Here is a 48,118-nt window from a genome sequence, read left to right on the forward strand (position 1 = left end):
CGTCATGCCCATCGACCGAACCCGGACCAAGATCAGAACGACCCCGCCCCATCAAACACAACCGGTGGATCGAGGCTAAGGGCAGCTCCCGCGGCAAGATCGGACTTGAGCCAAGACCTTCTATACGTCCGGGCCAGCTGGAAGCCCGGAACGGCTTTCAGGATCCAATCTCTACGCATTGGGGCCTCCCGGGCTGGTCGTCGGCGTCAGGCTACGGCGTGCCCTGGATGGGGCCGTAATCCTGGCCGTACTCGGCGGAGACCAGGATGGGGAGGTGGTCCGAGGCGCCGCGCGGCAGCGTTTCCACGCTTTCGATGTCCAGGCCGAGGGACGTGGCAAAGTCGAAATGCCCCTTGAAGACCTTGTACCTCGTGTAAGTCCGCCGGTCGCTGAGGGAAAGCTCGTACCCGGAGTTCTTCATGTGTTCGTTGAGGTTCTTCGTGAAGAACGGGTAGTTGAAGTCACCCACCATAAGCGTCATCAGCCCGCTGCCCATCCCGAGGAGCTCAGCGTGGGCCGCCTTGATCTGCTTGCGGCGCAGCGAATTGGAGGCCGTCAGGGGCGCCGCGTGGAAGGAGGCGATCACCAGCTCATGGTCTGTTTCGTTGTCCACTACCCGGGTGCCGATCAGGCGTTCATGGGCCGGGGCCAGCACACGGTCATGCAATGACTTCTTCAACGCGAAAGTGTTGGTTTCAAAGGCTGTGAAGCGGTCCATCCGGTAGTAGATGGCGAGCCCCAGCCTGTTGCCCTTGGTGGAGTCGGCCAGATGAAGCGGCCCCAGTGTGTCCGGTAAGTCCGTGGTGTCGCACTCCTGCAGGCACAAGGCATCTATCCCGAAGTCGCTGGCCAGATCCTGCAGTTCACCGACCGCCGCGTGCTTGCGTAGGTTGTAGCTGATGACTCGTATCAGGGGAATACCTCTTCCGAGCGTAGTAAGGAGAACCGACTCCTGAGTCTAGTCCGATACAGGGTACCCAGCACAGAAGGACGCCACGGAAGGACGCCACGGAAGGGTCCCGCGAAAGCAGCCAGGCATCACGGCAGGGGACGTGGCCACGCCGTCGTCCCCTGCCTGCGGCGTGTCCCTAGCGGCCGCCGGGACCGCGTGCGGCAGTGTATTCGCCGGCGGTGACAGTGCCTTGCTCCTGGGCACCGTCAAGCGTTCCTTCCCCGAGGCCGGCAGTGACTTTGGCGGTCCCGCCGGTGTACACGGTGTATTCCTCGCCGGCCGTGATGGCTGCGGAGGAGTAGACCAGCGAAGCCGCCTGCTTCGACGTTACGAAGGTCGCCACCACTGCGCCGCCGGAGTCTGCCAGCTGGATGGTGGTGCCGGCCGGGAGGGCGGAACCGAAGGTCAGCTGGACGCCGGACTGCGCTGAAGACATCCCCGGAGTACCAGCCATGGCGGAGCTACCCGCGGCCGCCACCGTGCCGCCATTGACCACGAGTTCGCCGTTGACGTCCAGCGCGCCGTTGCCGTCGTTGGTGGGGCCGTTGACCACAACCGTGCCGCCGGTGATGGTGGCGCTGCCGTTGGAATCCAGGCCGTCACCCTGTGAATTGATGGTGAGCGATCCGCCGCTGATTTCCACCGTGTAGTCTCCTGCGGCCATCTCACCGCCGCCGCCCATACCGCCGCCCATTCCGCCCTGCGAGGTGGTGCCCGTGCTGCCCCCGGAAGCGTTGACGCCGTCGTCGTTGGACGTGACGCTGGCGGTACCGCCGGAGATGACGATGTGCTGGGCTTCCAGGCCTTCTTCGGATTCTTTCACCGTGGCGGAGCCGGCTGCGACAGTGAGCGTGTTGAAGGCCTTGATGCCGTCGTCGCCGGCGCTGACGGTGAGGTTTCCGCCGTTGATGAGCACCCAGCCCCGGCCTTCGTCTTCCTCGTTGTCCGACTTGAAGCCGTCGTCGCCGGCCGTGACCTGGTAGTCGCCGTCGAGGAGGACTGCGTAGTCCTTGCCCACGATCCCGTCGTCCTTGGCGTCCACGGTCACATTGCCTGCGGCCAGCACCAGGCCGTCCTTGGCCGAAATGCCGTCGTTGTAGTTGCCGTCCACGGTCAGCGATCCGGTGCCGGCGATGGTGAGGTCGGCCATGGAGTAGAGCGCGGCGTTGGGTGCGTCGTCGCTCTGGTCCGTGTAGCTGGCGGCGTCGGCCAGGGCATTGGAGGTTCCCTCTGCCAGGAAGACGATTGCTTCGTTGGCGCTCTGCACCACCAACGGGGCTCCGGTGGAGCTGGTCACGTCCGCACCGTCCAGGATGATGCGCACCACGTCATCTTCACCGGCGGCAACCACCACCCTGCCGTCCGTCAGGGAACCGCTCAGGCGGTAGGTTCCGGCAGCGCTGATGGTGACGGTATCGCCGTCGACCTTTACGGCGCCCGAGGAATCTGGTGTAACAGTGCTGGCGTCGTCCGCCAGGGGCACGGCTACTTCGGACGCGGCGTCCCAGGTGAGGTCGTCGGCGTCGTAGTGCGTATCCGCCGAGAGGGTGTCCAGGGAGACGGCCTCGGCCGTTCCGGACGACCCCGACGCTGCTGAGGTGGACGTGCCGCCGGTGATCGAGGTTCCGGTGGAGGCGGTGCCGGCCGCGGAGCAGCCGGCCAGGCCCACGGCAAGGGCCAGGGCAGTGACGGAGAGGTAGGTGCGGAAGCTTTTCATGGTGTGTGTTCCTTCGGTGAAGTATGTGGGTGAAGCGGAGGGAGATGGGTGGGGGAGCCTGCCCGTGAGAGGGTTCAGGCGGCGGGGCGGAGGGCCAGCGTCCGGCGGAGCGTGCGGTTCCAGCGGTTGGCCGGCAGCTCGGGGCAGAGGGCCGCCATTCCGGTGGCGAATTTGGAGATCCTTGAGGGCCGGACGCCCTGGGCCCAGAGGTGCCGGTCCAGCGGGCCGGCCGTCGATCCGGACTTGGTCTCCAGGATGACGGCGCCGTCCAGGACCCAGGCCTGCCCGCCGGGCCGCTGCCAGGTGACATCCGTGTCGATGGTTGCCCGGCTGCCGGATTCGGGCAGGTACAGGGTGGTGCGGTGGTAGCGCGTTTCCAGCACCGGTCCCAGGGAACTGTCCGGAATGCAGCCCACCGCGGCGGCGAGGGTTTCCCGGACGTAGTCCAGGCCCTCCTCCGTCAGCCGGGCGCGGTCGGTGGGTTCGTAGGGGATGCGTTCCTTGACGGTGGCCTCGCGGGCGCCTTCGGTTTTGACTTCCAGGAAGCTGACGGCGCTGTCCACATAGGTCCTGGTGCGGACCTTGTACCGGCGTCGGCGGCCGTGGGCGGCCAGGAGGTAGCTGTCCAGCCCGGCCGAGTCGAAATACACGGAGTCGTAAGCGAAGGAGCGGCAGCCGTCCATTTCCAGGACGCGGACATCGGCGTCGAACGTGGCCAGGAGTTCCTGAGCCTGGGCCTCGGGGACTACGTACTTCCTGTCCACCCGGGTCTGCAGCGCCGCTTCCGCGTTCAGTTCGTCCAGCCCCACAGACGGCAGCAGGCGGAGGGAGTCCAGGACGCCGGCCTGCGCCGCGCCGCTCATGCCGCACCTGCCGACGCATGGACGGGAGCGGAAGCCGGAGCGGACGCGGGGTCAATCGGGAGTCCGGCGGGCTCCGAGGGCGCGGGCTTCGACGACGCGGGCTTCGACGGCGCGGGGTCCGCGGAGGGGTGCGCTGCCAGGTAGCCCGGCGCAATTTTCCCTGCAGGCGTGGCGGCGGGGAACGTTGCCGGGACGTAGGCGTAGCGCACGTCAACCACCGTCTTGTCGTTGACGAGGTCCAGTTCCTGCACGGTGGCTGAGTGGACTTTTCCGTGGACCACTTCTTCGAGCCGGGCGTAGAGGTCCTCGTCCACGGCTATGGCGCGGTCAAGGATCACTGTCTGGTGGCGGTACGCGGGCAGGACTCGGGAATGGTCTCCCACGAACATCACCAGCAGGATCATGGCCATCAGCGCCAGCGGCAGCCACACGGGGTCGATGCCGAGGCCGGCGATCAGGCCCAGGGCAAGGGCCGAGAAGTAGTAGGCCACCTCGTGCTGGGCCAGTTCGGTGGAGCGCAGCCGGATGATGGACAGGACTCCGAAAAGGCCGAGGCCCAGGCCCACGCCGGCGGCCGAGCCGGAGAGTGCGGCCGCCACGGCCATGACGCCGACATTCATGCCGAGGTAGGACACCACCAGGTCGCGGCGCCGGTGCCGGCGGAGGTACAGGGCGAAGGTCAGGATGCTGATGGCGGCCAGGTCGGCGGCGATGAGGATGAGGGGTGTCATGGGATTCTCCGGAATCTGATTGGTGGACTGGTTTTCACGATCCACGGCCAAACTGTGCGGGTGCTGTGATGGAACCTAGGCCGGAATATGAGTGTTTGCCGGGAGTTCACCTGCTGTTTCCGCCGAGCCTTTGCCTTTGGCCTTCCCTGCGTTCTTCCCGGAAAAGAGGTACCGCTGCTGCACCGCGTAGCTGGTGGCCAGCAAGGCGATTTCGGCAAGGATCTTGGCGGCGGGCATGGGCAGGTACAGCGCTTCCAGGGCGGCGATCAAGCCGTAATTGGCGGCCAGCAGCACTGCCACCAGGGTGAAGTAGCGGACGCCGGTCCGGGCGGTGGGCTTCTCGCGCCCGCGCCGGAATACCAGCTGCCGGTTGACGGCGAAGTTGACGGCCGAACTTACGGCCCGGGCGCCCACCACTGCCAGCAGCAGGGAGTCGGTGACGGCCGTGAGGACCAGGAACATCAGGGTGTCCACCAGGAACGCCGTAAAGGATGATCCCAGGAATTTCAGCAGCGGGGCATAGATCCGGGCGGAGTCAGCCACCGGCCTGAAGTGCGAACCCGAGTTGTGCTCAAGGTACACGGTCGCGATGTCCACGGTGCTGATGGCGTATCCCGCCTGTTTGGCTTCCAGCAGCAGATTCAGCTCGTACTCGTAGCGCTCGCCGTGGACGGACCGGAGCCAGGGCAGCATGGAGACGGGATAGCCGCGGAGGCCCGTCTGGGTGTCGGAAATTCGCTGGCCGGTCGCGAGCGTGAACAGCAGCCGGGTGGCGTTGTTGCCGAACCTGCTGCGGGCCGGGACGTTGCCGGTGAAGCTTCGGGTGCCCAGGACCATGGCAGGTGAGCCGGGTTTCACAGCTGCCACCACCTTGAGGATGTCCACGATGGTGTGCTGCCCGTCGCTGTCGGCGCAGACCACGTTGTGGCCCGGGAGGTGGTCGGCGATGAAACCGAAGCCGGTCTTGAGTGCGAAGCCCTTGCCGCGGTTGGTGGCATAGCCGACGACGTGGCACCCGAGTGCCTTGACGCCGTCGAACACGTCCCGGTACGCGGGGCCGCTGCCGTCATCAACCACCACCACCGTTGCCCATGGTTCCGCGTCGCGGATGGAGCGGATGAGGTCGGGCAGCTGGCGGTCCGGCTCGTAGGCCGGGATCAGGATGATCATGTCTGCCGCCTACTGCGCGATGTAGAGGATGTCGGAGGTGCCGCGTTCCTTGTTCTCGCCAAGGGGGTTGTTGACCAGCTCCCCGTTGAAGTACATCGTGGAGGACCCGCCGCCGTCGATGTTGTACGCGGTAGTGGCGCCGAGGCCCTGCATGATTTCAGCCAGCCCGGTCATCGTCACGCCGGCGCTGTAGCCGGGGCTCCGGCCGTCCACCACCACGAAGACGAGATGGTTTTCGTTGATGATGCCGACGGCGGTGCGCGGCTGTTCGCCCTGGATGGAGTGGTTGCCGAAGTTGGTGTCCACCTCCACGTCCTCGATTCCTTCGGCGACTTCGCCGTCGTTCAACAGGGACGGACCGAAGGAGAGGGTGTTCCAGACCCCGTCGGCCAGCAGTTGCTCGGCGGTGGTGGCGGTTTCGTCGTACACCTTGACGGTGCCGTCGCGGTAGAAGGCCAGTCCTTGCCGGGCGCCCTCGTCGCGGAACACCACGCCGTTGCGGATCACGATGCCGGTGTCGCGGAAGCCGTAGTAGTCGCCGTTGATGGCGAACACCGCGTTGTTGGCATCGGCGATCTGGGACGTGGTCTCGGTGATGTTTTCGCCGAAGCTGTCGTTGGCGAACGCCGACCGGAGCGTGGTGGCGTCATCGAGTACGACGTCGGCAACGTAGTAGGTGACGGTGCTGTCGCCGCTGCCGGTGGTCACCGTGGAGATGTTGATGTTGGAACTGTCGGAAACATAGGAGGTGTCGGTGGTGGCCGCGGCAGTGGCGCCGCCCGGTGCGGCGGTGGACCCGGTGGTGCTGCCGGCCGCGGTACTGCTTTGGCTGGCCTGGTAAGCGGAGACGTCCGAGATCTCCACATGCTGGACCACAAAGCGGTCCAGCGCCCAGACGGTGGCTCCGCCGGCGGACAGGGTGAGGGCGACGGCCCCGGCGACGACGGCGCGCCGGACGCGGCCGCCTTTGCGTTTTTCGTTCGTGAGAGGAGTCATGCCATTATTTCTAGGCTTCGGACTTATGCCGGCCATGAGGCCTGGTTATGAGCAAGCTGTGAGGATGAGGGCAAGCTGTGAGCCGTCTAGCGATAGTGTGTTCTGGGATCATCACCAGCCATGCGAAAGGGTCGACGTTGACTGCTGCACTTCCGGAACTCGCCGAAGGGGAGTTCTACTACGAGTCATTGGGCGGCGGACGGTTCCGTTCCACGATCCACGCCCAGGGTGCCTGGAACGAGCATGAGCAGCACATGGCGCCCGCATCCGGGATCATGGCGGACTGCCTGGAGCGGCATGCGCCGCGGGACGACGTCAGGATGGCGCGGCTGAGCTACGAGATCCTGGGGCTGATCCCTGGCGGCGAATTTGAAGTCGTCACCACCACCCTCCGCCCGGGCCGCACCATCGAACTGCTGCAGGCCGAACTTGTGGCCGAGGGGCGCGTTGCCATCCGCCTCACCGCGTGGCGGATGATCACGTCCGATACTTCGGCAGTCGCCGCCGTCGAAGATCCCTGCATTCCCGGACCGGAAAAGTGCTCCCCGTACGATGCCGCGACCGTCTGGCCGGGAGGCTACATCCGGTCCCTGGAAATGCGCGTTGCCGACGGACACCGCCCGGGCTCCGGGACAGTCTGGATCCGCACCGCGCACCCGCTGACGGACAAGGCCGACAGCGGCGACCTGGCGCGGCTCATGGGCCTGGTGGACACCGCCAACGGAATAGCGGCGCGGGTACCGCCGGGCAAGGACAGCTACGCGTTCCCCAACCTGGACCTGCAGATCCACATGTACCGGAAACCCGCCGGCGACTGGCTGGGCCTGGACAACGCTGTTTCCTTCGGAGCTGACGGCATCGGGCTGACGTCCACGGTGCTCCACGACCTGGCCGGGCCCTTCGGACGGGCAGAGCAGATCCTGACGCTCCGCAAGACGTAGTTCGCCGCGGATCCCGGCTGGTGCGGCCGCTAGTTCTTGTGGAACACCAGCCAGCCGGCCAGGGTGGCCAGGGCGGTCAGGGCTGCGCCCCAGAGGATATCCACGATGATCAGCTGCAGCGGCCAGGTCTTCAGGGTCGCGGCGTTGGTGAGGTCGTACGTGGCATAGGCGAAGGCGCCCAGGGCGGCGCCGTAGCCCACCGCACTGAGCCAGCTGCCGCCGTCGAGCGCGGGGCGCAGGGCGAAGAACACAATGCCGGCAATGTAGATCACGTAGAAGACCACCGCGTACCCTAGATTGGGCCGGTCGGCCAGCAGTTCACCAATCTGTCCGCGGTAAAAGGGGTTCATCGTCTTGAGCCAGATGGCGTCAATGACGGCGAAGGCGGCGGCTACGACCAGGAATTGCAGAATGACCATAAGGGAGCTTAGCAAGATGCAGCATACGGCCGGCGCACCCGCCACGCTGACCATTGTCCGGCAGGAGCAGTCGCTGGGCGCGGCGCGCGACCTGGAGTTCGGTATTGAGTTGCTGGGCATGGCCAAGACGGGGCGGATCGGCCCGACGCTCAGGCTGTACCGCCCGGCTCCGACAGTCGCCTTTGGCCAGCGCGATGCCCACCTGCCCGGCTTTGAGGCGGCAGCGCAGGCGTGCCGTGAGCTCGGATTTGAGCCGCTGGTCCGCAAGGCAGGCGGCCGGGCTGCTGCGTATCACGAGGGAACGCTGATCGTGGACCACGTGGAGCCCCATGCCGATGCCATCGCCGGCGCCAAAGGGCGTTTCGCCTTCTTCGGCGGGATGCTGGCGGATGCGCTCCGGAGCGCCGGAGTCCAGGCCGCCGTCGGCGAAATCCCGGGGGAGTACTGCCCCGGGGAGTTCAGCGTCCATGGCCTGGACCCGGCGGATCCGCTGCACCGGGTAAAACTGATCGGCACCGCCCAACGGGTGGTGTCGGGCGGCTGGCTGTTCAGCTCGGTGATCGTGGTGGAGAATTCCGCGCCGATCCGCAAGGTCCTCGAAGCCAGCTACGCAGCCCTTGGGCTTGACTGGGACCCGGCCACTGCCGGTGCCGTTGACGACCTCGTCCCCGGGCTGGACGTGGCCGCCATCGAAACTGCGGTCATCAACACCTATGCCGCGTATGCGCAGCTGGACTACGCGGATTTCGCCAGCCTGCGGGCGGGCTAGGCGGCGAGCCGGCTCTTGACTTCTGCTGCCGACGGGTTGGTGGCAGCGGTACCGTCCGGGAAGAGGACGGTGGGTACCGTGCGGTTGCCTCCGTTGAGCTGCTCCACCAGGTCGGCGGTGCCTTCGACTTCTTCGATGTTGATTTCGGTGTAGCCGATGCCCTGGGCGTCCAGCTGCTTCTTCAGACGGTTGCAGTAACCGCACCAGGTGGTCGAAAACATGGTGATGGTGCCGGATTCGGGAGTGAAATCCACGGAGTTCTCCTCAGTATCGTTTGTGCTCGTCGTTATCAAAGCAGATGTCTTTTCACTCAACGGTAACCCGGCGGCCGGTATTCCCCGGGCGTCGGGGCACCGCACCCCTGTTCCGGCGCCGTCCCCGCGGGCTCCCGCCCCGCCGGGTTACGCCGGGTGACACGGCTCCGGGGCGGGTGGCATGCTGGTGCCATGTGTGGACGCTACGTGATGGCCCGGGCCGTCGGGGACCTGCTGGCAGAATTTGACGCCGAACTGGACGAGGAGCTGGTGGTTCCGCCGTCGTGGAATGTTGCTCCGACCGCCGATGTGCCCATCGTGCTGGAGCGGCTGATGGACGGCACTCCGGTCCGGCAGCTGCATGTGGCCCGCTGGGGCCTCGTTCCGTCCTGGGCCAAGGACCCTTCCATCGGCTCGAAGATGATCAATGCGCGAAGCGAAAGCGTCCTGGAGAAGCCAGCCTTCCGCAAGGCGACCCGGTCCCGGCGCTGCGCGGTCCCGGCGGACGGCTATTACGAATGGAAGGGTGAAGGGCGCGGCAAGCAGCCCTACTACGTGCATCCGAAGGACGGCCGGCCCCTGGTGTTCGCAGGACTCTATGAATGGTGGAAGGACCCGTCCAAGCCCGAGGGTGATCCGCAGCGGTGGATGCTGTCCACCTCCATCATGACGACGGACTCGCCGCCCGAAGGCTATGCCGGGGGAATGCTCGCCGAACTCACCGCCCTGCATGACAGGGTGCCGCTGCCCATGAACCGCGGGACGATGCAGGCATGGCTGGATCCGCAGGCGGATGACGCCGCCGGCCTGGTGGATCTGGTTCGTGCGGGTGCGCACGACGTCGCCGAAGGCTGGACCATCGATGCCGTGGGCACCGCCGTCGGGAATGTAAGAAATGACTCGCCCGAACTCATCCAGCCGGTGGGCAGCCTGTTCTAGCCGGTGACTCTAGACCGTGACGTTGCCGCCGGCGTCGACGGTCCACGTGGGATTGAAGGCGATTTCCCAGCGGAAACCGTCGGGATCGGCGAAGTACCCCGTATAGCCGCCCCACGGCTGGGTCTTCGGGGAGCCAACTACCGTTGCCCCGGCCGATTCCGCTTCCGCCATCACCCGGTCGACGTCCGCCGCGCTCCCCACGTTGTGGCTCAGCGTGATGCACGGGACGCCGGCGGGGCTGCCCACTGACGCCTCCGCCTGCATCTGGCCTGCGTCCCACAGCGAAAGAATCAGGCCGTGGTTGGCCTGGATAAAGACCACCTCGCCGGGGACTTCCCGGTGGACCGGCCAGCCCAGGCCGTCCACGTAGAAGGCGCGGGAGGCCTCGACACTGCGGACGCCCAATGAAATGAAGTCGACTCGAGGCTGCATTCTTAGATACTGTCATGCACATGCCCACAAATCACGGACACGACAAAGACGCCCAGGCCGACAGGGAACAGCTCGCGGCTGTCCGAGTGGCCGTCGATGAAGTTGACGAGCAGATTGTCACCCTGATTGCCCGCCGCGAACGTCTGATCCGGATTTCCGGGACGTTGAAGGGTGACGACGCGGAGGTCAGGGCTCCGGGCCGGGTGGAAAAGGTCATCCAACATGTCCGTGCCGCCGCCGAGAAAAAAGACATCGACCCGGACATTGTGGAGAAGACTTACCGCGCGATGATCACGGCTTTCACCGAGCTTGAGATGAAAGTGCACAACGCCAGCAGCTAGCGGCTCAAAGCGCAGCTAGCGCCTCAGGCGGATCCCACCCTCAGAGCGCTTCCTCCACGGGAACGTTCGCCTGGTATTCCCTGCCGTCGGCGTCGCTGAAGGCTGTCATCAGGTGGCCCTTTTCCAGCCCCAGGACCGTGGTCATGGGAAAGTTGCCGGTAATGGTGTTGCCGGAATGCGAAACGCCGCTGAGATCGAAATTCTCCTCAGTGCCGTCGTGGCTGAAGCAGTAGAAGGACACAGCTTCGCCGTTCATGAACTCGATTCCCATTCTTCGTTGATGGGAATGATCCGGTGTGGACGCGACGAGGCCAACGACATAGGCGCCCGCCCCGGGGATATTGCCGTCTATATCAAAAGTCGCCACCAAGGTGGAATCCTTGGCGGCGATGGCTACGTGCTTCAGGAGTGCGTCATGGGAGCTCATGGCTCAATCCTGCCCCCCTCGCCCGCGTCCGTCCACCCCTGATTCAGGTTTTGTCAGGGCTCCGGCGCAGTCGTGATTCATTAGAAGATATATTCGATTGTTTGCAGCATCGGGGTGCCCCGACCGGCCGGCGGCCTTCACGTCCAAGCCCGGCAACGGTACCGTGGGGGCCCATGACTTCTGCAGACCAATTTCTAGCGGCATACGATCGGCAACTCCGGACGGACGCGGAGACCCGGGGGGCGCTCGCCGTCGACGGCTGGGGCCCTTGCTGATGTGCACCTTCGCGGGCGGCCGGGGTTTCGTGACGTACCGAAATCTCGATGGAGCCGGTTCCCGGGCGATTGCCCGGTGGGTATTGGAAGCGCTCGCGCACTTCCGCAGGGATCCCTCCGTGGTGCGGGTGGAGTGGAAAACCCGCGGCCATGATCATGCGCCCGGACTCCATGACGCGCTGTTGCGAAGCGGATTTGAACCCGAAGAGGAGGAGTCGATCATGATCGGCCGGGTGGCCTCCTTGATCTCAGCGGTACCACTCCCGCCCGGAGTGACCCTGCGCAAGGTGGCCGGGGAAGGGGGTATGGAGCTCTGGGTTGCCGAACATCAGGGATTGATCGTGAGTGCGGGCCGCCTGGAGCCCGTGCCTGGTACCGACTTCGCAGGAATCTGGGGCGGTGCAACGCGCGAAGAGTGGCGCAGCCAGGGGATTTACCGGGCCGTCACCGCGGCCCGGGCCCGGTCCGCTGTGAAGCTGGGAAAGAAGTTCATCCACAGCGACTCGACCAGCTACTCGCGGCCGATCCTGGAGCGCTACGGGTTTCTCCGGGTATCAACAACCACGCCGTACTGTTGGCGGCGCTGACGCCAAAACGTCCCGTAAAGCTCCTGGTTCCGGCCCCGGGAAGGCTTGTGTAGGTTTTGTCCCGGCTCCGGCGTAGAATTGATTATTCGAAGATATATTCGAAAGAATTGTTTCGAACGAATCATTTCAGAACTTCCCTGCACCGGTCCGCTCCTGCGTGGCGGCCGGGGGGAGTGCACTTCCGGGAGGCGCCGATGGGCTTGTTCAGCGAGGGTGTCGACGTCGTCTGCACGCCCGCCGGCCAGCCTTCGGCGCTCACCTGGGCCGGCCGTCATTACACTGTCTGCGCAGAGCCCGTGCGCTGGTTTGAACGCAGGCGGTGGTGGGCCGAAGAAACCCGCGCACCGCTGGGTACCGGACCGGGACTGGTGGATCACGAGATCTGGCGCGTCCAGGTCCGGCCTTCTGCTGCAAACGCGGAGCCGGAAGAAGCCCTCACCCTCGACCTGACCAGGGACATCGGCAGCGGCCGGTGGCGGTTGCTGAAAATCCACGATGCCCTGAGGCCTCGATCAGCATGAGCTTCACCCATCTTCATGTTTCCACCGCCTTCAGCGCACATTACGGGGTCTCCTGGCCGGATGAGCTTGCCCAGGCTGCCGCCGCCGACGGCGCCACCGCGCTTGCCTGCACCGACAGGAACGGCCTGTACGGCACCGTCAAACACCTCAAGGCCTGCATGGCGGCGGGACTGGATCCCGTCGTCGGGGTTGACCTTGCGGTCTATGACGACGACGGCGACCTCCGGACCCAGCTCGCGGGCCGCGTCGTCGTGCTTGCCCACGGACACAACAAAGGTGCCGGCTACCGGGCCCTCTGCCGCCTGATTTCAGATGCCCATGCCCGTACCTCCGGCAAAGCCGGGGGAGTGGTGCCCGTCGCGGTCACCCGCGCCGAAATCGCTTCCAGGGCTCTGCATCCGGAAACACTGGAACCGGTGCTGACTGTGCTGGTGGGCCCGGACTCGGACGTTGGCAGGGCGATGAGCGGCCGCCGGTACCTTCGGCCCCGCACGTTGTTCAAGCAGTGGCTGGAGACCATGCCCAAGGGAACCGTGGCAGCCGAAGTCGTGTCCCACCTCAGCGCTCCCGGGGAGCCTCTGAGCACAGCCCACGCCGTGCGCATGCTCAAACTAGCTGCCGAGCACGGGATTCCTGCCGTCCTGACCAACGCCGTGCGGTACTGCGCGGAGGACGGGGCCGCCACAGCGGATGTGCTGGACTCTGCCCGAACCCTGAAATCCCTGACCGAACTGACCGAGGAGCCGTTGCTTCAGCCCAACGGCCGCGGGTGGCTGAAGACATCAGCCCAAATGCTCGAGCTCGGCAAGGAAATCATCCATGCCGCCGGCTACGGCGCCACCGACCTCACCAGGCTGCTCGGCCAAACCGAGGCGCTCGCGGACCGCTGCCGGATGGACCCGGTCACGGACATGGGATGGAAACAGCCGGTGGTTCCCGAAGCTTCGGTCATCGGCATCGCCGGCGATCCGCTGGCCGAACTTACCCTGCGCTGCGAGGCCGGCATCAGCCGTCGGTTCCCGGGGATCTCAGGGCGGCCCGAGGCGGAAATGCGGGCGAGGCTGGAGCATGAACTGAGGATCATCGCCAACCTTGGCTTCGCCTCCTACTTCCTCACGGTGGCCGAGGTTTCCCGAATGATCCTGGACATGGGAGTCAGGGCGGCTGCCCGGGGTTCCGGCGCCTCCAGCCTGGTGAACTACCTGATCGACGTCAGCCAGGTGAACCCCCTGCAGCACGACCTCATCTTCGAACGGTTCCTCTCCAATGACCGGGCAACTCTTCCGGACATCGACATTGATGTGGAAAGCGCCGAGCGGCACAACGTCTACCGAAGGATCTTCGACCGCTTCGGAGCCGAGCGTGTCACCCTCATGAGCATGCAGAACGGCTACCGCGCTCGCGGTGCAGTCCGGGACGCCGGCCACGCATTGGGCATGGACGACGGCGACATCGGCGAGATCGCCAAGCAGCTGTGGCGGTTCTCGGCAAGGAACTTCCGTGAAGCCCTGGTGGAAAAACCCGAACTGAAGGAATTCGCAGGAAGGGTGGAGCAGCGTGAGTTCGCGGAAAACCAGCAACTGGACCTGCTCGTTGACCTGACCGAGAGGCTGGACCGCCTGCCACGGCACATTTCCATGCATCCCTGCGGCGTAATCCTTGGCGACGCCACGCTGCTGGACCGGACCCCCGTTCAGCCCAGCGGTCTCGGCCTGCCCATGAGCCAGTTCGATAAACACGACATGGATCCGATGGGGATGCTCAAGCTGGATGTCCTCGGCGTCCGAATGCAGAGCGCCATGGCTTTTGCCGTCCGTGAGGTGGTCCGGCTGCACCCTTCGAAGGCTGAGGTGGTGGCTGCAGGTGCCCATCCTCCCGGAGCGGACGGCACGGGACCGGACTTCATCTCAGCCGACGGGCACATTGACCTCAATGCCGTACCGCTCGATGACGAACCAACCTACGAGCTGATCCGAAGTACGCATACCCTGGGCTGTTTCCAGATCGAATCTCCCGGTCAGCGGGAACTGATCGGCAAAATGGCGCCGCGGGAATTCAACGACCTCATCATCGACATATCGCTGTTCCGCCCCGGGCCCATGAAATCGGACATGGTCCGTCCCTTCCTTGAACACCGCCACGGATTCGCGCCGGAGGTCTATCCGCACCCGGACCTCAAACCGGTGCTCCAGGAAACCCACGGCGTGACGGTCTTCCATGAGCAGATCCTGAAGACATTCGACGTCATGACCAAATGCGGGCTTGCCCGGGCTGATGAATTCCGCCGGGCCCTGGGGAACGAACTCCTGGAACCCAAAGTCGAGGAATTCTTCCGCAGGGAAGCCCGGGCGCGGGGTTACACCCCTGAGGTCGTGGACAAAGTCTGGGGAACCCTCAAGGCCTTTGGCAGCTTTGGCTTCTGCAAGGCACACGGGGCAGCCTTCGCCGTGCCCACCTATCAGTCGGCCTGGCTGAAGGCCCACCACCCCGAAGCTTTCCTCGCCGGGCTGTGGGAACACGATCCCGGCATGTATCCCAAGCGGCTCCTGGTGGCTGAAGCGCGGCGGCTGGGGATCCCCATCCTGCCCCTGGACATCAACAGGAGCCAGGCCGAGTACCGGGTGGAGCGGGTCGGATCAGGGCCTGACCGCGGGAGGCTTGGCATCCGGCTCAGCCTGAACGGCATCTACGGGCTCTCCGGGGCTGAACTGAAAAGGATCGTTGCCGGCCAGCCCTACGACTCGCTGGCAGACCTGAGGGCTCGCTCCAGGCTGAGCAAGCCCAGCATCAAGCGGCTTGCCCAGCTGGGGGCTTTCGATGCGCTGCACCGGGAATCCGGCGGAGCCGCCAACCGGGCGGACCTCGTCCAGCATCTCCAGACCCTCCAGAACCGCCCGGGCAAGAAGGGCATTGAGGTCATCGAGGGCCAGCTGTCCCTGCCTCTTGGCGACGTTGAACTCAAGAACCTGAAGGCCGAACTTCCTGCTCCAAGCATGATCGAAAACGTGCGGGCCGAACTTGACCTGATGGCGGTGGATGTCAGCGAACACCTGATGGCCAGCCACCGGCCCCTGCTCGACCGGCTGGGCGTGACCACCGCGGATAAGCTCCTGGGACTCCGGAACGGCACCGAAGTGTTGGTGGCCGGGGTCCGGATTGCCACACAGACACCGCCGATGCGCGGCGGGCGCCGGGTGGTGTTCATCAGCATCGACGACGGAACAGGCTGCGTGGACTCCGTGTTCTTCCATGAGGCACAGGAACTGGCAGGACCGTTGCTGTTCGGCACCCGCCTGCTCCTGATCCGTGGCAACACCCGCAGGACCGGCCCCCGCGGGATCAGCATCAGCGCCACCATGGCCTGGGACCTCAGCCGCACCGAGACCCTCCCGTACCCGGAGCAGCAATCCACCGGCACCTGGGAACCTGCCCTCCAAGTACGGGGGCCGCTGGACGGAATCAGCCGCAACCTGGCCATCACGGGGCTTGGCAGCTGAACCCCAACTCCGGAAGGGCGGGGGACGCGCGTCCCGGCCGCCGCTTTGGTCGGCCTCTCTCCCAACCGATAGCATGGACGAGGCTGGCTGTGGTCCCCGTACGCCACAAGCTACGAAGCCTTAACTTTGAATAGGAGACACCCGTGTCAGATGCCCAGCAGATCACCCTCATCGTCGACGGCGAAGAGACCAAGGTGACTACCGGGACCACCGGCGCGGAACTCTTTTTTGAGCGCCGCGACGTCGTTGTCGCCCGAGTAAACGGCGAACTGAAAGACCTCGACCAGCCGCTCCCCGAGGGCGCGGACATCGAAGGGGTCACCATCGATTCCCCGGACGGCCTCAACGTCCTCCGGCACTCGACCGCCCACGTCATGGCCCAGGCCGTGCAGCAGCTGCGTCCCGACGCCAAGCTCGGCATCGGTCCCTACATCACCGACGGCTTCTACTTCGACTTCGACGTCGCCGAGCCGTTCACCCCGGAAGACCTGAAGACCCTGGAAAAGATGATGCTCAAAATCATCAACCAGAACCAGAAGTTCGTCCGCCGCGTGGTGTCCGAGGACGAAGCCCGCGAAGCCATGAAGGACGAGCCCTACAAGCTGGAACTGCTGGGCAAGAAGAACGACGCCGCAGACGCCGGCGAAGGCGTCAACGTCGAGGTGGGCGCCGGCGACATCACCATCTACGACAACGTGGACCGCAAGAGCGGGGACAGCGTCTGGTGCGACCTGTGCCGCGGCCCCCACCTGCCCAACACCAAGCTCATCTCCAACGCCTTCGCCCTGACCCGGTCCTCCGCCGCCTACTGGCTGGGCAACCAGAACAACCAGCAGCTGCAGCGCATCTACGGCACCGCCTGGCCCACCAAGGACGCACTCAAGGCCTACCAGGAGCGCATCGCCGAGGCCGAGCGCCGCGACCACCGCAAGCTCGGTGCCGAGCTGGACCTCTTCTCCTTCCCGGACGAGCTGGGTTCCGGCCTGCCGGTGTTCCACCCCAAGGGCGGCATCATCCGCAAGGCCATGGAGGATTACTCCCGCCAGCGGCACGTCGATGCAGGGTACGAGTTCGTCTACACCCCGCACATCACCAAGGGGCACCTGTACGAGGTCTCGGGCCACCTGGACTGGTACAAGGAGGGCATGTTCCCGGCGATGCACATCGACGCGGAACTCAATGAGGACGGCACCGTGCGCAAGCCCGGCCAGGACTACTACCTGAAGCCGATGAACTGCCCCATGCACAACCTGATCTTCCGTTCCCGCGGACGCTCCTACCGCGAACTGCCCCTGCGGCTGTTCGAATTCGGTTCGGTATACCGCTACGAAAAGTCGGGCGTGGTGCACGGCCTGACCCGAGTGCGCGGCATGACACAGGACGACGCCCACATCTACTGCACCCGCGAGCAGATGAAGGATGAGCTCACCACCACGCTGAACTTCGTCCTGGGCCTGCTCAAGGACTACGGCCTGGACGACTTCTACCTGGAGCTTTCCACCAAGAACGAAGACAAGTTCGTGGGGGACGACGCCACCTGGGAGGAAGCCACCCGCACCCTCGCCGAAGTGGCCGAAGCCTCGGGCCTGGAGCTCGTCCCGGATCCGGGCGGAGCCGCGTTCTACGGCCCGAAGATCTCCGTCCAGGCGAAGGACGCCCTCGGCCGCACCTGGCAGATGTCCACCATCCAGCTGGACTTCAACCTGCCTGAGCGCTTCGAACTCGAGTTCCAGGCCGCCGATGGCACCCGCCAGCGCCCGGTGATGATCCACCGCGCCCTGTTCGGTTCCGTGGAACGGTTCATGGGTGTACTGACTGAGCACTATGCCGGCGCTTTCCCGGCATGGCTCGCACCGGTGCAGGTGGTGGGCGTCCCCGTGGCGGAGGCCTTCAACGACTACATGTTCGACGTCGTGGGCCAGCTGAAGGCCGCCGGTATCCGTGCGGAGGTGGACATCTCCTCCGACCGGTTCCCGAAGAAGATCCGCACCGCCAGCAAGGACAAGATTCCGTTCGTCCTCATTGCCGGCGGCGAGGACGCCGAGGCCGGAGCAGTCTCGTTCCGGTTCCGCGACGGCAGCCAGGACAACGGCGTGCCGGTGGCCGAAGCTGTCCAGAGGATTGTCGACGCCGTCCGCAACCGGACCAGCTAGCGGAATGGCAGGCGACGTGCAGGAGAACACAGGCGCTGGCGGAGGATATCCGGGCGACGGCGACGTGACCGATGAATTCGGTCTGGCCGGCGTTCCGGACGCTTTCCAGCGCCTGTGGACCCCGCACCGCATGGCCTACATCAAGGGCGGGCAGCACCAGTTCAAGAACAAGGATGACTGCCCGTTCTGTGTGGCCCCTGCCCGCAGTGACGAAGACTCCCTGATTGTCTACCGCGGGCGCACCGCCTACGTGGTCCTGAACCTTTTCCCGTACAACCCGGGCCACCTGCTGATCTGCCCTTACCGGCACGTTCCGGACTACACGGACCTGACCGTGGAGGAAACCGCGGAATTCGCGGCGCTGACCCAGGCCTCGATGCGGGTCCTGCGCAAGGTGTCCAACCCCGGAGGGTTCAACCTCGGCATGAACCAGGGCGTCGTGGGCGGGGCCGGAATCGCCGGCCACCTGCACCAGCACGTCGTTCCGCGCTGGGGCGGGGACGGCAACTTTTTCCCCATCATCGCCCAGACAAAGGCAATCACGCAGACGCTCGGCGAGGTCCGCCAGCAGGTCGCCGAGGCCTGGCCGGAGGACGAGCATGCTTAACCGGCATGCCCGCGGGTTTTTCACCGCACTGTTCTCCCCGCTTGCCCGGTGGCTCCTGAAGATCGGTGTTTCGCCCGATGCCATCACCATCGTGGGGACGGCAGGCGTGGTGGTGGGCGCCCTGGTGTTCTACCCGCTGGGTCAGCTGTGGTGGGGAACGCTGTTTATTACGGCCTTCATTTTCTCCGACGTCCTTGACGGCATCATGGCCCGGATGCAGGAGCGGGGCGGGCGCTGGGGCAACTTCCTGGATTCCACCCTGGACCGGGTTGCCGACGGCGCCCTGTTTGCCGGTCTTGGCATCTGGTTTTTCACGGGAGGCGCGGACCACGCGATCGCCATCGCCGCCGTCGTGTGCCTGGTGCTTGGCATGGTGGTCTCCTATGCGCGGGCCAAGGCCGAGGCTCTCGGCTTCCACGCAAACGTCGGCATTGCCGAGCGCGCCGAACGGCTGGTGTCTGTTCTGGTGGTCACCGGATTCACCGGGCTCGGGCTCCCCAGCGTGGTCCTGCTGGTGACCCTGACCCTCCTGGCCGCGGCCAGCCTCGTGACCGTGGTCCAGCGGATCGCCACCGTGCACCGGCAGTCGCTGGAGGAGACGGGACTGCCGGGGTAACCCGAATTCAGCAGCGTCGCAGCGTGGGACTAGTATTAGCAGTACCTGGTCATTGGATCCGGTAATCCGGTGTGCGCGCGGCGTGGCTTTCCCGTCTGTGCTGCCGCCTGCGCCGGGACCGAGAGACCGGATCTACGTAACATCTAGCTACCCATAGGGGTTTTTGTGTCTACACCTGATGTAAGCAGCGAAGCCGGCTCGTCCGCCAACAGCGTCACGGGCAGCAACCGCGTCAAGCGCGGCATGGCCGAGATGCTCAAGGGCGGCGTCATCATGGACGTCGTCAACGTCGAACAGGCCCGCATCGCCGAAGACGCCGGTGCCGTGGCCGTGATGGCGCTGGAACGCGTTCCGGCCGATATCCGGGCCCAGGGCGGCGTGTCCCGCATGTCCGATCCGGACATGATCGACAAGATCATCGAAGCCGTGTCCGTGCCGGTCATGGCCAAGGCCCGGATCGGCCACTTCGTCGAAGCCCAGGTCCTGCAGTCCCTCGGCGTGGACTACATCGACGAGTCCGAGGTCCTGACCCCGGCCGACTACGTCAACCACATCGACAAGTGGAACTTCAAGGTTCCCTTCGTCTGTGGCGCCACCAACCTCGGTGAGGCCCTGCGCCGCATCAACGAGGGCGCGGCCATGATCCGCTCCAAGGGCGAGGCCGGCACCGGCGACGTCTCCAACGCCACCGGCCACATGCGCCAGATCCGTTCCGAGATCGCCAAGCTCGCCGCCCTGCCCGAGGACGAGCTTTACGTCGCGGCCAAGGAACTGCAGGCCCCGTACGAACTGGTCAAGGAAGTCGCTGCCGCCGGCAAGCTCCCGGTGGTGCTCTTCACCGCGGGCGGCATCGCCACCCCGGCCGACGCCGCGATGATGATGCAGCTCGGCGCTGACGGCGTGTTCGTCGGCTCCGGCATTTTCAAGTCCGGCAACCCGGCCCAGCGCGCCGCCGCCGTCGTGAAGGCCACCACCTTCTTCGATGACCCGGACGTCATCGCCAAGGCCTCCCGCGGCCTGGGCGAAGCCATGGTGGGCATCAACGTGGACGAGATCCCGCAGCCGCACCGCCTCGCCGAGCGCGGCTGGTAACAGCTTCACAAGCAGTACGACGCCGGGCGGTCACCTTGTTGGTGACCGCCCGGCGTCGTTGTTTCCCCGTCGATTGCTCCCTAACCGCCCTTATCGGCGCCTAAAACGGCGTCCACGGAGCAATCGATGAAGGGTCAGTCCAAACCGCGGCGCTTCAGCAGCGGCTCCAGCCTCGCGTCCCGGCCGCGGAAGGCACGGAAGGAGTCCAGCGGTTCGCGGCTGTTGCCGCGGGAGAGCAGTTCAGCCCGGAAGAAGTCGCCGTTGGCACGGCTGAGTCCGCCGTTTTCCTTGAACCATTCAACGCTGTCCGCATCCAGTACTTCGCTCCAGATGTAGGAGTAGTACCCTGCGGCGTAACCGTCGCCGGCGAAGATGTGCTGGAAATAGCCGGTCCGGTACCGCGGCGGAATCAGGCTGTGTGCCACCCCGGCCGCGGCGAGGGCCTTGGCTTCGAACGCCAGGACGTCCGCCGGGACCCCGGATTCGTCTAGGACATGCCAAGCGAGGTCCAGCAGCGCCGCGCCCAGGTACTCCGTGGTGCCGAAGCCTTCGCCCCACAGCTGCGATTCGTTGAGCTTGTCCACGATGTCCTGGGCAAGGGGCTCGCCGGTCACATGGTGGCGGGCATAATTGGCCAGCACCTCAGGCCACATGATCCACATTTCGTTGACCTGGGACGGGTACTCCACAAAATCGCGCGGAACGGCGGTCCCGGAGAACCGGGGGAAGGTCACGTTGGAAAACAGTCCGTGCAGGGCATGGCCGAATTCGTGGAACGCGGTCCGGAGCTCGTCCAGGGTCAGCAGCGTCGGCTCGCCCGCCGGAGGCTTGGAAATGTTCAGGTTGTTGATCACCACCGGCTTGGTACCCAGCAGCGCGGACTGATCCACCAGCGAGTTCATCCAGGCGCCGCCGCGTTTGGACTCGCGGGAATAGTAGTCGCCCAGGAACAGGCCCAGTTCGGAGCCGTCCTCGTTGCGGACCTCCCAGACCCGGACATCGGGGTGGTAGCCCTTGAGGTCGGGCCGCTCGTGGAAGGTGACACCGTACAGGGAAGTCGCGGCGTAGAAGACACCGTCGCGAAGGACGCGGTCCAGTTCGAAGTAGGGCCGCAGCGCCTGCTCGTCGACGCTGTACCGTTCCCGCCGCACCTTCGCGGAATAGTACGCCCAGTCCCACGCCTCGAGCGGATGGCCTGCAACCTCTGCAAGGGCGGCCGCCTCGGCGTCGGCATTCCGGACCGCCGCAGGTGCCAGCCGGTTCATCATGGACTGCACGGCTTCAAAATCAGGGGCAGTCTGCCGGTCAACGGTGAGTTCGGCGTAGTTGGCAAATCCCAGAAGCCGGGCCTTCTCCGCCCGGAGCGCCACCATGGACTTCACCAGGTCCCTCACATCCAGGCTGCCCCCGCTGCTGCCGCGGCTGATGGACGCCTCGTAGAGCCGGCGGCGGACCTCGCGGTTTTCCAGGGATGCCATGGCGGGCTGGTTGCTGGGCTGGATCAGGGTGAGCAGGTACTTGCCGTCGTGCCCGGCTGCCCGGGCGGCTTCGGCGGCGCTGGCAATGTCATCCGCCGGCAGCCCGGACAGCTCAACGGCATCGTCGAGCAGCAGGGCCGAGGTCTTCATGGCTTCCTTGACGCGCTGCCCGAATTCGGTGCCCAACCGGGACAGCTCTGCGTTCACCGCCCTCAGCCGGTCCTGGCCGGCATCCTCGAGCTGGATCCCGGACTGGCGGAACTCCTTGAGGTACTCCTCCACGAGCCTGGCTGATTCATCGTCGAGGCCGGTGGTGTCCACGGCGGCGAACCGGTCAAAGAGCCGCCGGTTCATGTAGACGGCATCCTGGTGGGCGGAAAACTCCGGGGACAGCTCGGTTTCGAGTGCCCGGATGCCGTCCGAGGCGTCCGCCGAGACCAGGGTGAAAAACGATGCGGCAGCGCGCTGGAGGAGCTGCCCGGAGCGTTCCATTGCCAGGACGGTATTTTCGAAGGCGGCGGGTTCGGTGTTGTCCACAATGGCCTGAATTTCGGCGAGGTGTTCCGCCAGGCCGGACCGGACCGCTTCGGAATAGTCGGCCTCGTCGATCTCGGCAAACGGGGGGAGCCCGAACGGCAAAGGACTGGGAGTCAGGAGGGGGTTGGTCATGAAGCAACACTTTCATGTAACCGGACGGTTCTCAATGGTGATTTGACGGGCTGCCGGGATTGGCCGCCGTAGGATGGCGCTTATGGGGGAACTCGCAAGGATGCCGCTGAAAATCCACCGCGGACGGGGAGCCGCGGCGATCGCCGCGGCTGTCCTGCTGTCCGGACTGACGTCGTGCGGCGTCATTGCCTAACAGGACACCGGCCAGCGCCCGGCCGGCGCAGCACGTACGACGACGGCGGCCGTGGCACCGCCGTCGTCAACTGCCCCGGCGGTGCCCGCTCCCTCTCCCGAACCCACACCTGAAACCACGCCGGGCAAGGGCCCCGCCTGCGCTGCCGTCCGGTGCACGTCAGTCCTGGTGACCGGAGACATGCTGGTGCATGCCCAGCTGTGGGACCAGGCCCGCGCCGACGCCGCCGCCCTCGGAAAGCCGGGCCTGGACTTCACCCCGCTGTTCGAGGGCCAGCGGGCGTACATCGGCGAAAGCGACCTCGCCATCTGCCATCAGGAAACTCCGGTCGCGGACGCGGACGGCCCTTCTCGGCCTATCCGTCGTTCAACGTGCCGCCGCAAATCGCCGCGGCGGCCAAAGACGTTGGCTACCAGCCTGCACCACCGCCAGCAACCACACCATCGACCGCGGAACCGACGGCCTGGTCCGTACACTGGACGCGCTGGACGCTGCCGGCTTGAAGCACACCGGTTCCTACCGGACCGAGGCGGAATCGCAAGGGATCCTGCTTCTGCAGACCGACGCGGCGAAAATCGCCGTGATTGAGGCCGCCTATGGCCTGAACGGGCAATACCCCGAGTACGCCTGGCAGGTGGACATGCTGGACGCGCCCGCGATGATTGCCAAGGCGAAGAAGGCCAGGGCGCTGGGCGCGGACATTGTGCTCGGAGTGATGCACGCCGGGGACGAGTATGCCAGTGCTCCGAATGCCCAGCAGCAGGAGACGGCCCACGCCCTGGTGGACAGCGGTGAGTTCACCATGGTCTACGGCCACCACACCCATTCCGTGCTGCCCATCGAGAACTACAAGGGGACCTGGATTGTGTACGGGCTGGGTAACGGCGTCACGGAGCTGTCCCCCTGGTATGTGGTGAACAATGAGGGACTGCTGGTTCGGGCGCAGTTCAGCCAGGACGCGGCCGGAAAATGGTCAGCCTCGGACCTGGCCTGGGTGCCGTCAGCGATCGTCCGCGATCCGTACCGCTGGTGTTCCGTGGCGGCCGACGCGCCGCAGGGACCGTGCGCCGGGGCGGAGGCCGACGCCGCGACGCGCCTGCGCACGAGGACCGTGGTGGAATCGATGGGTGCGGCGGCTGCGGGTGCCTGTGAGCTGATCCATTCCGCCAAACCGTGAAGGCAGCCGCAACAGGACTTGGACCGTCTCAGGTGATCCGGCGGGCAACATGCCTGACGTACCAGTGCTCCCAGGGGGTCTCCACCGCCGGACCGCAGTGCTCCCGGACGTAGGACACGGCATGTCCCGGTGCGACGCCGTCCAGGATGGCGATGCAGGCAAGGGCCATGCCGGTCCTGCCGTGCCCTCCATGGCAGGCAATTTCAACGCGTTCCTTTTCTGCCCGCACCCATGCTTCCCCCAAGGCCTCCACGGCGTCGTCTTCGTTGAGGGGCAACCAGAAGTCCGGCCAGCGCACCCACCTTTGTTCCCAGGGGGTCCGGGCCGGACGCCTGCCCAGCAGGTAGACCGCGAAGTCGGGGTCCGGACCCGGCGGAAGCAGCCGGCGAAGTGCCCGGCCGCGGATTCGCCGGCCGGAAGGGAAACTGACGACGCCGTGATCACCCGGATCCCATGTGTTCATGGATTGACTCTGGCATCGGATTGCCGGAACGGGAAGGGCGTATTGCCCGAGGCCGGCGAAAAACGGCGTAAAGGGGAAAAACGGCGTAAAGGGAGGGGCATCGCCGCGGGCGATGCCCCTCCCTCCCGCCTCGCTCCGGTTTTTCCGGACCGTTGGTTAGGCGGCCGATGACGGTTTAGCGGTGGCCGCGGCGGTGGTCGTCGTCGCAGAAGTGCCAGTGCCTTCCATCCTTGTGTTGGTGCCAGTTGCCGTTCCGGCCGTGGTCATGGTTGTAACGGTCACAGCGCTTGTCGTCGCGACGCCAGTCACGCTTATCGTCGTCCCTCTTGTGGTCCGTGTAACCCTGGTAGTTCACAGCCGAAATCGTGACGGACTTCAGCCCCGTATCCGCTGCGGCGGGTCCGGCAGCCATTGCCGTCCCCCCAATCCCGAGTCCTGCAGCCAGCAGGGTGGATGCGAGCAATCCCATTGACCTCTTCATGAGATCTTCCTATCTTGTGGTTCATTCCCAGATGTATGCCTCAGACGGCGGCCAAGCGGAATTACCCATCACGGATCAGTGTGGGTTCTGGCGCGCCACGCTAAACGCAGCGGCGGATTAGATTCCGATCGGACGCTTGTCTGCGGTTGATGGCCCCAAATTTACGCGGCGATACGTTGCGTGAATCGGCGCATTGCCCCATTCTTGCAGTGACTGATTCAAGCGGCGGCGCAGAGCCCCAGCCGCATTTGGGAACCTCCGTGCCCCACGGTGCGTGTGATCAGCGCACGGAGAACGATATGAGGGCACCCCCCGTGCCTACCCCAATATCCACAATCCCGGCTCCGGTAACGGTGATCCGGCCGCCGGCCTGTAGTGCTCGAACAGCGCTCTTCCGCCACGTCTGTGTGATGGGAGGGCTTGTTCACCAACAACGATAGCGCGCTGGCCGGAATCAGAATAGGCGCAATGGGTAATTTTTTGCGCACATGCACTGCGGCCTAGCCTGTGTCGGTCATTTCTTCCGGGACGGCCACCACATGCAGTTCCGTTCCGTCCCGGAGCGCCGAAATGTCCAGCGGCGCTCCGATTGCCTCGGCGAAGAGGAGCTTCTGGAGGCTCTCTGCGTTCGAAACGGACTTCCGGCCGACACTCAGCAGCACGTCTCCGGCGCGGAGGCCCGCCCGTTCGGCAGGTGATCCCGGGAGGACTTCCACCACCAGGAGCCCGTCTCGGTGACCGGTCCGGACCACGGAGCTCACCGGAAGTTGGACGGGGGTGTTCACCAGTCCGAGGTAGGCGCGCCGGACCCGTCCGTCCGAGAGGAGCGAGGCGATGATTCGGCGCGAGGTGGCATTGATCGGAACCGCCAGCCCCAGTCCCGCACCAGCGACGGCCGTGTTGATTCCCACGATCCGGCCGCGGGCGTCTGCCAGGGCCCCGCCGGAGCTGCCGGCATTGAGCGCGGCATCGGTCTGGATGACGTCCTCGATCACGCGGCGGTTGCGTCCGGACCATACAGGGATGGAACGTCCCAGGCCGCTGACGACTCCTGCCGTCACGGAGCCCGAAAGCCCCAACGGGTTGCCGACAGCGATAACCAGTTGACCGACTTTGAGGAGTTCAGCGTCGCCGAATTCGGCCGGCTGGGCAATCGGTGCCCTGCCGTGGACGATGGCGAGGTCGGACAGAGGATCGGCGCCTACGACTTCCACGGCCGTCCGGGTGCCGTCGGCAAAGACCGCGTGGCCTTTTCCGGCCGAGCCCACCACATGGGCGTTGGTCACCAGGTATCCGTCCGAGGTGAACAGGACTGCCGAGCCTGCGCCCGCGCGGTACCTGCCGTTGCGGCCATTGCCGGTCATTTCGACGGCGGCAACGTGCGGGGTGACGGTTTCGGCCACGCGGATAACCGTGGCGGAATAGGAATCCAAAGGGTCTTCGGTAGCGTTCGCTCCGTTGAATCCGCTGCTGACTGCCTCCATGGCGCGCCTCCTGAGAAGATGCTTACCTATGTCAACGGTTGGGCACCCGGCGGTAGTCCGGCGACGGCTACGCCTTCAGAGAAATCCGGCAGGGAAATCCGTCTGGGGAATCAGCGGTGGTTCTGCTGCAGCCGGCGCCAGAGGTCCGGCCAGGCTGTTGCGAACGCCGGGTGCAGTTCCCGGTCCTGAACGGAACCTGCCGGAACCCACCTGAGTTCGATGCTCTCGGCATCGTTGATGGCGGGGTCGAAGGATTCCACGACGCGGACCGCCACCGTGGTGTAGGACCAGTAGCCGACGTCGAACACGGACGTGAACAGCACGCGGACGTTCTCCGGGGGCACGGCGGCTTCTTCGTGGGCTTCGCGCAGGGCGCCAGTGATGGCGTCTTCGCCGTGGTGGAGCGCGCCGCCGGGCAGGCCCCAGGTTCCGCCGTGGTGACTCCACGCGGCCCGGTGCTGCAAGAGGATGCCTTTGGCGGGATCCTGGACCAGGAGGCCGGCCGATCCGAAGCGGCCCCAGAATTTGCCCACCGCGCCTTCGACCCAGGCATCGCCGGGATCGCGCGGGCCGGACGGGTGGCGGAGGTGTTCCGGGAGGCTGGCGGCTGCAGTGTCCATGGGACCAGTTTCCCACGGTCCGTTTTCCGGCCGGTCACAAAGCGTCACCGGTGAGTCGTTGCAGGTGTGGAACCGGACCGTACGGTTCTAGCGGGGCCGCCGTGCGGCGTGTTCCCGCGCCAGTACGGCGTAGCGGTCGTCCGGCGTGCCGGCGGTGAAGCTTCCGTATTTGCGCTCCACGGCGGTGCGGATCAGGAAGTCGGCAATGGCAGGGTTCTTGGGCAGGAGTGATCCGTGGAGGTAGCTCGCCACGATATTCCGGTAGCGCGCCCCTTCTTTCCCGTCGCTGCTGTTGTTGCCGGTGCCCTTGGAGGTGGTGCCCAGCGGCTGGACGCCGGGGCCGAGGGTCGTCTGGCCGCTGTGGTTTTCGTAACCCAGGATGTCCCCGAACTCGGGAGAGGACACCGTGACATTGCCGATCAGGCGTTCATCGGTGCCGTGCGTCTCGACATCCAAGACGCCGATGCCCGGAATCACCGAACCCGTGCGCGTCTTGAAGAACCGTCCGAAGAGCTGGTAGAGCCCGCAGATCAGCAGCATGGGCGTTCCGCCTTCAGCCAGTTCCTTGAGCGTCGATTCACGGGAGAGCAGATCGTCCTGGATCACCAGCTGACCGCTGTCCTGCCCGCCGCCGCCCACGATCAGGTCCACATCGGCCGGAAAGTCGTCGCCGACGTTGTATTCGAGCAGCTCCGGGGTGTAGCCGTGCCAGCGGAGGCGCTGCTGGAGGACCAGGGCGTTGCCCCAGTCACCGTAGATGTTCATGTCGCGGGGATAGAGCTGCAGGACCCGGATGGTTCCCTTGCTTTCTTCGGACGCCGGGCTCATGAGACCACCTCCACTGTGGTGATTTTGGACAGCTCGCGGCGGATGGCCAGCATTGCCGTGTAAGTGCAGAAAATACGCTTGGGCTTGTCCTTGGCGCCCTGGATGAACGCGGCAAGAGCCGGTGCGATTTCTGGGTTCACTGCGCCGATTGCCACCTCGTCGTACTGCAGCCGGAGGGCCATGTCGTAGGCCCGGGAACCGGACAACTGGTCCACGCCGCCTTCACGCAGCGAATCGAACTCCACGTCCCAAAGCCAGGACATGTCGCGGCCGTCGGCGTAGTTGTCATTGATCGCCACCATCGTGGCGTAGCCGCCGGCCGGGAAGGACTTCAGGCCCAGCCGGAAACCGCTGGGGTTCTTGACCAGCACCAGGTCCAGCGGCAGGCCGTCAACCACCAGGCTCTCGCCGCGGCCGAAGGCGGGCGCAACCTCGGACAGGGCCTTGAGCAAGCCGCCATGATCCGTGGGCGCGGCGCCGTTCCCGGCGATGCAACGGGCCAGGACAAGCGCGGCCGCGGCATTGAAAATGTTGTAGACGCCGCGGAGCTTCATCCCGGTGGTGACCGTGGCACCGTCGTACTCAAAATCGGCGTCATCGGTGCCCACCCGGCGCAGTACGACGTCGGCGTGCGGCTTTGCCGGCAGCGCCGGCGCCGGGCTGCCGGGCCCGGCGCGGAGGTCGTCGTCGTTCGGGAACGTGCTGAGCAGGGAATCATCGAGGCCGAAGTAGCGCACCTCGGGACCGTCCAGGGTGTCCGCTATGCGGGCGACACGCGGATCCTCACGGTTCAGGACCACGGTGCCGGTGGTCTTGGACGCGATGTGCTGCAGCAGCTGGGCGGTTTTGTCGATTTCGCCGAAGCGGTCCAACTGGTCGCGGAGCACATTGAGCAGCAGGCTGTAGCGCGGCGGAACCCTGTTGACGAAGTGCACAGCGTGCGCCTCATCCAGTTCCAGTACCGCGATGTCCGCGTCGAGCCGGCCCCGCCAGTCGACATCGCCCAGCAGGGCTGCGGCGACTCCGCGGGTGAAGTTGCTGCCGGTGCGGTTCGTGAAGACCTTCAGCCCCTGGCTCTCCAGCAGCTCCACCACCATTTTGGTGGTGGTGGTCTTGCCGTTCGTCCCGCTGACCACGGCCACACCCAGGGGCAGCGTGGACAGCGTCCGCTGCATGAAACCGGGGTCGATTTTCTCCACTACGAGGCCGGGGAGGGCAGAGCCTCCGCCCCTGAGCCGGGAAACCCGGCGGACGAGCTTGCCGAGCGGAACGCTGAAGTAAAGCATGCTCTGAATATATCCCAGTCACGGCATGGAACCGGGCCGGCCGGCCCCGCGCGGCAAGCCTCCGGCCATGCGGAGCACTATGCTGATTGGATGACCAACCCCCCTTCCACGGACTATTCCCGCGCGGGTGCAGGCCTTCGAATCGGTGTCCTGGCGCTCCAGGGCGACTTCCGGGAGCACCTGCGTTCGGCAGAAGCAACCGGCGCCGCCGGCGTCGGAATCCGGCGGCCCTCCGAACTTGACGGCATCGACGGACTAATCATTCCCGGCGGCGAATCCACCACGATCGACAAGCTTGCCCGGGCGTTTGACCTCGCCGACCCCTTGCGCAAGCTCATCGCGGACGGCCTGCCGGTCTACGGCTCCTGCGCCGGCATGATCCTGCTCGCCGACGAAATCGCGGACCCCGCCACCGACCTGGCGGGCAATCCGCAACAGACATTCGGCGGGCTGGACATCACGGTCCGCCGCAACGCTTTCGGCCGACAGCGGGAATCCTTTGAGACCGACCTCGAATTCAAGGGGCTGGAGTTCAGCGACACGGGCGCCGGTGTGGCCCCGGTGCACGCGGTGTTCATCCGCGGGCCCTGGGTGGAGCGCGTGGGCCCGGGCGTGGAGGTCCTGGCGCAGGTGGAACCCGCGGATCCGGTCCACGCTTCGCATGCGGCCGCCCTGCAGGGGACGGCTAGAATTGTTGCAGTGCGTTCCGGCCACCTGCTGGCCACCTCCTTCCACCCGGAAGTGACAGGGGAGAAGCGCGTGCATGAACTGTTTATTCGAATGATCAGAGGAGAAGCGTAAAGCATGTCAGGCCACTCCAAATGGGCGACGACCAAGCACAAGAAGGCCATCCTTGATAGCCGCCGGGCCAAGTCGTTCGCCAAGCTGATCAAGAACATCGAAGTAGCGGCGCGGATGGGCGGCCCGGACCTGTCCGGCAACCCTGGGCTGGAACTCGCGGTCACGAAGGCCAAAAAGACCTCTGTCCCCGCCGACAATATCGACCGCGCCATCAAGCGCGGCGCCGGCCTCACCGGCGAGGTCGTGGACTACACGGAGATCATGTATGAATGCCGCGGCCCGCAGGGTTCGGCGCTGCTGATCGAGTGCCTCACGGACAACAAGAACCGTGCAGCCTCCGAGGTCCGGCTGGCCATTTCACGCAACGGCGGCACCATCGCCGATCCCGGTTCTGTCAGCTACCTCTTTTCCCGCAAGGGCGTCGTCACGCTGCCCAAGAACGGGCTCAGCGAAGACGACGTCCTGATGGCCGTGCTCGACGCCGGCGCAGAGGAAGTCAAGGACAACGGAGACACCTTCGAAATCCACTCGGACCCGAAGGACCTCCAGGCTGTCCGCGACGCGCTCAAGGAAGCCGGGATCGACTACGACACCGACGAAGCAGAGTTCGTTCCCTCCATGGAGGTGCCGCTGGACCTCGACGCCGCCAAGAAATTCATGAAGCTGGTGGACGCGCTGGAGGAACTCGACGACGTCCAGAACGTCTACAGCAACGCCGACCTGAGCGACGAAGTGCAGGCCGCACTGGAAGCCGAGTGATCCGGCAGCCCTGCTGTGAAACTGAGGCCCGGCCTTGACGGCCGGCCCTTGACGCTGCGCGTCCTGGGGGTCGACCCGGGCCTCACCCGTTGCGGCATCGGCGTTGTGGACGTCGAGAAGAACCGCCGCGCCACCATGGTGGCTGTCGGCGTTGTGGGAACATCGCCGGAGGAGAGCCTGGACCAGCGGCTGCTGGTGATCGCCACATCCATCGACGACTGGCTGGATCGCTATGAACCGCATGTCCTCGCCGTGGAGCGGGTGTTCTCCCAGTTGAACGTCAGTACCGTCATGGGTGTCGCCCAGGCATCCGGCGTGGTGATAGCCGCCGCCGCACGCCGAGGTATCCCCGTGGCCCTGCACACGCCGTCGGAAGTTAAAGCTGCCGTGACGGGCAGCGGAACATCCAACAAGGATGCTGTCACCAAACTGGTCACGAAGATCCTGCGCCTGGACGCCCCGCCGCGTCCGGCCGACGCCGCCGACGCGCTGGCACTGGCCATCACGCACGCGTGGCGGGCCGGCAGCGGGGCTGCTATCGCGACGACCGGCCCCGGCAGCCAGTCGCTGACCCCTGCCCAGCGGGCGTGGGCAGAGGCGGAAGCCAAAGCGCGCCGTGCACGGTGAATGTCCGGGCTCCTTGCTAGGGTATTCGTAGATATGTTCGGATGGCCGGTTGTAAACCGGCTGCATTTTTTGCTGTAGACCCAGGAGCCCGGCCTTGATCAGTTTTCTCCGCGGAACCGTAGCGCACGTCGGGTTGTCCTCCGCCGTGATCGACCTCAACGGCGCCGGCATGAGCGTGAACGCCACCCCCCAGACCCTCAGCGGGCTGCGCCTCGGAGAAGAGGGCAAGCTCTACACCTCGCTGATCGTTCGTGAGGATTCACTGACGCTGTTCGGTTTCTCCAGCGATGACGAGCGCGAGGTGTTCGATATCCTGCTCAGCGTGAGCGGCGTCGGGCCCCGCCTGGCACTGGCCGTCCTGGCCGTCCACGATCCCGAAGCCATCCGCGTCGCGGCGCACACCGGCGACGGCAAAGCGTTCACCAAGGTCCCCGGCATCGGACCGAAGGTCGCCGGCAGGATAGTCCTGGAACTCGCCGGAAAACTCGTGCCGCACGGCACCGGTTCGGCGGCAGCGCCCGCAGCAGCCGCTCCCGCCCCGTGGAAGCCGCAGGTGGTGGCAGCAATGACGAGCCTCGGCTGGTCCGAAAAGGATGCCACTGCCAGCATCGACAAAGCACTGTCGGATTCCCCGGAACTCGAAGCCGGCGGCCAGGTGGCCGAAATCCTGCGGGCCACGCTGCGCTGGCTTGGCCAGGACGGCGCGCGCGCGGGCAACCGGGTAGGCAGCCGTGGCTGAGCCCACCCTGGTTGGCGGGGGAGAGGAGCCGGAGGAGCGGGTCATCGAGGCGGCCCTCCGGCCCAAGAACCTGCACGACTTCGTGGGCCAGCACCGTGTCCGCAAGCAACTGTCCCTGGTGCTGGAAGCATCGCGAATGCGCGGCCGCAGCGCCGACCACGTCCTGTTGTCCGGCCCGCCCGGCCTGGGCAAGACCACGTTGTCCATGATCATCGCGGCCGAGATGAACGCCCCGCTGCGGATCAGCAGCGGTCCGGCCATCCAGCACGCCGGAGACCTGGCTGCCATCCTTTCCTCCCTCTCGGAAGGAGAGGTCCTCTTCCTCGATGAGATCCACCGCATGTCCCGGCCCGCGGAAGAAATGCTGTACATGGCCATGGAGGACTTCCGCGTGGACATCGTGGTGGGAAAGGGCGCCGGAGCCACGGCAATTCCCCTCGAGCTGCCTCCGTTTACCCTGGTGGGCGCCACCACGCGTGCCGGCCTGCTGCCGGGGCCGTTGCGCGACAGGTTCGGCTTCACCGGCCACCTGGAGTTCTATTCCGTTGAGGAACTGGAGCTCGTCCTGAGGCGTTCGGCCGGCCTGCTGGACCTGAAGGTCAACTCGGCGGGCTTCAGCGAAATCGCGGGCAGGTCCAGGGGCACTCCCCGAATTGCGAACCGCCTGCTCCGCCGCGTCCGCGACTGGGCGCTCGTCCACGGCATTGAGCAGATCGATGCGCGCGCGGCCTCTGCCGCGCTTGACATGTACGAGGTGGACAAGAGGGGCCTTGACCGGCTGGACCGCTCCGTCCTCGAAGCCCTGATCACCAAGTTCGGCGGCGGGCCGGTGGGTCTTTCCACACTGGCCATTGCCGTGGGTGAAGAGCCGGAAACGGTGGAGACCGTTGCCGAGCCCTACCTGGTCCGCGAGGGGCTCCTCGGGCGGACGCCGCGCGGCCGGATCGCGATGGCACCGGCCTGGACCCACCTGGGCTACGCGGTTCCGGACGGAGTGTTCGGCCAGGAAACGCTGGCCCTGTTCGAAACGGACGACCTCAGCGTCGAGCCGGTGGCAGGGTGGCTGCCGAACGGCCAATAGCAGCGTCCGGCTTACTTTCCCTTTAGACTGGTATGACGCTCGGCACGTTCGGGTCTTTGTTTCTGTGGGCGGCTCCGGCCGCCGTTGGCTGGGCATGGTTTTTCTGCCGGGTGGGCCGAAACGAAGCCGACGTTGCTGTAAATCAGCTACGCAAGTACAGAACGGAAACTTCCTGTGTTCGGACATATTACTGCCCAGGCCCAGCCGCAGGCCGGCGGCGGCATCGACATCATGACCATCCTGCTCTTCGTGATGCTCGGCGTCTTCATCTTCATGATGTTCCGCCGCAACAAGAAGACCCAGCAGCAGCAGGCAACGCTTCAGTCGCAGTTCGCCCCGGGCGTCGAGGTCATGACCAGCTTCGGACTCTTCGGACGCATCGTCTCCATCAACGAGGACGAAAACAAGGTCGTCATCGAACTGTCCCCGGGCAACCTGGCCACCGTGCACCGCCAGGCCGTCACCAAGATCGTTGAGCCGGTTGTTGGTGCCGAAGAGCCCACCGTCGTTCCGGACGACGCCTCCTCCCTGACCGGACACGACGCCGACCGCGCCGATGCCGTTAACCGCCCCGAGGCCGTCCGCACCGACGTTGCTAACGAGACGCCGGAAGAATCGCTGAAGCGTCTTAACGACGAAGGCAAGAAGGACAGCTAGTCTGGCGTTTCCGCCAAGTCCCGCTAAGTAGAATTAACGACGGTAGCGGGCTGCCGCCGGAGTGTGAGCGGAGCTCACCCCGGCGGCTCCTCCGTAAACAATAGAAAGATCGACAATGGCACGTACTGGCCCCAAAAACTCAGCACTCAGGGTGCTGGTCTGGCTCGGCGTTATCCTCGCCGTCATGACTGCCGTGCTCGCCGGCGGCTCCATTTCCGGCCAGGCCAGCTGGGCACCAAAGCTTGCACTTGACCTTGAGGGCGGAACCCAGATGATCCTGGCGCCCAAGGTTGAGGGCGGTTCGGACATCAACGAGGATCAGCTCAACCAGGCCGTTGCGATCATTCGCCAGCGCGTGGACGGCTCGGGCGTCGCGGAAGCGGAAATCAGCACGCAGTCCGGCCGCAACGTGGTGGTCAGCCTTCCGGGTACCCCGTCCAAGGAGACCCGCGCCCTCATCCAGGCTTCGGCCGACATGAACTTCCGCCCGGTGCTCCAGGCCGGAGCCGGCGCCGCCGTGCCTACGGAATCCCTGACTCCGGACGACAAGCTGCCCAAGCCGACGGCTGAGCCGGCCAACAGCAGCGACGTCAACTGGGTCACGCCCGAGGTGTACAAGAAGTTCGAGACGCTGGACTGCGACAACCCCTCGCAGGACAAGCAGGAACGCTCGGACCCCGCCAAGCCGCTGGTGACCTGTGAGCCGGCGACGGCCACGTCCCCGGCCATCAAGTACATCCTGGGTCCGGTGGAAGTGAAGGGCTCGAACATCAAGTCCTCGTCCTTCCAGCTGCAGCAGGGCGCACAGGGCGCTGTCACCAACGAATGGGCCGTGAACATCCAGTTCGACGAGCAGGGAACCGCCAAGTTCAAGGAAGTTACTGAACGGCTGTACCAGTTCTTCGTGGCCGCCGGCGGCGAATCGGGCAACGATCCCAAGGCCCAGTTCGCCATTGTCCTCGATGACCAGGTCATCTCCGCTCCGCGCTCCCTTGCGGTGATCACCGACGGCCGTCCCCAGATCACCGGCGGATTCACCGAGCAGTCCGCAAAGGCATTGTCGGACCAGCTGCGCTTCGGTGCACTCCCCATCAGCTTCGAGATCCAGAGCGAGCAGCAGATTTCCGCAACCCTGGGCGGTGAGCAGCTCAAGATGGGCCTGCTCGCCGGTGTGATCGGCCTGCTGCTCGTGGTGGTCTACTCCCTCTTCCAGTACCGGGCGCTCGGATTCGTCACCATTTTCTCCCTTGTGGTGGCCGGAGCCCTGACCTATCTGGCGATTGCCATCCTGGGCTGGACCGAGAACTACCGCCTGTCACTCGCCGGCGTCGCCGGCCTCATCGTGGCCATCGGCCAGACGGCTGACTCGTTCATCGTCTACTTCGAACGAATCCGTGATGAACTGCGCGAAGGCCGCGGGCTCGTCTCCGCCGTGGAAAACGGCTGGAAGCGTGCCAAGCGCACCGTCCTGGCGTCCAAGGCAGTGAACCTGCTGGCAGCGCTGGTCCTCTACTTCGTCGCCGTGGGCAACGTGCGCGGCTTTGCGTTCACCCTGGGCCTGACCGCCATCGCCGACCTAATCGTCGTGTTCATGTTCACCCACCCGACCCTGCAGCTCCTGGCCCGCACCAAGTTCTTCGGCGAGGGCCACCGCTTCTCCGGCCTTGACCCCAAGCGCCTCGGCGCCGTGCCGCTCTACCGCGGTGCCGGCAGGCTCCGCACACCGGAAGAAAAGCCGGGTGTGGTGCGCGCCAAGAACACCGGCGCCGCAGCTGAAGCCGAGCGCCGGATGACCATTGCAGAACGCCGACTGGCGGAAAAGCAGGAGCAGCTTGCCGGTTCCTCCAAGAGCACGTCCAAGGAGGGCAAGTAAATGACCACGAATTTTGCCACGTTCGGCAATGAGCTCTACACGGGCAAGCGCTCGTACAACTTCGTCGGCTCCAAGAAGATCTGGTTCATCATCGCGGCCGTCGCCGTGGCGCTGTCCATCCTCCTCCCGGTGGCCAAGGGCGGATTCAACCTCGGCATCGAATTCCGGGGCGGGTCCGAATTCACTGTCTCCAATGTGAAGACCACGGAAGCGTCCCTCGGCGAGAAAGCCGTCCAGGACGTCGTGGAAGGCAGCATTCCACGCGTGGCCAACGTCGCCGGCAGCACCATGCGGATCCAGACGGACAAGCTCACCGATGACGAAACCCTCCGCATCAAGGATGGGCTGACCACCGCCTACGGTGTCACGGACAACGAGGTGACCTCCACCTTCGTGGGTCCCACCTGGGGTGCTGACGTCACCAAGCAGGCGCTCCTGGGCCTGGTGATTTTTGTCGTCATCGCGGCCGTCCTGATGGCGCTCTACTTCCGAACCTGGAAGATGTCGCTTTCAGCGCTGGTAGGCATGCTCGTGACCATGTTTGTCACAGCGGGCGTCTACGCCCTCAGCGACTTCGAAGTGACGCCGTCCGCCATTATCGGGTTCCTTACGGTGCTCAGCTACTCGCTGTATGACACGGTGGTGGTCTTCGACAAGATCCGCGAGAACACCGCAGACCTTGACGCCTCCACCCGCCGCACGTTTGCCGAAGAGGTCAACCTTGCCGTCAACCAGACGCTGGTCAGGTCCATCAACACGATGATGGTGGCCATTCTTCCCGTGGGCGCCATCCTGTTCATCGGTGCCGGCCTCCTGGGCGCGGGCACCCTGCGCGATCTGTCGCTGGCCCTGTTCGTTGGAATCCTGATCGGCACGGCAGCAACCATCTTCATCGCGGCCCCGCTGTATGCCTGGCTGAGGCAAAGCGAACCCGCGCTGGTCAAGCAGGCAGAGCGCGTTGAACGCCGCCGTAGCGAGTCGGCTGCGAAGGCAGCCGCTGCGCCGGAGACTGCAACAGCCTAAACTGTTCGGCTGCCGAGGGCCGGACTCCGTCATTCGTGACGGGGTCCGGCCCTTCGCATCTGCGTCCCGGTTACGGATGTGTCCTGCCGCGGGAATAGACTGGGATAATTAACGGGTCGTGAGGGGTGCTTCATTGGAAGAACGTTCGACGTCGGCGCCAACGGCCGACGGTGGTGAAGGTCCGGGCCAGGGTCCGCAGACCGGTTTGGTCGCGCCCGGGCACCCGGATGCAGGCGTGCCGGTTGACAGTTCAGGGTTCCGTCCCACCTTCCCCGGACGCCGCGAACGCACCAGGTCCAGGCTGGCGCGGCTGACCGGCCGCGGTACGGCAACGTACTCGCCCATCCTGGAACCGTTACTCCGCACCGTTCGGGCCAACAACCCGAAAGAGGATTTCGACCTCATCCAGCGGGCCTTCGTGGTGGCCGAACAGAGCCACCGGGGGCAGAAACGCAAGAGCGGCGATCCGTACATCACCCACCCCGTCGCGGTGGCCACCATCCTGGCCGAACTCGGACTGAGCGGCACCACCCTGGCAGCCGCCCTCCTGCACGACACCGTTGAAGACACCCCCTACACGCTTGCGGACCTCAAGCGGGACTTCGGCCCCGAGGTCGCCATGCTGGTGGACGGCGTGACCAAGCTGGACAAGGTGAGCTTCGGCGAAGCCGCACAGTCCGAAACCGTCCGCAAGATGGTGGTCGCGATGGCCAAGGACATCCGCGTGCTGATGATCAAACTCGCGGACCGGCTGCACAATGCGCGCACCTGGCGGTTCGTGTCCGCCGAGTCATCGGCCCGCAAAGCCCGCGAAACACTGGAAATCTTCGCACCGCTGGCACACCGCCTCGGGATGAACACCATCAAGTGGGAACTTGAAGACCTGTCCTTCGCGGCGCTGTACCCGAAGGTATACGAGGAAATCGTGCGCATGGTGGGGGACCGGACCCCGGAGCGCGAGAAGAGCCTGAGTGTCATCCGGAACCAGATCACCGACGATCTCCGGACCGCCAAGATCAAGGCCACCATCACGGGCCGGCCCAAGCATTACTACTCGATTTACCAGAAGATGATTGTCCGCGACAAGGACTTCGACGACATCAACGACCTGATGGGTGTCCGCGTCCTGGTGGACTCCGTCCGGGACTGTTACGCCGCCCTGGGGACGCTGCATTCGCGCTGGAACCCGCTTCCGGGCCGGTTCAAGGACTACATCGCGATGCCGAAGTTCAACATGTACCAGTCCCTGCACACGACGGTCATCGGGCCGGGCGGTAAACCGGTGGAAATCCAGATCCGCACCCACGAAATGCACCGCCGCGCCGAGTACGGCGTCGCAGCGCACTGGAAGTACAAGGATCAGCCGAACAGGACGGCCGCCGGCCCCGGCAGCCCCCGCGACGGCGACATGGGCTGGCTTCGGTCCCTGGTCGACTGGCAGCAGGAAACATCCGACCCCGGCGAGTTCCTGGACTCCCTGCGGTTTGAAATCAATGCCCGTGAAGTGTTCGTGTTCACGCCCAAGGGTGAAGTGATGGCACTGCCTGCCGGATCAACGCCCGTGGACTTCGCCTATGCCGTCCACACCGAAGTGGGCCACCGGACCATCGGAGCAAGGGTTAACGGCAAGCTGGTTCCCCTCAACAGCGAGCTCAACCACGGTGACTGGGTTGAGATATTCACCTCCAAGGCGGAGGGCGCCGGCCCCAGCCAGGACTGGCAGCACTTCGTCAAGAGCGCCCGCGCCCGCAACAAGATCCGGCAATGGTTCAGCAAGGAACGCCGCGAAGAGGCAATTGACCGCGGCAAGGAACTCCTGACTAAAGCGATGCGGAAGCAGAACCTTCCCCTGCAGCGCCTGATGACCCATGACGCCCTGGCCGAAGTCGCCGAGCACTTCAAGTATGTGGACATCTCCGGCCTCTACGCCGGGGTGGGCGACGGGCACACGTCGGCCCAGTCCGTCATGGAGCGCCTTGTGGAGACCCTCGGCGGGAACGAGGGCCCGGAGGATGACCTGACCGAGGTCAGCATCCCCACCCAGGTGAGCAAGACGAAGTACTCCGACTCCGGCGTGATCGTCCGCGGTGTGGGGGACGTCTGGGTCAAGCTCGCCCGCTGCTGTACGCCGGTACCTCCGGATCCCATCCTGGGGTTCGTGACCCGGGGATCAGGAGTGTCTGTGCACCGCACGGACTGCACCAATGTCTCCGACCTGAAGGACCAGCCGGACCGCATCGTGGAAGTTGACTGGGCTCCCACCCAGTCCAGCGTGTTCCTCGTGGAGATTCAGGTGGAGGCCCTGGACCGGAAGTCGCTGCTGTCCGACGTCACCAGGATCCTCTCTGAAAATCACGTCAACATCCTTGCCGCCAGCGTGCACACGTCAACGGACAGGGTGGCCATCTCGAAGTTCGCATTCGAGATGGGGGACCCCAAATACCTCAGCCACGTGCTCAGCGCGGTGCGTCGGATCGACGGTGTGTTTGATGTTTACCGGACAACAGGAAACCGGCGCCGCAGCTAACAACGCGTCGGGGGAACCGGCCGCGGCAAAAAACCCGTCGGGGGAACTGGCCGCGGCTATCCGGGCTCGGGCTTTAGGGCCGAGATTATCTCCAGGGCCGCCTTCTTGTGCGGAACCCGGGGCGTGGCCTCGACGGCCAGCGTGAGCAGCCGCAGCCTGACATCAAGCTCAGGGCGTGCCAGCATCTTCCGCAGGGCCGGCAATGCCCTTTCCGCGTCCACGTGCAGGGCGATGTCCAGGGCTGTACGCAGCGGACTGGAAACCATCAGCCCGCCCAGGCTGACGACGTCGAACGGGCCAAGCCTGACTTCGTGCAGGGTGCAACCGCGGGTGGACCTCAAGCTGGAAACCCGGCGGGTGGCATCCACGAGGAGCGCAAGGCGGTCCGGTTCCCCGGCGCAGCCGTAGATCCATGCAGCCGTCATCCTGCCCGCCACGACCCGCTGCCGGATACCCGGCGGGACGGCAAAGGAGGCCGCGCGGGCCCGCAACTGCGGAGTGGCCGCAGTGCCAGGCAGCATGTACCCGCGCTGGTACAACTGGCTCAGGAGGCCGTCCGCGGCCATCGCCTGCAATTCCGGCCACGAGAATACACGGCCGGGCGAATAGAGTTCCGTGGGCCCGGGGACTGCGGGCACGTGGTGCGCCGGCACGGTGCGTGGGGTGAGCGGAGACGAGGTAGCCATTCAGCTATCTTTTCCTGCCGGCTTAAACGGGTACAGGCCCCGTTCCGGATATGTGGATAACCGGAACGGGGCCTGTACTTGGCGCCTGTGTGCTTACGACAGTTCGCTGGCCGAGCGGGAGATCTGGTCAAGCCACGCCTGGCGTGCCTCCAGGGCTTCCTGGGCGGCCTTGATCTTGCGCTGGTCCCCGGCCTTCTCCGCCTTCGCGAGGTCTTCCTTCAGCCCGGCGATGGCGGCTTCCAGCTGCGACAGGGCGCTGTTGGTCCGCGCCTTCGTCTCGGGGTTGGACCGCTTCCAGTTTTCGTCCTCGGCGTGGCGGACAGCGTCCTCCACCTTCCGGAGCCCGGCTTCGATCCGGCCCATGTCCGCACGAGGAACCTTGCCGGCCTCCTCCCAGCGGTCACGGATGGACTGGAGCGCCTTCTTGGCCGTGGAGAGATCCTTGATCGGCAGCAGGGCGTTCGCTTCGACCAGAAGGGCTTCCTTCACGGTCAGGTTCGCGCCGTATTCCTGGTCGATCTCGTCGTTGGCTGCCTGCCGCGAGGTGAAGAAGACGTCCTGAGCGGCGCGGAAGCGCGCCCACAGTGCGTCGTCGTCCTTGCGGCTTGCCCGCGGTGAGGCCTTCCATTCGTCCATCAGGCGGCGGTATTCACCGGCGGCGAAACCCCAGTCTGTGGAGGAAGACAGTGCCTCAGCTTCAGCGATCAGCTTTTCCTTCGCTGCCTTGGCTGCGGAGTTGTTGCTGTCCAGCTGCGAGAAGTACGCCCGGCGGTGGCGGTCGAAGACCGTCCGCGCTGCCCGGAACCGCTTCCAGAGGGCGTCCTCGTTGCTGCGGCCCAGCCGGACGCCGTTCTTCTGCGCCGTCTTCCAGCTTTCGAAGAGTTCGTTCATCCGGGCGCTGGAGGTCTTCCACTGGATCTGCGCGGGATCATGGCCGGAAATTTCTTCCGCCTCCGCAACGATCGCTTCGCGGGCGGCCAGTTCGGCGGCGCGCACGGCGTCGTGTTCGGCCTTTTCGGCCTTTTCCAGTTCCGCAATCTGGGTGGACAGCGTGTCGAGACGGGCCTCGGCCGAGCGGAGATCGCCCACCATGTTCCGTTCGGCGAGCTGCTCGCGCAGGTGCGTCACGGTTTTCTGCATGTCGGTGGTCGGGGCCTTGGAGCTCACCCGCTGTTCGAGCAGGACAATCTGGGCCACCACGTCGTCGTACTTCCGGGCGAAGTAGCCAAGGGCTTCCTCGTCGCTGACGTCCGGGTACTGACCGACGGGGTGTTCCTCGCCGTCGATGGTCAGGAAGACGTGGCCGTCGCCTTCGACGCGGCCCCAGCGTGCGGCTTCGGCCAGGGATGCAGCCGAGGAAACCGGAGCGGGGACGGGAACGGCAGGAGAGGACGCAGCCTTCGGGCGTGCCGCGAAGGCAGCCGGTGAAGGCGCCGGGCGGGCTGCCGGACGCGGAGCCGGCGCCGGCGCGGCGGGAGCGTCGGCCACTGCGGACGGAGTCTCTGCGGCCGGAGCTTCAGCAGGCACGTCAGCCTCTGCGGCCGGAGCCTCTGCAGCCGGAGCCTCTGCAGCCGGAGCCTCGGCCTCCGCCGCCGGAACCTCGGCCGGGGCCTCAACCTCAGCCGCCGGTGCGGAAGTTTCCTGGTCCGCTGACTGCGCATCTGCCGTAGCGTCGGGGGCTGCGTCGTTGCCGGCCGCCTGTGCGTCGTCAACCACCTGAACGCCGGTCCCGGCTTCGTCGGAGGCTGCTGTTACTGTTTCGTCGGATTTCTGACTGTCTGTCACCGCTAAAAGTCTTTCGCTTGGAGGGAAATACCTGCACCCGCAGCGTGGAGGCCGGGGCTGGCTACTTCAGAGAGAACGAGTCTATCGTGACTGGTTCCGCAGGAGCGCCGTCTGTTGCGCTTCCGCCTGTCTTAATACCGCCTGCGGCGATATTTGCCACCACATCAAGGCCGGATGTCACCTTGCCCACTACCGTGTAGCCGCCGGCCTCATCGGCCGGAATGACCGTGTCCTTATAGACGATGAAGAACTGGGTGCCGTTTCCATAGGCGTTGCCTCCGGTCCGCGCCACTGCAATGGTTCCGGCCGGATACTTGTTGTCTGCCGGCGTGTTTTCCAGCGGACCCCAGGTGTACGCGGGGTCGCCCTGTCCGTCACCGGTTTTCGACCCGCACTGCAGGACGCCGAACGTCTCGCCCGTGGTCAGCCGGTGGCAGCTGATCCCGCTGTAGTAGTTCTCGTCGGCAAGGGATTTGAAGACCGCGGCCGCCTGCGGTGCCTTGGTTCCGTCCAGTTCAACGCCCAAAGCCCCGCTGTTCAGCTTGAGCTCGCCGGTAAAGACCTTGCCCGCCGCGGTCTCCGGCTTGGGGATATTGGCGCCGTTTGTGGCCGCCGGCGTCGGTGACGCCGAAGGGCTGGTCAGCCCGGCCTGCGCTGCCGCGTACTCGTCCTCTGAGGGGTTGCTGGCGAAGACGGTGAGTTGAAGGACGACGGCGAGGACCAGCGCCCCGGCGCCCGCCCCGACAGCAAGGAGGTTGTCGCGCCTACGGCGTTTTTCCTGCTGCCGCCGCAGCTCACGCTTCGCTTCCATCTGCAGGATGCGCCGCTTAGCCTCGCGGGCGCTCCGTGAACTGGCCGCCAAAAGTCCTCCTGGGTGTCGGGCCGGCCCGCCGGACGGGCCAAGGGCGACGTCCGGTGTCCGGCAGCAAGCGGCAGGCGGTGCTCCGGGCACCTCCATTAGAAGTTGCAGGCGCCGAAAGCATAAACTGACTGCCGCACATAGTTTATGCATGACTGGCTGGACTCCCGCCCTTACCGCCGCTTTTTGATCACATGGCGGAATCGGATCACCGGGAAGGGTACTCCGGCCTTCTGTTACCTGAGGAGAAAATCCACCATGGCACGCACCGCCTCCCTGTCCGGATTCCCCGAGTGGCTTCCCGAGGAGCGGCTGGTGGAGCTGCATGTGCTGGACACCTTGCGGCGTGTCTTCGAACTGCACGGCTTCTCCTCGATCGAGACCCGCGCAGTGGAAACCGTGGGACAGCTGCTCCGCAAGGGCGAGATCGACAAAGAAGTGTATGGACTCAGCCGCCTGCAGGAGGATGAAGAGGAGTCCAGGGCCGCCAAGGGTGACCACCACGCCCTCGCCCTGCACTTCGACCTGACCGTGCCGTTCGCCCGCTACGTCGTGGAGAACGCCGGCTACCTCGCATTTCCGTTCCGCCGCTACCAGATCCAGAAGGTGTGGCGCGGCGAGCGTCCGCAGGAGGGCCGCGCCCGCGAATTCACCCAGGCAGATATCGACATTGTGGGCGACGGCGAGCTGCCGTTCCGCTACGACGTCGAAATCGCGCTGGTCATCGCCGAAGCCCTCGGCGCCCTCCCGATTCCCGACTTCCGCCTGCGCATCAACAACCGCAAGCTGGCCGAGGGCTTCTACCGCGGGATCGGCCTCACGGACACTGCCGGAGTCCTGCGGAGCATCGACAAGCTGGAGAAGATCGGCCCTGCCAAGGTGGCCGAGCTGCTGAAGACCGAGCTGGGAGCCACTGAGGAACAGGCGCAGGCCGCCCTGAGCCTGGCCGGCATCCGGACCGAGGACACCTCCTTCGTTGAAAAGGTCCGTGCCCTGGGCGTGAAGGACGAGCTGCTGGAGGAAGGGCTGAACGAGCTGGAGCAGGTCATCGCAGCCTCCGTGCACCGTGCGCCCGGCAAGGTGGTGGCGGACCTGAGCATCGCCCGCGGCCTCGACTACTACACCGGAACCGTGGTGGAAACCGTCCTGGTGGGCCATGAACAACTCGGCTCCATCTGCTCCGGCGGGCGCTACGACGCCCTGGCCGGCAAGGGAAACCGGAAGTTCCCGGGTGTCGGCCTCTCCATTGGCGTCACCCGCCTCGTCTCCAGGATCCTGAGCCAGGAACTGGCCCAGGCCACCCGCAAGGTACCCACGGCAGTGCTCGTCGCGCTGAACAACGACGACAGCTGGGGCGCGGCCCAGGATGTCGCCGCGCAGCTCCGCTCCCGCGGGATCTCCACCGAGGTGGCGGCGAAGGCTGAGAAGTTCGGCAAGCAGATCAAGTTCGCCGACCGGCGCGGCATCCCGTTCGTCTGGTTCACGGACGACGACGGCAAGCACCAGGTCAAGGACATCCGCTCGGGCGAGCAGACGGACGCCGACCCCGCCACGTGGACTCCGTCGGACGAGGACCTGTACGTCCGGGTGGTTAACGCCTAAGCGGCCGTCACGGACGCAGCCGCCGCTTCCGGAGGCGCAGCACCAGGAAGCGGCCGGCTACTCCGGCGGCCAGTACGGCCGCCATGCCGGCCACCGAAGCCAGCGGCAACGTGAAAGCCAGGACCAGGCATCCGACAAAACCGGCGGCATTCAGCCAGCGGGGTGCGGTGCCCGGCCGCTCGGCCATGGTGAAAGCGGCAGCATTCGTCACCGAGTAGTAGATCAGCACACCGAAACTCGAGAAGCCCACCACGGTGAGCACATCCGTGGTGACGAGCAGTGCCACCACTGCGGCAGCCACTGACAGCTCGGCGACGACAGGCACGGTGTGGCGGCCGCCCACCCGGGCCAGGGGAGACGGGAGGTCCCGTTCCCGGGCCATAGCCAGTGCCGTGCGGCCCACTCCGGTAATGAGGGCCAGCAGGGCTCCCAGGCAGGCGGCTGCTGCTCCGGCCTGGACGAAAGGTCCCCCGGCGCTGAATCCCGAGAGGAGCACCGCGTCCAGCAGCGGTGACACGGATTCCGCCAGCCGGGCCGGGGAGAGGTGCCAGAGCAGAAGCACGGCAAGGCCCAGGTAGATCACGAAAGCCGCGGCCAGGGCCGCCAATATCGCCCGCGGTATGGTCCGCGCGGGATCCTTGACTTCCTCGCCCAGCGTGGCGATCCGGGCGTAGCCGGCAAAGGCGAAGAACATCAGCCCGGCGGCCGGCAGGATTCCCCAGGCGCTGCCGGCATTTGCCGCCAGGGCGCCGGGTTCCGGGTGGGGGCCGGATAGGCCGGCAACGGCAACAAACACCAGAGTGGCCAGCACGATCCCGAGCAGGATCCGGGTCAGCAGCGCGGTGCGGGTGATGCCCATGAGGTTGACCACCGTGAGTACTGCGACGGCGGCGATGGCCACAGGCGTGGCATAGCCCGGTGCCGCGTAATGGCCGAAGGTCAGGGCCACGGCCGCGCAGGATGCGGTCTTTCCGGTGACAAAACCCCAGCCGGCGATGAAGCCCGGCCATTCGCCCAGCTGTTTGCGGCCGTAAACATACGTCCCTCCGCTGGCCGGGTATTTGGCAGCCAGCTGGGCCGACGCAACGGCATTGCAGTAGGCAATCGCGCCGGCGACCAGCACGGAGACAACCATGAGCGGGCCGGCCAGGGCTGTGGCCGGGGAGAAGACGACGAACACGCCGGCACCGAGCATGGAGCCAAGCCCGATTGCGGTGGCGTCAAGCACTCCGAGCCGGCGCTGAAGCCGTTGATGGGTCTGCACGGCGGAAGGAAAGCCTCTCCAACGGGTAAACTCGAACGGGGCTGTTCCCGTAACGGTCCTATTCAACATCATCTCTGTATTCCTGCTGTCTCCTTCAGAAAGGCGTGCTGTGCTGCGCACACATGACCTCGGATCCCTTCGCTCCGAGCACATTGGACAAACCGTAACCCTGGCCGGCTGGGTGGGCCGGCGTCGTGATCACGGTGGTGTGGCATTCGTCGACCTTCGCGATGCCTCCGGCGTCGCCCAGGTGGTAGTCCGGGAAGAAGAGGTTTTCCACGGCCTCCGCAATGAGTACGTGCTCCAGGTCATCGGGACGGTTTCGCAGCGTCCGGAGGGCAACGAAAACCCGGCCCTGGCCACCGGCCAGATCGAGGTCATCGCGGAGAAGGTGACCATCCTCAACACCTCGGATCCGCTGCCCTTCCAGATCGACGAGCACGTCGAGGTGGGCGAGGAAGCCCGGCTCAAGCACCGTTACCTCGACCTGCGCCGCCCGGGCCCCGCCCGCAACATGCGCCTGCGTTCAGAGGCAAACCGCGTGGCCCGCGAGCTGCTCCACCGCGACGGTTACGTGGAGATTGAAACCCCCACCCTGACGCGCTCGACGCCGGAAGGCGCCCGCGACTTCGTGGTCCCCGCACGCCTCGCACCGGGTTCCTGGTACGCGCTGCCGCAGTCGCCGCAGCTTTTCAAGCAGCTCCTGCAGGTGGGCGGCTTCGAGAAGTACTACCAGATCGCCCGCTGCTACCGCGACGAGGACTTCCGCGCGGACCGCCAGCCGGAATTCACCCAGCTGGACATCGAAGCGAGCTTCGTGGAGCAGGACGACATCATTTCGCTCGGCGAAAACATCGTCAAAGCCTTGTGGCAGCTGATCGACGTCGAAATCCCGACGCCGATCCAGCGCATCACCTACGCCGACGCCATGGCACGCTACGGCTCGGACAAGCCGGACCTCCGCTTCGGCCAGGAACTGACCGAACTGACGGAATTCTTCAAGGACACCAACTTCGGTGTGTTCAAGGCGCCCTACGTCGGTGCCGTGGTCATGCCGGGCGGCGCCTCGCAGGCACGCCGCGCCCTGGATGCCTGGCAGGAATGGGCCAAGCAGCGCGGCGCCAAGGGCCTTGCCTACGTCCTGTTCAAGGAAGACGGCGAGCTGACCGGTCCCGTGGCCAAGAACCTCACGGACACCGAGCGGGCCGGCCTGGCCGACGCCGTCGGTGCCAAGCCGGGCGACTGCATCTTCTTCGCTGCCGGCGAGAAGACGCCCTCCCGTGCACTCCTCGGAGCCGCGCGCGTTGAAATCGGGCACCGCACCGGCCTGATCAACCCCTCGGACTGGGCGTTCTGCTGGGTGGTTGATGCCCCGATGTTCGAGCCCGCCGCTGCCGCGGTGGCCTCGGGCGACGTTGCTGTCGGTGCCGGCCAGTGGACCGCGGTCCACCACGCCTTCACGTCGCCCAAGCCCGAATTCATGGATTCCTTCGACCAGGATCCGGAGTCCGCACTGTCCTACGCCTATGACATTGTCTGTAACGGCAACGAAATCGGCGGCGGTTCCATCCGTATCCACGAGCGTGACGTGCAGGAACGCGTGTTCGAGCTCATGGGCCTGGACAAGGCGGACGCCGAGACCAAGTTCGGGTTCCTGCTGGAAGGCTTCAAGTTCGGCGCTCCGCCGCATGGCGGCATCGCCTTCGGCTGGGACCGCGTTGTCGCACTCCTGGCCGGCGTGGAGTCGATCCGCGACGTCATCGCCTTCCCGAAGTCCGGCGGCGGCTACGACCCCCTGACCCAGGCTCCCGCGCCGATCACCGCGCAGCAGCGCAAGGAAGCCGGCGTCGACTTCAAGCCGGAAGCCAAGAAGGACGACAGCGCCAAGTAGCACCGCATGATCAGCAGCAAAGGCTCTCCGGGGAACCGGGGAGCCTTTGCTGTCCCGCCAGCAAGTGAATGAGGAGTCCGATGGAACGGCAGACGATGCCTGCCCTGGAGGAATTGATGGATGCGGCCTGGCCCGCTCCCGACCGGGAGGAATCCGGCGGCTGGGTGCTTCGCGCTGCGGGCGGCGTGACCCAGCGGGCCAACTCGGTCTGGCCGCGGTCCGAGCCGGCGGGAAGCCTGCACCACCGGATGGTGATGCTGCGGGATGCGCGGGCCTGGTACCGCAGCCGCCGTCTTCCCGTCATCTTCCAGGTCTTCGACGACTCCCGCAGTGCCGCCCTGAACGCTGTCCTCGACGAGGAAGGCTTCACGAGGCAGTCCGAGACCTTGATCCTGGTGCGCGACGCCGGCGCGGCTACCGCAGCCCCAGTGGCGGCACCAGACGCCGGCGTCGAGATTTCAGGGGTCGAGATGTCAACGGAACCGTCGGAGGAATGGCTGCGGCTCTGGTGGAGCGTGGACGGCCGCGGTGGCGAGGAGTCCCTCGCCACCGCCCGCACCATTCTGGAGGGCTGCCGGTCGGCCTACGCTTTGGTGAGGGACGACGACGGCGTGCCGGCCGCCGTCGGACGCCTTGCCGTTCCTTCGGTCGGCGGGGAGGGTGGCCTGTACTGCATGGCCACGCGTCCGGATGCCCGCCGGAGGGGTTTCGGTTCCCGGGTCCTCGCGTCCCTGCTGCGTGAGGGTGAGGCCCGGGGCGTCAGCAGCTACTGGCTGCTGGTGACCGCGGCCAACGCCGGTGCCCGGGAGCTGTATGCCCGTTCGGGCTTCGCGGAAGCCGGCCGCTATTACTACCGGCAGGAGCGGCCGAAGCGGCACCTGACCGGCTGCTAGTGGTGTGTCTCAGTTTTGTTTGATGGCTTCGAGAGCGACGCGGCCGCGGGCGACTTTTTTGAGGATTGAGTCT

46 protein-coding genes are annotated in these 48,118 nt (G+C 65.7%); 25 read left to right on the forward strand and 21 right to left on the reverse strand.

From position 1 onward, the window contains the following. Nucleotides 1-211: 211 nt before the first annotated feature. From PV761_RS19015 to PV761_RS19040, 6 genes are all read right to left on the reverse strand, one after another. Nucleotides 212-910, reverse strand: a complete 699-nt coding sequence (locus PV761_RS19015) for an endonuclease/exonuclease/phosphatase family protein (RefSeq protein ID WP_055803404.1) — start codon at nucleotides 908-910, stop codon at nucleotides 212-214. Between the two features lie 178 nt (nucleotides 911-1,088). Continuing rightward, complete coding sequence (locus PV761_RS19020) at nucleotides 1,089-2,669, reverse strand: carbohydrate-binding domain-containing protein (RefSeq protein ID WP_347899167.1); 1,581 nt, start codon at nucleotides 2,667-2,669, stop codon at nucleotides 1,089-1,091. Nucleotides 2,670-2,743: 74 nt separating this feature from the next. After that, nucleotides 2,744-3,532, reverse strand: coding sequence for a polyphosphate polymerase domain-containing protein (locus PV761_RS19025; protein WP_347899169.1), 789 nt, complete (start codon nucleotides 3,530-3,532; stop codon nucleotides 2,744-2,746). Then, nucleotides 3,529-4,263: a DUF4956 domain-containing protein gene (locus PV761_RS19030; protein ID WP_347899171.1), complete on the reverse strand. Its 735-nt coding sequence runs from the start codon at nucleotides 4,261-4,263 to the stop codon at nucleotides 3,529-3,531. The genes PV761_RS19025 and PV761_RS19030 overlap by 4 nt, the downstream gene beginning before the upstream one ends. A 75-nt stretch (nucleotides 4,264-4,338) precedes the next feature. After that, nucleotides 4,339-5,433 carry a bifunctional glycosyltransferase family 2/GtrA family protein gene (locus PV761_RS19035; RefSeq protein WP_347899173.1) on the reverse strand — a complete coding sequence of 365 codons (1,095 nt, stop codon included), beginning with the start codon at nucleotides 5,431-5,433 and terminating at the stop codon, nucleotides 4,339-4,341. Nucleotides 5,434-5,442: 9 nt separating this feature from the next. Next, complete coding sequence (locus tag PV761_RS19040) at nucleotides 5,443-6,429, reverse strand: phosphodiester glycosidase family protein (RefSeq protein ID WP_347899175.1); 987 nt, start codon at nucleotides 6,427-6,429, stop codon at nucleotides 5,443-5,445. Nucleotides 6,430-6,566: 137 nt separating this feature from the next. On the opposite strand from PV761_RS19040, the gene PV761_RS19045 reads away from it, so the two are divergent. Then, on the forward strand, nucleotides 6,567-7,370 hold the full coding sequence (locus PV761_RS19045) for a thioesterase family protein (RefSeq protein WP_347899177.1): 804 nt from the start codon (nucleotides 6,567-6,569) through the stop codon (nucleotides 7,368-7,370). A 29-nt stretch (nucleotides 7,371-7,399) separates the two neighbouring features. Here the strand turns inward: PV761_RS19045 and PV761_RS19050 are convergent, their stop codons facing one another. Beyond that, entirely contained in the window at nucleotides 7,400-7,789 is a 390-nt protein-coding gene (locus tag PV761_RS19050) for a DUF2177 family protein (protein ID WP_028269063.1), read from the reverse strand. Between PV761_RS19050 and PV761_RS19055 the strand changes: the two genes are divergently transcribed. Next, nucleotides 7,782-8,558 carry a lipoate--protein ligase family protein gene (locus PV761_RS19055; RefSeq protein WP_347899179.1) on the forward strand — a complete coding sequence of 259 codons (777 nt, stop codon included), beginning with the start codon at nucleotides 7,782-7,784 and terminating at the stop codon, nucleotides 8,556-8,558. The two genes, PV761_RS19050 and PV761_RS19055, sit on opposite strands and share 8 nt — an antisense overlap. Here PV761_RS19055 and PV761_RS19060 read toward each other — a convergent pair. Then, nucleotides 8,555-8,812: a mycoredoxin gene (locus PV761_RS19060; protein ID WP_011692168.1), complete on the reverse strand. Its 258-nt coding sequence runs from the start codon at nucleotides 8,810-8,812 to the stop codon at nucleotides 8,555-8,557. The two genes, PV761_RS19055 and PV761_RS19060, sit on opposite strands and share 4 nt — an antisense overlap. Before the next feature lie 192 nt (nucleotides 8,813-9,004). Between PV761_RS19060 and PV761_RS19065 the strand changes: the two genes are divergently transcribed. Beyond that, nucleotides 9,005-9,751: an SOS response-associated peptidase gene (locus PV761_RS19065; protein ID WP_347899182.1), complete on the forward strand. Its 747-nt coding sequence runs from the start codon at nucleotides 9,005-9,007 to the stop codon at nucleotides 9,749-9,751. Nucleotides 9,752-9,760: 9 nt separating this feature from the next. On the opposite strand, the gene PV761_RS19070 is transcribed toward PV761_RS19065, so the two are convergent. Then, nucleotides 9,761-10,183 (reverse strand): VOC family protein, encoded by a 423-nt coding sequence (locus tag PV761_RS19070; RefSeq protein WP_028269066.1) that lies wholly within the window; start codon nucleotides 10,181-10,183, stop codon nucleotides 9,761-9,763. A gap of 14 nt (nucleotides 10,184-10,197) precedes the next feature. Here PV761_RS19070 and PV761_RS19075 point away from each other — a divergent pair, with 14 nt between their 5' ends. Continuing rightward, nucleotides 10,198-10,524, forward strand: a complete 327-nt coding sequence (locus PV761_RS19075; protein ID WP_028269067.1) for a chorismate mutase — start codon at nucleotides 10,198-10,200, stop codon at nucleotides 10,522-10,524. A 40-nt stretch (nucleotides 10,525-10,564) separates the two neighbouring features. Here the strand turns inward: PV761_RS19075 and PV761_RS19080 are convergent, their stop codons facing one another. Next, a complete protein-coding gene (locus tag PV761_RS19080; protein WP_347899185.1) occupies nucleotides 10,565-10,951 on the reverse strand; it encodes a hypothetical protein in 387 nt (128 codons plus the stop codon). A gap of 304 nt (nucleotides 10,952-11,255) precedes the next feature. On the opposite strand from PV761_RS19080, the gene PV761_RS19085 reads away from it, so the two are divergent. The 7 genes from PV761_RS19085 (at nucleotide 11,256) to pdxS (ending at nucleotide 20,299) form a co-directional block, all read left to right on the forward strand. Continuing rightward, entirely contained in the window at nucleotides 11,256-11,813 is a 558-nt protein-coding gene (locus PV761_RS19085; RefSeq protein WP_347899187.1) for a GNAT family N-acetyltransferase, read from the forward strand. 194 nt (nucleotides 11,814-12,007) lie between these two features. Continuing rightward, nucleotides 12,008-12,334 (forward strand): DUF6504 family protein, encoded by a 327-nt coding sequence (locus PV761_RS19090; RefSeq protein WP_028269069.1) that lies wholly within the window; start codon nucleotides 12,008-12,010, stop codon nucleotides 12,332-12,334. Next, nucleotides 12,331-15,831: a DNA polymerase III subunit alpha gene (dnaE, locus tag PV761_RS19095; protein ID WP_347899190.1), complete on the forward strand. Its 3,501-nt coding sequence runs from the start codon at nucleotides 12,331-12,333 to the stop codon at nucleotides 15,829-15,831. The genes PV761_RS19090 and dnaE overlap by 4 nt, the downstream gene beginning before the upstream one ends. Nucleotides 15,832-15,974: 143 nt before the next feature. After that, the gene (thrS, locus tag PV761_RS19100; RefSeq protein ID WP_028269071.1) at nucleotides 15,975-17,984 is read left to right on the forward strand and encodes a threonine--tRNA ligase; all 2,010 of its coding nucleotides are present in this window, start codon (nucleotides 15,975-15,977) and stop codon (nucleotides 17,982-17,984) included. A gap of 16 nt (nucleotides 17,985-18,000) precedes the next feature. Further along, nucleotides 18,001-18,591: an HIT domain-containing protein gene (locus PV761_RS19105; protein WP_028269072.1), complete on the forward strand. Its 591-nt coding sequence runs from the start codon at nucleotides 18,001-18,003 to the stop codon at nucleotides 18,589-18,591. Further along, nucleotides 18,584-19,207 carry a phosphatidylinositol phosphate synthase gene (pgsA, locus tag PV761_RS19110; protein WP_028269073.1) on the forward strand — a complete coding sequence of 208 codons (624 nt, stop codon included), beginning with the start codon at nucleotides 18,584-18,586 and terminating at the stop codon, nucleotides 19,205-19,207. The genes PV761_RS19105 and pgsA overlap by 8 nt, the downstream gene beginning before the upstream one ends. A gap of 165 nt (nucleotides 19,208-19,372) precedes the next feature. Beyond that, on the forward strand, nucleotides 19,373-20,299 hold the full coding sequence (pdxS, locus tag PV761_RS19115; RefSeq protein WP_011692158.1) for a pyridoxal 5'-phosphate synthase lyase subunit PdxS: 927 nt from the start codon (nucleotides 19,373-19,375) through the stop codon (nucleotides 20,297-20,299). A 134-nt stretch (nucleotides 20,300-20,433) separates the two neighbouring features. Here pdxS and PV761_RS19120 read toward each other — a convergent pair whose 3' ends face one another. Further along, nucleotides 20,434-22,446, reverse strand: a complete 2,013-nt coding sequence (locus PV761_RS19120; protein ID WP_347899193.1) for a M3 family metallopeptidase — start codon at nucleotides 22,444-22,446, stop codon at nucleotides 20,434-20,436. Between the two features lie 373 nt (nucleotides 22,447-22,819). On the opposite strand from PV761_RS19120, the gene PV761_RS19125 reads away from it, so the two are divergent. Both PV761_RS19125 and PV761_RS19130 read left to right on the forward strand, forming a co-directional pair. Continuing rightward, entirely contained in the window at nucleotides 22,820-23,227 is a 408-nt protein-coding gene (locus PV761_RS19125) for a hypothetical protein (RefSeq protein WP_347899226.1), read from the forward strand. Next, the gene (locus PV761_RS19130; RefSeq protein ID WP_347899228.1) at nucleotides 23,115-23,816 is read left to right on the forward strand and encodes a CapA family protein; all 702 of its coding nucleotides are present in this window, start codon (nucleotides 23,115-23,117) and stop codon (nucleotides 23,814-23,816) included. Before PV761_RS19125 ends, PV761_RS19130 begins: the two co-directional genes overlap by 113 nt. A gap of 28 nt (nucleotides 23,817-23,844) precedes the next feature. Here the strand turns inward: PV761_RS19130 and PV761_RS19135 are convergent, their stop codons facing one another. The 6 genes from PV761_RS19135 to PV761_RS19160 form a co-directional block, all read right to left on the reverse strand. Next, nucleotides 23,845-24,279, reverse strand: coding sequence for a protein phosphatase (locus PV761_RS19135; RefSeq protein ID WP_347899195.1), 435 nt, complete (start codon nucleotides 24,277-24,279; stop codon nucleotides 23,845-23,847). Between the two features lie 175 nt (nucleotides 24,280-24,454). Beyond that, a complete protein-coding gene (locus tag PV761_RS19140; protein ID WP_347899197.1) occupies nucleotides 24,455-24,760 on the reverse strand; it encodes a hypothetical protein in 306 nt (101 codons plus the stop codon). Nucleotides 24,761-25,260: 500 nt separating this feature from the next. Next, entirely contained in the window at nucleotides 25,261-26,244 is a 984-nt protein-coding gene (locus PV761_RS19145) for a trypsin-like peptidase domain-containing protein (RefSeq protein ID WP_347899199.1), read from the reverse strand. 110 nt (nucleotides 26,245-26,354) lie between these two features. Beyond that, entirely contained in the window at nucleotides 26,355-26,864 is a 510-nt protein-coding gene (locus tag PV761_RS19150; protein WP_347899201.1) for an NUDIX domain-containing protein, read from the reverse strand. 87 nt (nucleotides 26,865-26,951) lie between these two features. Continuing rightward, nucleotides 26,952-27,692 carry a glutamine amidotransferase gene (locus PV761_RS19155; protein ID WP_347899203.1) on the reverse strand — a complete coding sequence of 247 codons (741 nt, stop codon included), beginning with the start codon at nucleotides 27,690-27,692 and terminating at the stop codon, nucleotides 26,952-26,954. Continuing rightward, nucleotides 27,689-28,978 carry a MurT ligase domain-containing protein gene (locus tag PV761_RS19160; protein ID WP_347899205.1) on the reverse strand — a complete coding sequence of 430 codons (1,290 nt, stop codon included), beginning with the start codon at nucleotides 28,976-28,978 and terminating at the stop codon, nucleotides 27,689-27,691. The genes PV761_RS19155 and PV761_RS19160 overlap by 4 nt, the downstream gene beginning before the upstream one ends. A gap of 90 nt (nucleotides 28,979-29,068) precedes the next feature. Here PV761_RS19160 and pdxT point away from each other — a divergent pair, with 90 nt between their 5' ends. The 9 genes from pdxT (at nucleotide 29,069) to PV761_RS19205 (ending at nucleotide 39,065) form a co-directional block, all read left to right on the forward strand. Next, on the forward strand, nucleotides 29,069-29,779 hold the full coding sequence (gene pdxT, locus PV761_RS19165; RefSeq protein WP_347899207.1) for a pyridoxal 5'-phosphate synthase glutaminase subunit PdxT: 711 nt from the start codon (nucleotides 29,069-29,071) through the stop codon (nucleotides 29,777-29,779). 3 nt (nucleotides 29,780-29,782) lie between these two features. Then, nucleotides 29,783-30,538 carry a YebC/PmpR family DNA-binding transcriptional regulator gene (locus PV761_RS19170; protein WP_028269083.1) on the forward strand — a complete coding sequence of 252 codons (756 nt, stop codon included), beginning with the start codon at nucleotides 29,783-29,785 and terminating at the stop codon, nucleotides 30,536-30,538. 48 nt (nucleotides 30,539-30,586) lie between these two features. After that, nucleotides 30,587-31,165 carry a crossover junction endodeoxyribonuclease RuvC gene (gene ruvC / locus PV761_RS19175; RefSeq protein WP_028269084.1) on the forward strand — a complete coding sequence of 193 codons (579 nt, stop codon included), beginning with the start codon at nucleotides 30,587-30,589 and terminating at the stop codon, nucleotides 31,163-31,165. A 94-nt stretch (nucleotides 31,166-31,259) separates the two neighbouring features. After that, complete coding sequence (ruvA, locus tag PV761_RS19180) at nucleotides 31,260-31,904, forward strand: Holliday junction branch migration protein RuvA (RefSeq protein ID WP_028269085.1); 645 nt, start codon at nucleotides 31,260-31,262, stop codon at nucleotides 31,902-31,904. Next, the gene (gene ruvB / locus PV761_RS19185; protein ID WP_028269086.1) at nucleotides 31,897-32,985 is read left to right on the forward strand and encodes a Holliday junction branch migration DNA helicase RuvB; all 1,089 of its coding nucleotides are present in this window, start codon (nucleotides 31,897-31,899) and stop codon (nucleotides 32,983-32,985) included. The genes ruvA and ruvB overlap by 8 nt, the downstream gene beginning before the upstream one ends. Before the next feature lie 231 nt (nucleotides 32,986-33,216). Then, nucleotides 33,217-33,642: a preprotein translocase subunit YajC gene (gene yajC / locus PV761_RS19190; RefSeq protein WP_347899230.1), complete on the forward strand. Its 426-nt coding sequence runs from the start codon at nucleotides 33,217-33,219 to the stop codon at nucleotides 33,640-33,642. 115 nt (nucleotides 33,643-33,757) lie between these two features. Then, nucleotides 33,758-35,515 carry a protein translocase subunit SecD gene (secD, locus tag PV761_RS19195; protein ID WP_028269088.1) on the forward strand — a complete coding sequence of 586 codons (1,758 nt, stop codon included), beginning with the start codon at nucleotides 33,758-33,760 and terminating at the stop codon, nucleotides 35,513-35,515. After that, nucleotides 35,516-36,538: a protein translocase subunit SecF gene (gene secF, locus PV761_RS19200; RefSeq protein ID WP_347899210.1), complete on the forward strand. Its 1,023-nt coding sequence runs from the start codon at nucleotides 35,516-35,518 to the stop codon at nucleotides 36,536-36,538. It begins immediately after the preceding gene. Nucleotides 36,539-36,671: 133 nt separating this feature from the next. After that, a complete protein-coding gene (locus PV761_RS19205) occupies nucleotides 36,672-39,065 on the forward strand; it encodes a bifunctional (p)ppGpp synthetase/guanosine-3',5'-bis(diphosphate) 3'-pyrophosphohydrolase (protein WP_028269090.1) in 2,394 nt (797 codons plus the stop codon). Between the two features lie 56 nt (nucleotides 39,066-39,121). On the opposite strand, the gene PV761_RS19210 is transcribed toward PV761_RS19205, so the two are convergent. The 3 genes from PV761_RS19210 to PV761_RS19220 all read right to left on the reverse strand — a co-directional run bounded on the left by PV761_RS19210 (nucleotide 39,122) and on the right by PV761_RS19220 (nucleotide 42,398). Beyond that, nucleotides 39,122-39,751 carry a hypothetical protein gene (locus PV761_RS19210; protein ID WP_347899212.1) on the reverse strand — a complete coding sequence of 210 codons (630 nt, stop codon included), beginning with the start codon at nucleotides 39,749-39,751 and terminating at the stop codon, nucleotides 39,122-39,124. A gap of 93 nt (nucleotides 39,752-39,844) precedes the next feature. Next, nucleotides 39,845-41,536 (reverse strand): DUF349 domain-containing protein, encoded by a 1,692-nt coding sequence (locus PV761_RS19215; protein WP_347899214.1) that lies wholly within the window; start codon nucleotides 41,534-41,536, stop codon nucleotides 39,845-39,847. Between the two features lie 61 nt (nucleotides 41,537-41,597). Beyond that, nucleotides 41,598-42,398: a peptidylprolyl isomerase gene (locus tag PV761_RS19220; protein ID WP_347899216.1), complete on the reverse strand. Its 801-nt coding sequence runs from the start codon at nucleotides 42,396-42,398 to the stop codon at nucleotides 41,598-41,600. 255 nt (nucleotides 42,399-42,653) lie between these two features. On the opposite strand from PV761_RS19220, the gene hisS reads away from it, so the two are divergent. Beyond that, nucleotides 42,654-43,997 (forward strand): histidine--tRNA ligase, encoded by a 1,344-nt coding sequence (gene hisS / locus PV761_RS19225; RefSeq protein ID WP_347899218.1) that lies wholly within the window; start codon nucleotides 42,654-42,656, stop codon nucleotides 43,995-43,997. A gap of 7 nt (nucleotides 43,998-44,004) precedes the next feature. Here hisS and PV761_RS19230 read toward each other — a convergent pair whose 3' ends face one another. Next, nucleotides 44,005-45,261 (reverse strand): APC family permease, encoded by a 1,257-nt coding sequence (locus PV761_RS19230; protein WP_347899220.1) that lies wholly within the window; start codon nucleotides 45,259-45,261, stop codon nucleotides 44,005-44,007. A gap of 109 nt (nucleotides 45,262-45,370) precedes the next feature. Between PV761_RS19230 and aspS the strand changes: the two genes are divergently transcribed. Further along, the gene (aspS, locus tag PV761_RS19235; protein WP_028269096.1) at nucleotides 45,371-47,152 is read left to right on the forward strand and encodes an aspartate--tRNA ligase; all 1,782 of its coding nucleotides are present in this window, start codon (nucleotides 45,371-45,373) and stop codon (nucleotides 47,150-47,152) included. 80 nt (nucleotides 47,153-47,232) lie between these two features. Next, nucleotides 47,233-48,045, forward strand: a complete 813-nt coding sequence (locus PV761_RS19240) for a GNAT family N-acetyltransferase (protein ID WP_347899223.1) — start codon at nucleotides 47,233-47,235, stop codon at nucleotides 48,043-48,045. Nucleotides 48,046-48,118: the final 73 nt, after the last annotated feature.

The organism is Arthrobacter sp. CC3, from assembly GCF_039907775.1.
Classification (GTDB): Bacteria; Actinomycetota; Actinomycetes; order Actinomycetales; family Micrococcaceae; genus Arthrobacter.

Bases quoted from the DNA above. Each gene is read 5' to 3' on its own strand.
- PV761_RS19040 (WP_347899175.1), bottom strand. From the start codon at position 6,429: ATGACTCCTCTCACGAACGAAAAACGCAAAGGCGGCCGCGTCCGGCGC.
- PV761_RS19030 (WP_347899171.1), bottom strand. From the start codon at position 4,263: ATGACACCCCTCATCCTCATCGCCGCCGACCTGGCCGCCATCAGCATC.
- PV761_RS19065 (WP_347899182.1), top strand. From the start codon at position 9,005: ATGTGTGGACGCTACGTGATGGCCCGGGCCGTCGGGGACCTGCTGGCA.
- PV761_RS19210 (WP_347899212.1), bottom strand. From the start codon at position 39,751: ATGGCTACCTCGTCTCCGCTCACCCCACGCACCGTGCCGGCGCACCAC.
- pdxT (WP_347899207.1), top strand. From the start codon at position 29,069: ATGACCAACCCCCCTTCCACGGACTATTCCCGCGCGGGTGCAGGCCTT.
- PV761_RS19080 (WP_347899185.1), bottom strand. From the start codon at position 10,951: ATGAGCTCCCATGACGCACTCCTGAAGCACGTAGCCATCGCCGCCAAG.
- PV761_RS19020 (WP_347899167.1), bottom strand. From the start codon at position 2,669: ATGAAAAGCTTCCGCACCTACCTCTCCGTCACTGCCCTGGCCCTTGCC.
- PV761_RS19035 (WP_347899173.1), bottom strand. From the start codon at position 5,433: ATGATCATCCTGATCCCGGCCTACGAGCCGGACCGCCAGCTGCCCGAC.
- PV761_RS19125 (WP_347899226.1), top strand. From the start codon at position 22,820: ATGCTGGTGCATGCCCAGCTGTGGGACCAGGCCCGCGCCGACGCCGCC.
- PV761_RS19050 (WP_028269063.1), bottom strand. From the start codon at position 7,789: ATGGTCATTCTGCAATTCCTGGTCGTAGCCGCCGCCTTCGCCGTCATT.
- secF (WP_347899210.1), top strand. From the start codon at position 35,516: ATGACCACGAATTTTGCCACGTTCGGCAATGAGCTCTACACGGGCAAG.
- yajC (WP_347899230.1), top strand. From the start codon at position 33,217: ATGACCATCCTGCTCTTCGTGATGCTCGGCGTCTTCATCTTCATGATG.
- secD (WP_028269088.1), top strand. From the start codon at position 33,758: ATGGCACGTACTGGCCCCAAAAACTCAGCACTCAGGGTGCTGGTCTGG.
- PV761_RS19160 (WP_347899205.1), bottom strand. From the start codon at position 28,978: ATGCTTTACTTCAGCGTTCCGCTCGGCAAGCTCGTCCGCCGGGTTTCC.
- PV761_RS19145 (WP_347899199.1), bottom strand. From the start codon at position 26,244: ATGGAGGCAGTCAGCAGCGGATTCAACGGAGCGAACGCTACCGAAGAC.
- PV761_RS19135 (WP_347899195.1), bottom strand. From the start codon at position 24,279: ATGAACACATGGGATCCGGGTGATCACGGCGTCGTCAGTTTCCCTTCC.
- PV761_RS19120 (WP_347899193.1), bottom strand. From the start codon at position 22,446: ATGACCAACCCCCTCCTGACTCCCAGTCCTTTGCCGTTCGGGCTCCCC.
- PV761_RS19155 (WP_347899203.1), bottom strand. From the start codon at position 27,692: ATGAGCCCGGCGTCCGAAGAAAGCAAGGGAACCATCCGGGTCCTGCAG.
- PV761_RS19240 (WP_347899223.1), top strand. From the start codon at position 47,233: ATGGAACGGCAGACGATGCCTGCCCTGGAGGAATTGATGGATGCGGCC.
- PV761_RS19070 (WP_028269066.1), bottom strand. From the start codon at position 10,183: ATGCAGCCTCGAGTCGACTTCATTTCATTGGGCGTCCGCAGTGTCGAG.
- PV761_RS19150 (WP_347899201.1), bottom strand. From the start codon at position 26,864: ATGGACACTGCAGCCGCCAGCCTCCCGGAACACCTCCGCCACCCGTCC.
- pgsA (WP_028269073.1), top strand. From the start codon at position 18,584: ATGCTTAACCGGCATGCCCGCGGGTTTTTCACCGCACTGTTCTCCCCG.
- PV761_RS19025 (WP_347899169.1), bottom strand. From the start codon at position 3,532: ATGAGCGGCGCGGCGCAGGCCGGCGTCCTGGACTCCCTCCGCCTGCTG.
- dnaE (WP_347899190.1), top strand. From the start codon at position 12,331: ATGAGCTTCACCCATCTTCATGTTTCCACCGCCTTCAGCGCACATTAC.
- PV761_RS19075 (WP_028269067.1), top strand. From the start codon at position 10,198: ATGCACATGCCCACAAATCACGGACACGACAAAGACGCCCAGGCCGAC.
- PV761_RS19090 (WP_028269069.1), top strand. From the start codon at position 12,008: ATGGGCTTGTTCAGCGAGGGTGTCGACGTCGTCTGCACGCCCGCCGGC.
- PV761_RS19170 (WP_028269083.1), top strand. From the start codon at position 29,783: ATGTCAGGCCACTCCAAATGGGCGACGACCAAGCACAAGAAGGCCATC.
- PV761_RS19055 (WP_347899179.1), top strand. From the start codon at position 7,782: ATGACCATAAGGGAGCTTAGCAAGATGCAGCATACGGCCGGCGCACCC.
- PV761_RS19140 (WP_347899197.1), bottom strand. From the start codon at position 24,760: ATGAAGAGGTCAATGGGATTGCTCGCATCCACCCTGCTGGCTGCAGGA.
- hisS (WP_347899218.1), top strand. From the start codon at position 42,654: ATGGCACGCACCGCCTCCCTGTCCGGATTCCCCGAGTGGCTTCCCGAG.